Genomic DNA, 56,950 nt, shown 5'->3' on the forward strand with positions numbered 1-56,950 from the left:
GCCCCCAGGGAAGGCGAGCTGTTTAGACCGGGACCTTGGTCTTGAGGCCGAAGAACTTGGCCGCGTTCTCTCCCATGAGCTTGCGGATGATATCGCCGGAGAGGCCGCCGCGCTCCAGGTTGGCGATGGCCTCCACGGCGTCCGAGGCGTCATGGCCGGGATACCGGGAGCCCCATGCGCCGACGTCTTCATAGAGATCGGGCAAGCGGGAGACGCAGGACTCCCAGGTATCGAAGTTGACGAGAGAGGGCCGGTTATGGAAGACCTCTTGGGGCTCAAGGCTGACGGGCTTGGCCTGGGGAAAGAGCCAGAGGTAGGTCTCCGACTTCTCCAGGGCGAGGGGGACCCAATAGCCCCCGGAATGAAAGTAACCGAGCTTGAGGCGAGGGTAGTCCTCCATATGCCCGAAGAAGCAGATGGCGCTCAGGAAGAGGCCGCCATCCATGCCGGGGGCGATGACCTCAGCAACGGGCTGGCCGATGCGGAGGACGGAGGCAACGCGCTCGATGAAGGGGCCTTCCGAGGTCCATTCCGGGTTGGTGACGCCGGAGGAGGGGGTGATGCAGGCGGCGATGCCGAGGCGCTCGATCTCCGCCCAGAGGGCGTTGTACTCCGGGGCGTTGGGATAGCGGCTGTGGTAGAAGGAGGGCCGGATGGAGACGCCCTTGAAGCCGGCCTTGGCGGTCCGCTGAAGCTCCTTCATGGCGAAGGCGGGCGATTGCATGGGCAGGATGGCCATGGGGAAGAGGCGCTTGGGATCGGCCTTGGCCAGGTCCAGCGCCCAGTTGTTGTAAGCGCGGGCCAGTGCGTAGGCCACATCCGGGTTCTCCACCACGGGGAGATATTCGGCGAAGAGCGTGGGGAAGACGATGGCCTGGTCTATATCCATGGCGTCCATGTCTTTCAGCCGCATCTTGCCGTCCCAGGCGCCGGGGTTGGCCGGATGGGACTTCTTGGGGTCCAGGGCGCCGATCTCCTTGACGGTCATGCCGGGCCGGTAGATGGTGTGGCGGTTGAGCTTGCCATCGGCGAAGGCGGGTGCCGGGGAGCCGTTGAGGATGACGACGGGCGTGCTATCCGTGCTGACTTCATGCCAGAAGGAGGATCGGGCCAGCGTGCGGTATTCCGGCTCCAGGTATTTGGTCCAGATCTCCGCGGGCTCATAGACATGGCTATCGGCGTCAATGACAGTATAGTTGTGCTTCTTCATCGCGTGCTCCTTGGTGCGTTCGTCCCTTCCACATGCGGGACGACGCTTGCGAAGGTCTCAGGCGGCCGCCGTTAATGGCCGGCGCGGCCCGCCATCATCTTGGCCTGCCACTCGCGGGCCAGCTTGGGGTCCTTCTGGACGCGGGCGAACTCTTCGAGCTCCGCAGGCTTGGGGAACCAGGCCGGGCGCTCGATGGGTTTCTGCTCATGGACGAACATCTTAGGCTCGATGCGGTACATGCGGTAGGCGTTGCCGCCGAGCATCTTGGCCTGAACGGCCTCCGGCACTTCCACTTCGCTCATCTCGCGGATGGCGCTCCAGGAGTCGGAGGCGTCATGGTGGTAGGCGTCCGAGGCCCAGACGGCGACGTTTTCAAACTTGTCCCACTGGCGGAACATTGGCGTCTCATCCGATTCGAAGGAGATGAACATCTGGTCGTAGAAGGCCTCGCTGGGCAGGCGCTTCACGGGCGCGGTGCGCTGGCTGGCATAAAGGTGGAAGTAGCGGTCCAGGCGCTCCAGGATGCCGGGGAGCCAGGTGGAATTGGACTCCAAGATGGACATCTTGAGCTTGGGGTAGCGCTCCAGGAAGCCGGAGAGGAGGACCTGGGCGAGCCAGGTTGTGGCTTCATAGATGAAGCTGAGGGTCTGGGAGTTGATACCCTGGGCCATGCCGTTGCCGTGGGCCGTGAGGTCTATGAGCTCACCGGGGGTGAACATGGGCTTGTCCGTGGGGCCCACGCCGGTGGTGGGGAAGGTGTGCATGCCGACGACGGTATTCGTCTCCTCGAAGGCGCGGAAGACCTTGTCCCAGTTGATGCCGCCCCAGCTGGGGTAGATCTTGTTCGGGTAGTTGCCCTGGGCGTCAATGGGGCGCACGAGGGCAACGCGGACGCCCATCTTGGCGATGCGGCGCAGCTCATCGGCGGCGTACTCGGCGTTCTGCACGGGGAGCCAGCCTGCGGCGTGGAGGCGCTCGCGGTTGGCGCTGCAGAAGTCGTCGGCCCAGTTGTTGTAGGCGCGGGCCAGGGCGGCTGCGCCATCGGCGTTTTCAATGAAGGGGAAGTGGCCGACGAGGAGGGTGGGGATGATCATGACGGCGTCTATGCCCATCAAGTCTAGGTCCTTGATGCGGGCATGGGGCTCGTAGGCGCCCTGGTGCTCGAGGTAATCTTTCTGGTCCTCGTTGAGCTGGCTATAGATGAGCTTGCGCTTGATGGGCTTGGTCATCCCCGGGCCGGAGATGCAGATGGGGTTGAAGCCGGGGGAAAACTCGTAGCGCGCGCCGCCGATGACCTTCTTTTTGCCGTTGAGGATGGCCTGCTTCTCGTTGCGCCAGTAGGATTGCTGGACCAGATCCTTGTATTTCGGCTCTACGTACTCCCAAATCTTGAGCGGATCATTGATGTGGGCGTCGCAATCGAAGACCGGGAAGTTCTTGGTCATCTTGCCGTTAGCCATGCCGCCGTTTTTCGACATCATCCCCTCCTGTGGCTTTGGGTTTGATCGAGGGTAGCAAAGCGCAACGGGGGTGTCAATCGGCGGGCCGGGGAGACCCATGCCTCTGGGGTGGACGAATCCATCGGGCGGTAGCCATCGTCTGCTACAATGGCCCGACGCCGAGCGGCCAATCCATGGGTGGAGGGTGCTTTGACCAACGCTAAGGCTATAGCCGAAAAGGTGATCGGGAACGTCGAAAAGGTCATCATCGGCAAACGCCCGGAAGTCGAGCTCGCCCTTATCGCCCTCATCTGCCGCGGCCACGCCCTCATCGAAGATGTGCCCGGTGTGGGCAAGACGACGATGGCGAAGAGCCTGGCGCGCTCCATCAGCTGCAGTTTCAAGCGCATCCAGTTCACGCCGGACATGCTGCCGACGGATATCACGGGCGTCTCCATCTTTAACCAGAAATCTGGGGACTTTGAGTACCGCCCCGGCCCGATCCTGGCGCAGGTGGTGCTGGCTGATGAGATCAACCGCGCCACGCCGAAGACGCAATCGGCGCTCCTGGAAGTGATGGAGGAGCAGCAGGTGACGGTGGACGGCGTGCCGCACCCGATGCCGCAGCCCTTTATCGTGCTTGCGACGCAGAACCCCATCGAGTACGAAGGGACATTCCCGCTTCCGGAGGCCCAGCTGGACCGCTTCTTCCTGCGCATCTCCATGGGCTATCCCACGGCCGCCGCCGAGGTGCAGATACTGGACATGCAGCAGAAGAGCCACCCTGTGGACTCGCTGACGCCCGTGGCCTCCGCCGACGAGGTCATCTCGATCCAGAACGCCGTCCGCGATGTCTATGTGGATACGCTCATCAAGAGCTATATCGTCTCGATCGCAGAGGCGACGCGGCGACACGAGGCGATCTATCTGGGCGCATCGCCGCGCGGCTCGCTGTATCTCTTCCACGCCGCCCAGGCGCGCGCCCTTTTACAGGACCGCGACTACGTGACGCCGGACGATGTGAAGGCGCTGGCGGAGCCGGTGCTTTCACACCGCCTGCTGGTGAACCCCGCCTCCCGCATGAAGGATGTAACGGGGCGCACGATCGTCGCCGCCGTGTTGGACCAGGTGCCGGTGCCAGGCGCGCGTCCTCGCGATAAGGTCCGCTCCTAGGCGCGGCCCGGGCCTTCTGCCAACCGCCCCTTCCCTTACCTTCCAAGGAAGGACTAGGATTGACGGACTGAGCAGGAGGGCCGAAAGATGGAACCGCAACTCTGTTACGCCACGGAAAAGACGCCTTGGGGCTACATCGCCCTTGTGGCCTCCGATAGGGAGCTCGTGCGGCTGACGCTGCCGTGCGAACGGGAGCAGGAGGCCCTGGCGGAAGTGGCAGATGCGCTCAACGGCTACGCTGTGCTGGATCACAAGCCCTTCGCCGAGCTGCTCTCGCGGCTGACGCGCTACTTCGCGGGCGAGGCCGTGGACTTCAGCGATGTTGCGCTGGATGATTCGAAGGCGACGCCCTTCCGCCGCCGCGTGATGAAGGCGGTACGCGGCATCCCGCGGGGCAAAGTGATGAGCTACCGCCAGGTAGCTTCGAAGGTGGGGCGGCCCCTGGCGGCGCGGGCAGTGGGGGCGACGATGGCGGCGAACCCGGTCTGCATCATCGTGCCGTGCCACCGGGTGGTGGGGAGCGACGGCAGGCTCGTGGGATTCGGGGGCGGGCTGGAGATGAAGCAGCGGATGCTGGAGATGGAAGGGGCGGCGGTAGTTCGCTCCTAGTCGGCGATCTCTCCAACAAGCTCTTCCAGTAGCTTCTTCGCTTCTTCCAACTGGTCTTGGCGCACCAGGACGCGCACGGGGAGGACGGACTGGGCGAGGAAGTAGGGCATCTTGGCCTCGGGCGCGGCGGCGGCGATGCCGTTGGCAATGAGCAACTCCACCCAGCTTTCCGCGATGATGGCGTTGGGCGCAGTGACTACCCGAACCCAATCGCTCGGCATGCCTATCGCTTCTGGTAGCGGAAGGTCGGCGTTTTCAGACGCTTCAAGACGTCCTTCCAGTCCACCTTGCCATCGGGCGCGGTCCATTCGACGAAGGCCGCGCCTTCGCCGGCCCACTGGGCGAAGCGCTTGGTGGCGGTGAGGTGCGGCTCGGCCTGGACGAAGGCGCGCATGGCGGCGCGGTCGCGCCAGGCGGAGACGGTCCAGAACTTCTTGCGCCGCATGTCTGTGTTAAGGGCGTAGCGGACCGCGCCGTCTGTCCGTTTCACCTGCTTGGCCACGCGCGTGCTGAAAGCCAGGAAGGCCGGGATGTCTCGATAGCGCCGCAGGGGAAGAACCGTCGCGCTCCACTCAACGTTGCCCGTCGCCGCAGGCTTCACCAGGCCGCCCGTCTTCATCGCTCCACCGCTTTCTAGGCTATCTGAATGGCTTCCGAGCCGACCAATGCCGCGATCTTGTTGAGCACTTCCGTCTCGCAAGAGGTCTTGAGGTCTTCAAAGGTGAGCGTCTTTTCGCCATCGAAGGACTTGATGGTGAAATAGACGGAGTCCGGGCCGCTCTTGGAGCGGACGATGCCGAGAATCTCCCGGAAGAGATTGATGTCCGCCTGGGAATCATCCGTCTCCTGGAGGACGATGGTCATGGCCCTGGGCGCAGGCTTTGCGGCGGGTTTCTTGTGGGCGCCGTTGCCGTTCATGTGGCCGTTGCCGTTGAGAGCGGCGGCCTTGGGCGGTGGCGGCGGCTCGACGATCTTTTCGACGGCGGCAACGGGATCGGCATCCACTGCGGCGACGGGCGGCTCATCAAGGACGACCTGTGCTCCCGCATCGCGGCCGCCGATGACGGCATCGAGGGGCTCGGCGCTATCGCAGGCGACGGAGATGCGGTCGTTGCGGGAGCGGACCTTGCCCTTCACCACCAGCATCATGTCGTCGCGCCAGAGATGGGCTGTCTTCTCATAGGTGCCGGGCCAGACTGTGACTTCCACCTTGCCGTTCAGGTCGTCTTCCAGCGTGGCGACGGCGAAGCTGCGGGCATCGCGCTTGGTCTGCAGGATGCGCACGGCGGAGACCTGGCCCGCGATGGTGACGGCCTTGTTCTCCAAGTCAATAGTGATGTTGCCGCAGGGCGTGATTTCCGGGCCCAGTAGGGCCACGGCCTTTGTAAGGGGGTGGTCGTCTAGGTAGACGCCCAGCAGCTCCTTCTGCCACTGGAGGCGCGTCTGCTGAGGCACCTCGCTCCCCTGGCCGGGGACGGCGATCTCCGGGACGGGCACAGGGACGGAGGCGCCGAAGAGATCGAACATGGTGGACTGGCCGCTCTCCTTGCGCCGCGCTTCCTGCTGGGCGAGGGAGAGGATGCGGTCTGCGCTGGCAAGGAGACCTTCGCGGCTACCAAAGCCATCCAGCGCGCCGACCATAATAAGGCTCTCCAGCGCGCGCTTGTTGAGGCTCTTGAGCGGGGCGCGCCTGGCGAAGTCCTCTACATTCTTATAGGGGCCGCCGCGCTCCCGCTCTTCGATGATGGGCAGGACGGCGGCTTCGCCGACGTTCTTGATGGCGGCCAGGCCGAAGCGGATACCGGGCTTGCCGGAGCTTTCATCTATCGTGAAGCCGGCGCTGCCGGCGTTGACGTCCGGGGTCAGCACCGGGATGCCCAAGCGGCGGCACTCGGTGATGGTGGTGGCAACTTTGTCTGTGGCGCCCTGGAAGCAGCTGAGGAGGGCCGTCATGGATTCCAAGGGGTAGTTGGCCTTGAAGTAGGCAGTCCAGTAGGCGATGAGGGCGTAGCTGATGCTGTGGGCCTTGTTGAAGGCGTACCCGGCGAAGGGCTCGATGAGGTTCCAGACGGTCTCCGCCATCTGGGCTGTGTGTCCCTGGGTCATCGCGCCCTTCACGAAGTCGCTCTTCTGCTCCTGCATGAGCGCAGCGATCTTCTTGCCCATGGCCTTGCGGACGATATCGGCCTTGCCCATGCTGTACCCGGCGAAGTGTCGCAGGACCATGAGCACTTGATCTTGATAGACGATGATGCCGTAGGTCTCGTCCAGGATCTCCTTGAGCGCGGGATGGGGATAGCTGACCTCGCGGCGGCCGTGCTTGGAGTCTATGAAGGCCGGGATCTGCTCCAGCGGCCCCGGGCGATAGAGGGCGATCATGGCGGAGAGGTCGCCGAGGGTGGAGGGGCGCAGCTCTTTAATGTAGCGGCGCATGCCGGTGCTTTCCAGCTGGAAGATGCCCGTCGTCTCGCCTGAGGAGAGGAGGCTGAAGGTCTTCTTATCATCGAGGGGGATTTGCAGCAGGTCCAAGGGCTTGCCGGTCTGCCTGCTGATGGTGGCGCAGGTCTTCTGCAAGATGGTAAGGTTGATGAGGCCCAGGAAGTCCATCTTGAGGAGGCCGAGCTTGGCGATGTCCCCCATGGAGAATTGCGTGAGGTTGACGCCGGTCTCGGCGCCCTTGATGCCGCGCTGGAGGGGCACGATGTTGATGAGGGGTTCGTCCGAGATGACGACGCCCGCGGCATGGGTGCCGGCGTTGCGGGCGACGCCTTCCAAGCTCTGGCCTGCATCCACGAGCTTCTTGATCGTCGCGTCGGCTTCGTAGACCTGCTTGAACTCGGGGATGAGGCCTTTGGCATCTTCGATGGTCCAGGCCTTGATACCGCCGCGCTCCTCCTTGCGATAGCCCGTGGGGATCAGGCGCGTGACGCGGTCCACATCGGCATAGGTCATGCCGAGGGCGCGGCCGGTATCGCGGAGTGCCTGCTTCGCGCCCAGGGTGCCGAAGGTGATGATCTGGGCGACGCGCGCATCGCCATAGCGCTTGAGGACGTAGTCAATGACCTCGTCCCGGCGGTCATCCTGGAAGTCCATGTCAATATCGGGCATCTCCTTGCGCTCGATGTTGAGGAAGCGCTCGAAGACGAGGCGGTACTTCAGGGGGTCGGCGTTGGTGACGTAGAGGCAGTAGAGGACGAGGCTGGAGGCCGCGCTGCCGCGGACGCCCATGAAAATATTCTGCTCGCGCACGAAGCGGCTGATGTCCCAGACGACGAGGAAGTAATCGGAGAAGCGCGTCTTTTTGATGACGTCCAGCTCATAGTCCAGCCGGGCGCGCTGCTCGTCGGTGGGCTCGCCGTAGCGCCTGCGGAGGCCCTCCCAGCAGAGCTTGGTGAGGTAGTCATCGGCGGAGCCGCCATCGGGAACCGGGAACTTGGGCAGGTGCGATTTCTTGAAGTCAATATTGATATTGCACTGGTCGGCGATGGCGCGCGTGGACTGGACGGCCTGGGGCAGATCGGCGAAGAGGCGCTCCATCTCCTCCGTGCTGCGGAGGTAATAGGTGGGATCGTCCATCCGCATGCGGTCCCTCTGGTCCACGGTGCTGTTGGTGCCGATGCAGAGGAGGATATCGTGGGTCGTATGGTCGTGCTGGTGGACGTAGTGGACGTCGTTGGTGGCCACCAGGGGCAAGTCGAGCTCGCGGCTCATGGAAAGGAGCTGTTCATTGACGACGCTTAGCTCAGGGAGGCCATCGCGCTTCTGGATCTCGAGGTAGAAGCCGCTGAGGACTTCGCGGTGCCACTTGGCGGCGGCGCGGGCATCCTGGTTGCGGCCCTGCTGGATGAGGCGGGGAATCTCGCCGTTGAGGCAGCCGGAGAAGGCGATGATGCCCTGCCCATGCTCCTGAAGAAGCTCGTGGTCTATGCGGGGCTTGTAATAGAAGCCTTCAAGGTTGGCCTTAGTGATGAGCTTGATGAGGTTGCTATAGCCGGTGTTGTCCCTGGCTAAGAGCGTGATGTGGTAGGGCTGCTTATCGCCGCCGGCCTTGCTGTGGCGGCTCCCCGGCGCCATGTAGGCTTCCACGCCGATGACGGGCTTGATGTTCTCCGATTTGCAGGCGTTATAGAACTCGATGGCGGAATAGAGGGCGCCGTGATCCGTGACGCCCATGGTGTCCATGCCGAGCTCTTTGGCGCGGGCGACCAGGTGATCAATACGGCACAGCCCGTCAAGCAGGCTGTACTCCGTGTGGAGGTGGAGATGTGTAAAGGGAGCGCCCATCGGCCGGCCGGCTCCTCGTGATGCGCTGGCGTCAGGCCCGCAGTGGGGCCATTCTAGCACTCGCGGTGCGCGGAGTGAACCGCCGGTGGCACAAGCCCGCCGCTTGCAATCCGCTAGCGATGCTGGCGGTTGTGGTCCACCCCGCCCAGACGCGGCTAGCGAATCGAAAGCGCCCACAGTCTTCCGCGCAGGCCTAAAGCCGTTCTGCCCCACCGCTCAGGTAAACAGCCCGCCTGGAGATTTCTCAGGTCCACCTCTGGCGTTGACACTCCTTTCGCATGAACCCTATAATGGACAGGTTTGAGAGGCACCCCATGACCAAAGGCACCTGGAACCCAAAAGTGAAGCAGCGAAGACGCGTGCACGGCTTTCGCGCCCGCATGCGTTCGAAGACCGGACGGAACGTCCTCCATCGCCGCCGCCTGAAGGGGCGGTCCAAGCTGACCGTCTAGCTATCATCAGGCGGCGCATGGTCTCCGGGGCGTGAGCCCAATGGAATGGACAAACAGGCGCGCCTGAGACAGCAATCGGAGTTCGATGCGGTCCGGCAGAAGGGCCGCTGGTGGACGAACGGCTTGCTCTCGCTCCAAGCGATGACGAACGGCCTTGAACGGAACCGTTACGGGTTCCTTGTAAGCAAAAAAGTCGGCAAGGCGGTGGTGAGGAACCGCACCAAGCGCCGGTTGAAAGAGATCGTGCGGAAAGAGGCGCTCTCCCAAGGCTGGGACCTGGTGCTCATCGCGAAGCCGAAGGCCGCCGAGGCCACGTTCGAAGAGATGACGCGCTCAGTGAAGGACCTTTTGCATAGAGGACGGCTGACCGCCCGACACGGCGGCAAGCCGATACAGGGATAAACGATGAAGTCAGCGGCGATACTGGGCATCAAGTTCTATCGGGTCGCTCTTTCGCCCTTCGTGTTCACCTCGTGCCGCTATCAGCCCACCTGCTCACATTACGCCGAGGAGGCGTTCCACAAGCACGGCTTTTTCAAAGGCGTCCGGCTCACGGTCGAGCGGCTCGCCCGGTGCAACCCCTTCGGCGGGCGCGGCTTTGACCCGGTGCCCTGACGCGTGAAGCCGCTGCAACCGCACACTATGATGCACACGCCTGTCTTGAGACGTACCCCTGTCCGCGCGGCGATCATCGCCCTTTTGGGTGTTATGACCGCACTGCTTGTCTCATCCTGCACAGGAGCCGCCGCAATCATTCCTGAGCAGGGCTGGTCCGGGCCGACGGCTGAGAACTCGATCATCTACATCGGTTCGCGGCAGGGCAAGGTTCTGGCGATCAAGACCACGGACGTCGGCATCGGGCGGCCGTACAAGCTCAACGATAAGAAGCTTCCCGCCCTCTGGCGCTACCCGGCGGACGAAGATGAGACGATCGGCGCGGTCTACAGCACGCCGGTCATCGCGGGCAACACCCTGCTCGTCGGCGCCCTTGGCCAGAATGCCTCACGGACGGGCCGGGGAAACGGCGACCTCCACGCGCTGGACAAGACGACAGGCGAACTGAAGTGGGTCTTCCCGACGAAGGGACGCATCTTCAGCGACCCCGTCGTCGTTGACGGCGTGGTCTACTTCGCCGACGACGACAACGAGCGCGGCTTCGTTTACGCCGTGGACCTGGAGAAGGGCGAGGCTCTGTGGAGCCCCTTCGAGACCGAGCGCCGCATCTGGGCGACGCCCACGGTTGTTGATGGGGTCATCTACGTGGCGGCGATGGATAAGCACCTCTACGCCATTGACCCGAAGTCAGGCTCGCTGAAGTCCAAAATCAAGGTGTCAGGCGCCATCGCTTCGAAGCCGCTGATCGCCGCCGGGGTGGTCTACTTCGGGGCCTTCGACCGCCGCTTCTACGCCTTTGACCTGGCGACGGGACAAGAGAAATGGCAGATCACCACCGAAGGGTGGGTCTGGAACGATGCGATGCTCAAGGACGGCGTGGTCTACTTTGGGAGCTTGGGAGGCATCGTCTACGCCCTGGACGCGGAGACCGGCGCGGAGAGGTGGCAGGCCGATGTTGACGGGCCGGTGCGCGCGGACACCCTCATCGCGGGGGAGCGCCTCTATGTGGCGGACCGAGGGGGCAAGCTCAGCGCACTGGAGCTGAAGTCCGGCACCTTGCGCAAAACGGAGACTGCAGGCGCTTCCGTTCTGGCCACGCCGTTCATTGACGGCTCCCGAATCTATGTGAGCGACTTCAAACAGAACCTGCACGTCTTCACCATCGGGCCGTAGGAGGCCCTTCGCCCATGTGGGATTTCCTCTGGACAGATGTCATCACCAGGCCCATGGCCAACGGCCTGGTCTTCCTCTATTCGATCCTCGGCTCCAACTTCGGCCTCGCCATAATCGCCTTCACGCTGATCTCCCGCGTGGCTCTCTATCCGCTCACCAAGCGCCAGATCAAGCAGCAGAAGGCCATGTTGGCGATGCAGCCGAAGATGAAGGAGATCGAAGAGAAGTTCAAGAACGACCCTCAGCGCAAGGCCAAGGAGCAGATGAAGCTGTGGAAGGAGACGGGGGTCAATCCCCTCGGGTGCCTCGGCCCCTTCATCTTCCAGTTCCTCATCTGGGTGGGCCTCTATTCGGCCCTCCGCACCACCCTTGCCGATACGCCTGAAGGTTTGGTGAAACTCTCCCAGCAAATCTACACCTGGCTCCCCTATGGCGACGGCGCGGTGCCGCTGCACAGCTCCTTTGCGGGCTTAGACCTGGCGCGTTCGGACCCGACCATCATCACGCTGCCCATCCTCGTCGGTCTCTCCACCTATGTGGTGCAGAAGATGGTCACGGTTCAGTCCAGCGACCCGCAGACCCAGCAGCGCAACAACATGATGAATCTGATGATGCCGTTCATCATGGCGATCTTCACCTTCGGTTTCCCGAGCGGCCTGGCGCTCTACTGGATCACCTCCAACGTGGTGACCATCTGGCTGCAGTACCGTGTGATGGGCTGGGGCGGCCTGACCTTCAAGCGTCCCAGCTTCGCGCCCGCGCCGGCTGGAGCGACGCCCGGCGGAGCAAGCGCTTCGCCAAAGCAGCAGGTTGAGCTGAAGGAGGTCAAGAAGTCGGTGGAGAAGTCCGTTGAGAAACCCGCCGAGAAGGCGGCTGCTCCCGAGGCTCCGCGCCCGGCGGATGGAGAAAAGCCGCAAGGTGTGGGAGGATTGCTGAAGCGTGTCTTCCTTGGATCACCCCCTGCCGCAAAGCCGGAGGATGCCGCGAAAGCCGCGGACTCTTCGGGCGATGGGGCGGCAGTCGCAAAAGGAGAGGGCAGTGGAACCGATCGAAATGAGCGGCAAGACGGTGGAAGAGGCAATCGAGAAGGCGCTCGACGAGCTCGGCGTCGAGAAAGACAACGTCGAAATCGAGGTTCTTGAGAAGGGGCGCGCAGGCGTCTTCGGCATCGGCGCCGAGCTGGCCCGTGTCCGCGTCTCTCTGAAGCAGGCCGGGGGCGATCCCGTGGACCTGGCGAAGGAGACCCTGGAAAGCCTGCTGCGCGCCATGGGAGTCTCCGCCTCCGTCGGCCTTCCGGAGGGCGGTCCCAAGGTTGTGACGACTCCTCCCGGTCCGAACGAAACGGAAGAGAAGCGGACGCTGACCTTTGACCTTTCCGGCGAGGATGCGGGACTACTCATCGGCCGCCGAGGCGAGACGCTCTCCTCGCTCCAGTTCCTTGTGAACTTCATTGTGGGCCGGAAGTCCGGCCAGCGCGTGAACATCGCCATTGACGTGGAGGGCTACCGCGAGCGGCGCGCCGACAATATCCGCGCCATGGCCTCCCGCCTGGCCGAGCGCGCGGCGGCCACGGGGCGCACCGTGACGATGGAGCCGATGCCCGCCCGGGAGCGGCGCATCGTCCACATGGCGCTGGCCGACCACCCCAAGGTGACGACGGAGAGCGTGGGCGAGGGCGATGAGCGGCAGGTGACGATCGTGCCCAAGCAGCGCAGCAGCGGCGGGCGTCCCGGCGGCTACGGCGGCAATCGCGGCGGCGGCTATGGGCGCGGCGGCTACGGCAATCGCGGCGGCAACCGTATGGGCGGCGGGTATTCCAGAAGGGACTACTAGCGGCCTTGACGAGGCGGTGGGCCATTTGTTAGCGTGGACGTGTGACTGAAAGGCGCTGACGGAGACGAGTAGCGTCGGCACGCACGCACAGCGAGCCCGGTAGGGTGTGAGCGGGCGCGTGGCGACGGCGCGAAGATCCATCCCGAGCCGCTGCCTCAAAGCTTGGCCGGTAAAGGCAGCCGGAGCCCTCCGTAATCAGGGCGGGCGTTGCACGACGCCGTAAGGGCTCCGGTGTGGAACCGGAGAACAAGGGTGGTACCGCGGGAAGATATCCCGTCCCTTAGTGGGACGGGATTTTTGTTTACGCGAAGAGAGGAGTCGGCGATGGCGAAGCACCAGAGGCCGGAACCGGAGCGGGAGGGTGATGCCTCCCTGCCCGGCGGCGCGCAGAAAGGGAAGTTCAAGCCCGTCTCCAGCCGGGTGAGCTTTCCAAAGATGGAAGAGGAGGTCCTGGCCTTTTGGAAGGCCAAAGACATCTTCCGGCGGAGCGTGGAGCAGCGCACGGGCAAGCCGCAGTTCACGCTCTTTGAGGGCCCGCCGACCGCCAACGGCAACCCGGGCATCCACCACGTTCTCTCCCGTGTCTTCAAGGACGTCTTCCCGCGCTACAAGGCCATGAAGGGCTACTACGTCCCCCGCAAGGGTGGCTGGGATACCCACGGCTTGCCTGTGGAGCTGGAGGTGGAGAAGGAGCTTGGCATCAAGTCCAAGCCGGATATCGAGGCCTTCGGCATCGAGGAGTTCAACAAGCGCTGCAAGGAGAGCGTCTTCCGCTATGTGAAGGAGTGGGAGCGGATGACGGACCGGGTGGCCTTCTGGGTGGACATGGAGAAGGCCTATGTGACCTATGACAACAGCTACATCGAGAGCGGCTGGTGGATCATCAAGACGCTGTGGGATGCCGGGCTCGTCTACCAGGGACGCCGCGTCACACCCCACTGCTCGCGGTGCGGCACGACCCTCAGCTCCCACGAAGTGGCGCTCGGCTACAAGGATGAGACGCCGGACCCTTCCGTCTACGTGAAGTTCCAGCTTGCCCATGAGACCGTCCCAGCGAAGCTGAAGGCCTATGCGAACGAGAGGACCTTCCTCCTCGCCTGGACCACGACGCCGTGGACGCTCCCCGGCAACTCAGGCCTCAGCGTGGCTGCCGATAAGACGTATGTCGTCGAGGAGTTGGAGTCAGGCGACCGGCTGGTTCTCGCGCAGGCGCTTCTAGGCAAGGCGCTCAAGGGCGAGCACAAGACCATTGCCGAATTCCAGGGGGACGACCTCAAGGGACTGCGCTACCGCCCGCTCTACGACCCGGTGGAGCGCGGCGTGGAAGTGCGGCGCTTCAGCCACCCCGGCTCGCCGGTGGTAGAGCGCGTGGACAACCCGCCCAAGGGCATCACCTATCCCGTCATCACCGCAGACTTCGTCTCCATGGAGGACGGCACCGGCATCGTCCATACGGCGCCCCCTTTCGGCGAGGACGACTACAGCGCCGGCATCGCCAACGGCCTCTACTTCGTCCAGCCGGTGACCCTGGCCGGCGAGTTCACAGCCGGGTACCCCTGGTCCGGCAAGTTCGTGAAGAAGGCCGACCAGCAGATCATGGCCGACCTGGAATCGCGCGGCCTGCTCCTCCGCAAGGAGACGATCCGCCATACCTATCCCTTCTGCTGGAGGTGCGATACGCCGCTCCTCTACTACGCGAAGAGCTCCTGGTATCTCAAGACGACGGCGGTGAAGGAGCGCCTCATCGCTGGGAACGAGGCGATCAACTGGCGTCCCGAACATGTGAAGGAGGGGCGCTTCGGCGAATGGCTTCGCAACAACGTGGACTGGGCCGTCTCGCGGGAGCGCTACTGGGGCACGCCCTGGCCCGTGTGGGAGTGCAAGTCCTGCGGCAAGCAGGAGTGCATCGGCTCCGTGGCGGAGATCCGCACGAAGCCCGGCGTCCAGGGCGTCACAGACACCCTCGATCTGCATCGCCCCTACGTTGACCGCGTCACATGGAATTGCGCCGCCTGCGGCGGGCAGATGCAGCGCGCCCTTGATGTCATTGACTGCTGGTTCGATTCGGGCGCCATGCCCATCGCCCAGTGGCACTATCCCTTTGAGAACACGGGGCTCATCGAAGGCGGCCCCTGGTATCCCGCCGATTACATCTGCGAAGCCGTGGACCAGACGCGCGGCTGGTTCTACAGCCTCCACGCCATCGCCACGATGCTGGAGTTCGCGACGGAAAAGACCATCGTCTCGCCGAGCTACAAGAACGTCATCTGTCTGGGCCACATCCTGGACGCCAAGGGCGAGAAGATGAGCAAGAGCCGGGGCAATGTGGTGAAGCCCTGGGACATCATTGACGCCCACGGGGCGGACGCCCTGCGCTGGTATCTGTACACAGCATCGCCGCCGGGGAACAGCCGCCGCTTCTCCGCCGAGCTGGTGGCCGAGGCGATCCGTTCCTTCCTGCTCACCCTCTGGAACACGTACTCCTTCTTCATCACCTATGCCAACATTGACGGCTTCGACCCCACCAAAGTGAAGTCGGCGCCCCAGGCGGAGCTTGACCGCTGGGTCCTTTCGCGCCTGCATTCCCTGGTAGAAGAGGTCACGGCCTCCATGGAGGAGTACGACCCGACGACGGCGGCGCGCAAGATTGACCGCTTTGTGGACGACCTTTCCAACTGGTACGTTCGCCGCAGCCGCCGCCGCTTCTGGAAGAGCGAGAGCGACGCCGATAAATCGGCGGCATACGCGACGCTCCATGAGTGCCTTGTGACAGTGGCGAAGCTCCTCGCGCCCTTTACGCCATTCATCTCGGAAGAGATGTACCAAAACCTGGTGCGCACCTACGACGCCTCCGCGCCGGAAAGCGTCCACCTGGCCGATTACCCTGCGGCCGATACGTCGAAGATCAACGCGGAGGTCCAGCGCGCCACAGACACCGTCATCAACGTCGTCAGCCTGGGCCGCGCCGCGCGCAACAAGGCCAAGATCAAGGTGCGCCAGCCGCTCGCCAAGATCGTCGTGGCCCTGCCGATGCAGGAGCGCGCCGCTATCACGCGCCTGGCCGAACACGTCCGCGAAGAGCTCAATGTCAAGGTAGTGGCCTTTGCCGAAAGCGATTCGGAGCTGGTCACCTACCAGGTGAAGGGGAACCCCGCCGTCCTTGGCCCCAAGTTCGGCAAGGAGATGGGCAAAGTGATGGCCGCCATCGCGGAGGCTGACGCCAAGACCGTGGTGCCTAAGGTGCGCGCCGGGGCCGGCGTCGAGATCGGCGGCGTTGCGCTAGATGCTAGCGATCTGCAAGTGGTTACCCAGGACAGGCCGGGCTTCGCCTCCGCATCGGACGGCCCGCTCACGGTCGCCGTCTTTACGGAGGTGACGCGAGAGCTGGCGATGGAGGGGACAGCCCGCGAGCTGGTTCACCGCATCCAGACGATGCGCCGCTCGGCCAACTTCGCCATCGAGGATCGCATCGCCACCTACTACAAGGCCGGCGGTGAGCTTGCCGAGGTCTTCAAGACCCACGCCGACTACATCAAGCAGGAGACCCTGACGGCGACGCTGCATGAAGGGGATGCCCCAAGCGGCGCCTTCATCGAGTCAGGAAAGGTGGACGGCGCGGACGTTACGATCGGCGTTGCGAAACTGGCGTAGCCGGGGCTCTCTTCCGCATCCGCATCTCCACAGCCTGTCGGATGGCGAAGGCAAGTCCGCCGAAGATGACTAGGCTGAAGTAGGAGATCGAGCGATCGAGCAGGGTGACGCCCGCGGCGTTAGAGCGGTCAAGGGTGATGGCCAGCAGGCCCGTGAGGCCTAGCTCAACCAGGCCTAGGCCGCCCGGCGTAAGCGGGATCGTCGTCAGCATGGAATTCGCAAGCGCGGCGAAGAGGATAAGAGCGAGGCCGACTTCGAAGTCAAGGGACTGAACGACGAAGTAGAGGCGTCCGGCCTCCATCAGCCAGATAGCGGCTGTGAGCAGGATGAGCGGCGGCAGGTTGCGGAAGCTCATGAGCGTGCTGACCTGGAAGCGCTCGTAGAACGGGCGGGCCTTCGCGGGCAGGAACCGAGTCACCTTCGTACCGTAGATGCGCATGGCGATGAGGACGAGGCTCACAAGCACCGCGACTGCCCCGGCGGCAATGATAATCTTCTCCGCGGTTGCGCTCGTCTCTTCCCGCAGCACGCCGATGCTGGCGATGAGCAGAAGGAAGAAGACGACGCCCACATCCAAGATGCGCTCCGCGAGGATCGTGCCGATCGTCTTGGGGAAGCTGACCTTCCACTTGTCCGTTAGCAGATAGCCGCGAAAGGCGTCTCCCAAGCGGAAGAAAGAGACGGAGTTTGCGAAGAAGCTGATGAGGACGAAGAGGCCGAGCTCCCGGACGCGCGGCTGAGGCTTAGCCTTCTTCTCGATGACTTCAGCATTATGAAGCAGGAGACGCCAGCGCAGGCCGCGCAACGGGAATGTGGCGTAGTACGTGAAGAGGGCCAGGAGGAACCACCCCGCGTGGGCGGTACGAACCTCATCCCACGTCGCCGAAAGGTCAATATCGAATCGGGTGAGCAGGAAGAGGATGAAAAAGGCGGCGAAGGCGAATGAGACGAGGGTTGGAAGGGCGAAGGCCTTGCCCTTCAGCGAGACCTGTTCAGCGTCTGGCTGCTGTTCCGGAGCGTTATTCTGCAAGTGAGGCCTGGGTTAGAGGATCGGTTTGGTCGCCGGGATGCCTGGTCGCCTTGGATATTCGGTAGGAGTATGCCCTACTTTTTCGACTATGACTAGCACCCTTCCATCATTCAGCGCCGGGAGCGGGACAGGGATCTGCCTTCCAAGCCGTCCGCCCATCAGCCGAATCGCCTTCTCCGCACGTGCGACCTCCTGTCGCAGCTCGCCCTTTTTCATGGCGATGACGATGCCGCCTATGGCGCAAAAGGGCAGCGTCAGCTCCGCCAGCGCAGACATGGGCGCAAGGGCGCGGGCGAGAACGACGGGATAGCGCTCGCGGTGCTGCGGCTGATGCGCCAGTGTCTCCGAGCGCTCGTTGATGATGGTCACATTCGCTAATTCAAGCTGCTTCACAACATGAGCGATGAAGTCTGTCTTCTTCCAGGTCGCCTCCACAAACGTGAATTGCGTGTGCGGGAAGACAATGGCGAGGGGCAAGCCGGGGAAGCCCGGCCCCGTGCCGAGGTCTATGACCTTCCCGCCAGGCGTGAAGCCGTTCAGCAGGGCAAGGACGACGGTAAGCGAATCGAGGAAGTGCTTCGCTTCGACTTCCGCCGGGTCTGTGATGGCGGTGAGGTTGGTGCGCCGGTTCCACTGCAGCAGCTCATCGCGTAGGAGACGGAACTTGGCGAGGTGCGCCTCGGTCAGGGAGAGGCCGAGCCGGCGCGCGCCGGAGAGAAGGACGTCCATGGGGCTAGTTCATCGAGAAGGTGGAGCCCTCGGGCGTCTTCACAACCTCGATGCGCACGGGGAACTGCTCCTTCAGCTCTTCGATGTGGGTGATGACGATGATGCGTTCGAAATCGCCGCTGATGGCGTTGATGGTCTCCGCGATGCGGTCGCGCCCCGCCGGGTCCTGCGTGCCGAAGCCTTCATCTATGAAGAGCGTCGGCAGGGGAGCGCCCGCGCGGCGGGCGAGGAGGCGCGAGAGGGCGATGCGGAGGGCGAGGTTGATGCGGAAGGCCTCGCCGCCGCTGAACAGCTCGTAGTTCCGGGTCCCAAGCTCGTCCGCGACCCGGATCTCCAGCGTCTCTTTCACGCCGTCCTTCGTCTTCAAGTTCGCCTGGGTCTCCAGCTTCAGCGTCATGCGGTTATCCGTCATGCGCCCCAGGAGGCGGTTCGCCTCCTCCTCGATCTCCGGAAGCGCCGATTCGATCATAAGCGCCTGGATGCCCTTGCGGCTGAAGGCGATAGCCAGCTCCTCAAAGGCCGCCTGCTCCTCGGCGGCCTGGCGAAGGGCATCCTGCCGATTCGCCAGGTTCGCCTCCACTTCGGCAAGCTGGGTGAGGCGCGCCTGCACCGCGCCCAGGGAGTCGCGCAGCGCTTGGAGGGCTTGCGCCGCCTCGCGCTGTGCCTGCTCCTCCCGAGCCACCTGTTGTGCCAGCTGCGGCAGCTCCGCCGTCTCCTGGCCGCCCTGCTCTACCGACTTCCGGAGCTGGGCGGCGTTCTGCTCGTTCAACTGGATGTCCCGAGCCGTCTGATCCAACTCCTGTTGGGCCTGAGGCGCCCGTTCGCGCGCCTCTTTCAGCTGGCGCGCCCGCTCCTCGAAGGGGCGCAGCCGCTGATAGGCGGCCCTGGCGGCGTCATGGGCCGCCTCGTCGTACTTCAGCGAGGCGAGGCCGGCGATGGCGGTGCCAAGCTCCTTCTGCTGTTTGCCCGCGAAGCTGCTCTCGGCAAGCTGCTTCTCGATGGCCGCGATCGTCGCGCTGAGGGGCGGCAGCGCCGCCTCCGCCTTTGTCTTCTCGTCTGCGGCGTGCTTCAGCATCGCATGCTCGCGCTGCAGCTTCGGCTGTTCCGCGCGAACCGTCGCCTCGAACTCTTGGATCGCCTTCTGCGCCGCTTGCGACGCCTGCTGCTTCGCTTTCAGCGACGATTCGTTGGCGTCATACTGAGCGCGCTTGGCCTTGCCGAGCTGCTCATACGTCTGGAGAACGTTCGCGCAGCGGTCTTCGCTCAGGTCCGTCAGGCAGAGGGGGCATTGGCCCTTGCCCTGCTTCACCTGGTCCATCTTACCCTTGATCTCCACCATCTCCTCTTTGAGCTTCGCGTTGGCCGCGCGAAGCTCGGCGGCCTGCTCCGCCGCCGCTTCGGCCTCGGCGCGCTTCGCGGCGATCTGCTCCTGGAGGTCGTGGAGCTTGGCAAGCGCCTGCTCGATGGCGGGCAACCGGCCTGCCGCCTTTTCGCCTTCGGCGGCGCGCGCCTCCAACTCTTTGACCTGCGCGGCGGCGACTCGCCTGTTGGCGGTCAGCTCCGCCTTCGCCCGCTCGATCGCCGACTCCAATGAAGCGCGCCGCTGCGTCAGCTCCAGGTACGTTCGCGCGGCGACATCGAGCGCCGCGACTTCCTTTTCGGCGCTTTGCAGCCAGGTGAAGCCCTCTTCGATGGCCTGGGCCTCTTTCAGCGTGGCCTGGTAGCTCTCCACCGTCCGCTGTGTCTGCTCCCGGCGACGCGCCAGCCGCGCCAGCGACTCTTCGACGCCCTTGAGCATCTGCCGCGTCTCTTCAGCACGGGCGCGCTTCAACTCAAGCGCCTGCTTCTCCCGGCGCGCCTGCTGGAGCGAAGCCTCCAGGCCTTCCAAGAGCGCGGCCTGTTCGCCCACCTTGGCGCGGCTCTCTTCGAGCTGCCGCGCCAGCTCTGCGCGCCCCGCGACCTGCGCGCTCATCTCAGCTATGGTTTGCTCCAAGCTGAAGCGCAGGCCTTCCCGCCGGCGGGCGCTCTCACGCGCCTTCTCTGCGAGCGATTCGTAGTAGCTGAGGTTGAGGATCTGGGCAAGGACTTCCTTGCGCTTATCCGGCGGCTGGTTCGTGAACTCATCGGCGCGGCCCTGGACCAGGAAGGCGCTGTTGATGAAGGTCTCATAGTCCAGGTGCAGGAGGGCGACGATCTTGGCCTGCGTCTCGCGGATGCCGCTGCCGCTCATCGCCTGCCACGCATTGCCGCTGAAGAGCTGCAACTCGAGGATGGACTTTCCTGCGCGCTTGCCCACGGCCCGCTCCCGCTTGCGGATGACCCGGTACTTGGACTCCGCTGCGTGGAACTCCAGGTCAACCTCCATCTCATCCTTTCCGATGTAGATGAGGTCGTCGTCCGATTTCGCGCGCGCCTGGCCCCAGAGCGCCCAGGTCATCGCGTCCAGCAACGAGGACTTCCCAGCGCCGTTTTCGCCGCACAAGCAGGCGATGTGCACGCCCTCCAAGTACAGAGGTGGGACGTTGTCCCGGTAGCACATGAAGTTGCGGAGGCGCAGGGTGAGGGGAATCACGTGGAGGGGGCCTTTTGCCTGTGTCGCGGCCGGATCCAGGAGGCAGCGAGATTGTAGCATAGGAGATTCGCTAACCCGCCAGGCCCACCTCGGGCGGATGGCCTCCGCCGAAGCTTGCGATAGAATAGAGGTGTCGCCCGACTGCCGGGCGACACCTATGTTCGAAGCGCTCACCGATAAACTGACCGGCGTCTTCAAGCGCCTCGGCGGCAAGGGCCGCCTCACGGAGAAGGAGATAGACGAAGCTCTCCGCGAGGTGCGTGTCGCCCTCCTCGAGGCCGACGTCAACTTCAAGGTCGCCCGCGACTTCATCGCGAAGGTGAAGGAGCGGGCCATGCAGCCCGCCGTCCTGGAGAGCATGACGCCCGCCCAGGCCGTCATGGGCATCGTCCAGGAGGAGCTGACCGCTATCCTGGGCGGAGCCCAGAAGCGGCTCAGCGCCGCCAGCCAGCCGCCGACCATCGTCATGATGGTGGGCCTCCAGGGCGCCGGCAAAACGACAGCAACTGCAAAATTGGCACTCTACCTGAAACGAGGCGGCAATAAGCCGCTCCTCGTCGCGGCCGATGTGAAGCGCCCTGCGGCCGTCCAGCAGCTCGTCACCCTAGGCAAGCAGATTGACGTACCTGTCTACGAAGAGGGCACCGGCACCCCAGGCGACAAGGTCTGCGAGCACGCCCTCCAGCGGGCCAAGGAGACCGGCGCCAACTGGATGATTCTGGACACCGCGGGACGCCTCCATATAGACGAAGAGATGATGGGCGAGCTGGGCCGCATCAAGGAGAGGCTGCACCCCCACGAATCGCTCCTGGTGGTGGACGCCATGACGGGCCAGGACGCCGTTCGCGCCGCCGAGGAGTTCCACAAGAAGGTGAGCCTCACCGGCCTGGTGCTCACCAAGCTGGACGGCGATGCCCGAGGCGGCGCGGCCCTCTCCGTCTCCAGCGTCACCGGCGTTCCCATCAAGTTCATCGGCATGGGCGAGAAGGTGGACGCCCTGGAGCCCTACCACCCGGACCGGCTCGCCCAGCGCATCCTCGGCATGGGCGATATGGCCACCCTCATCGAGAAGGCCCAGGAGGGCATTGACGAGAAGAAGGCCAAGGAGATCGAAAAGAAGTTCCGCAAGGCGGAGTTCGATATGGAGGACATGCTGGAGCAGTTCAAGACGATCAAGAAGATGGGATCCATCGGCAACGTCCTGGGCATGATCCCCGGCATGTCCATGCTCTCCAAGAAGATGCCGACGGCCAACGTGGATGACAAGGCGATGGCGCGGGTTGAGGCCATCATCCTTTCGATGACGAAGCGGGAGCGGCGCAAGCCCGAAATCATCAACGGCAGCCGCCGCAAGCGCATCGCCATGGGCAGCGGCACCACACCCGCCGAAGTGAACCGCCTCCTCACGCAGTATGAGGAGATGCGGAAGATGATGAAGCGCCTGCAGTCCGGCCGCACGAAGCACATGACCGATAGCTTCATGCGGCAGCTCGGCGGCGGGCGGTAGGGGCTACCAGCCCTTCCGCCTTCTCCCGCGCACCTTGGCGGGCGGGCGCGTCTCGTAGACACCCGGCGTCTCCTCCGTCTTGCTGAAGCGCTCGCCCTTCTCCGTGACGTGCGAGTCCAGGTCCAGCGCCAGCACCTTCCGCAGGTCAATCACCTGGTCGCGCAGGGCCGCCGCCTTCTCGAACTCCAGGTTGGAGGAGGCCTCTTTCATCCGCTTCTCCAGGTCCTTGATGGCCCGCGCCACCTCATCCTTCGGCATCTCCTTGGAGACCACATACGGCGTCTGCTCTTCGGCGATGGCCCGCACCCGCTCCGTGATGTCTTTGATGGACTTCTTGATGCCCTGGGGCGTGATGCCGTGTTGCTTGTTGTAGGCGTCCTGGATCGCGCGCCTGCGGTTCGTCTCGTCTAGCGCCTGCTTCATCGAGGCCGTTCTCGTATCGGCGTACATGATGACGTGGCCGTTCTCATGGCGCGCCGCCCGGCCGATCGTCTGGATCAGGGAGGCGCCCGACCGCAGATAGCCCTCTTTATCGGCGTCCAGGATGGCGACCAGGCTCACTTCCGGAAGGTCGAGCCCTTCGCGCAGCAGGTTGATGCCCACCACCACGTCATAGACGCCCAGGCGCAGGTCGCGCAGGACTTCGCTCCGCTCCAGCACATCCTGCTCCGAATGGAGATAGTGGACCTTGATGCCCATCTCTTTCAGATAGTCGGCAAGCTCCTCCGCCATGCGCTTGGTGAGGGTGGTCACCAGGGCGCGCTCCTTCTTCTCCACGCGCAGCTTGATCCGGTGCAGCAGGTCGTCTATCTGCCCGTGGGTCTTCTTTACCTCGATCGTCGGGTCCAGCAGTCCCGTCGGGCGGATGACCTGCTCCGCCACTTGCTGGCTGACCTTCAGCTCGTAGGCGGCGGGCGTCGCCGAGACGAAGACGACCTGGTTGATGGAGGCGTCGAACTCCTCGAAGTTGAGCGGGCGGTTGTCCATCGCCGAAGGGAGGCGAAAGCCGTAGTCCACCAGCACCGATTTGCGCGAGCGGTCGCCGCCGTACATGCCGTGGACCTGCGGCACCGTCATGTGCGATTCGTCAATGAACATCAGGAAGTCGTCGGGGAAATAGTCCAGGAGCGTCGAAGGCCGGCTCCCCGCCGGGCGGCGCGCCAGGTGGCGCGCATAGTTCTCGATGCCGGAGCAGTAGCCAGCCTCCCGCAGCATCTCCAGGTCGAAGCGCGTGCGCTGCTCCAGGCGCGCCGCCTCCAGCACCTTGCCACCCTCGCGCAGCTGCTTCAGCCGCTCTTCCAGCTCCGCCTCGATCCCCTTCAGCCCGGCGTCCATCTTCTCCTGCGATGTCACGAAGTGCTTCGCCGGGTAGATCTCGATGCTCTCGCGCTCGCCCAGCAGCTCGCCCGTCACCGGATCAATCTCGGTGATCTTCTCCACCTCGTCGCCCCAGAACTGGATGCGCAGGGCCAGGTCCTCGTAGGCGGGCTGGATCTCCAGCGTATCGCCGCGAACGCGGAAGCGCCCGCGCGTCGGGTCTACATCGTTGCGCTCATACTGCATGTCAATGAGCTGCCGGATGATCTTCTCTCGCCGCGCGCCTGCCCCCTTCTGCAGCAGCACGCGGAAGGCCTGGTACTCCTCCGGCGAGCCGAGGCCGTAGATGCAGGAGACGGAGGCGACGATGAGGACATCGCGGCGCGTGAGGAGGGCGCGCGTGGCGGCGTGGCGCAGCTTGTCTATCTCCTCGTTGATATCGGCGTCTTTCTCGATATACGTGTCCGTCCGCGCGATGTAGGCCTCCGGCTGGTAGTAGTCGTAGTAGGAGACGAAATACTCGACGGCGTTCTCCGGCAGGAACTCCTTGAACTCCGTGGCGAGCTGGGCGGCCAGCGTCTTGTTGTGGGCGATCACCAGTGTCGGCCGCTTGGACTGGGCCGCGATATTCGCCATGGTGAAGGTCTTGCCGGAGCCGGTGACGCCCAGCAGCGTCTGGTAGCGATAGCCGTTCTTCAGCCCCTGGACAAGCTTCTCGACGGCCTGGGGCTGATCGCCCGTCATCTTGAAGTCGGAGACGATTTTGAAGTCAGGCACGGTCAGTCCTTCACGATCATCACGCTCGTCGCCTTGATGAGCGCCGTCGCCCGGTCGCCCACCTTCAGCTTCAGCTCCCGCGCCGCCTCTGCGCTGATGAGCGCCACCACGTGGTTCTCGCCCACCTTCAGGCCGATCTGGGCCATCAGCCCCTCGATTTTAACCTCGGTGACCGTTCCGGGAAGCCGGTTTCTGCCGCTTGTCTTCATGGGGTGCCTCTTCCTTGCCCGCGGTTGCCTGCGGGTCCGTGATGGTGAAGGCCGTCAACAGCACCTGGCGCGTTTGGCGGTCTCGCAGGTCGATGCCCGATAGCTCTTCGATGCGCTGGATGCGGTAGAGGACGCTGTTCCGGTGGAGGAAGAGCGCGTCCGCCGTCTCCGCGATGCTCCCGCCGCGCTCCACCCACGCGCGCAGGGTAGCCTCCAGCTCCGAGTTCGTCTTCGCGTCATAGGCCCGCACCGATTCCAGGACGCGGTCCAGCCGGCCCTTCACCGCCTCCAGGCCGCCAAGCCGCTGCAGCGCGCTCTTCAGTTGGGGAATACCCTCAGTCATGCACCCATCCTACAGCATTCTTTGTGCACTCTGAACGATGCCTTGGCACAGCCGCCCCGCTAGAGTATCCGGGTGGCGATCCCTCTTCTGAAACGACCTCACCTTCGCCTTCTGGCCTGTTGCTTGCTTTTTGCCGCCGTCGCGGCCTTCTGCGCCTCCTCCGGCGGCGGCAAAGGCATCACTGTTGCCGCCGCCTCCGACCTCACCTTCGCCTTCCAAGAGCTGGGCAAGCGCTTCGAGGAGAAGACGGGGACGAAGGTCACCTTCACCTTCGGCTCGACGGGCCAGCTGGCCCAGCAGGTCGAGCACGGCGCGCCGGTGGACCTTTTCGCAGCCGCCGATCAGCGCGCGATAGACGACCTGACGGGCAAGGGCAGGCTCGTGCCGGGGACAAAGGCCCTCTACGCCAGGGGCTTCCTTGCTATCTGGACGCGCAAGGCAAGCGATTTGCGACTTGAGCGCTTGGAGGACTTAGCCCAGCCCGGCGTGCAACGCATCGCCATCGCCAACCCGGAGCACGCGCCGTACGGCATCGCCGCGCGCGAGGCGATGGAGACCAGCGGCCTTTGGGAAAGCCTGCGCCCCAAGCTCGTCTACGGCGAAAATATCCGGCAGGCCCTCCAGTTCGCCGAGACGGGCAACGTGGACGCCGCCATCGTCGCCCTCTCCCTCGCCCAGCGCTCCGACGGCCGATGGGTGCGCGTTCCCGACGGCTTGCACAAGCCCCTCGAGCAGGCTCTCGCCGTCGTCAGCGGCTCGAAGCGCGAGCAGGCCGCGCGCGCCTTCGCGAGCTTCGTGACGAGCGAAGAAGGGCGCGCCATCCTTCGCAGCCACGGCTTCTCGGTCCCGGGGGAGCCGCGATGATTTGGGACGCCTTTTTCCTCTCCCTGCGCGTCACCGCCGTCGCCACTGTCATTATTCTCGTCCTCGGCCTCGCCCTCGGCTGGCTCTTCGCCCGCGCGCGCTTCCGCGGCAAGCTTCTCCTGGAACTCCTCGTCGCTCTGCCGCTCGTGCTTCCGCCAAGCGTCGTCGGCTATTACCTCTTGCGCGCCCTCGGCAGCGGCAGTCCCGTCGTCGAATGGCTCCACATCGAGCTTCTCTTCACCTGGCAGGCCGCCGCCGTCGCCTCAGCCGTCGTGGGCCTGCCCCTCATGGTGCAATCGGCCCGCGCCGCCATCGCCAATGTGGACCCGGCGCTGGAGAATGCCGCGCGCACCCTCGGCTCCACCGAAGTCGGTCTCTTCTGGCGCGTGACGCTTCCCCTGGCGCGGCGCGGCATCCTCGCGGGCCTCATCCTCGGCGCGGCGCGCGCCCTAGGTGAGTTCGGCGCGACGCTCATGGTAGCGGGCAGCATCCCCGGCAAGACGCAGACGATGCCCCTGGCCATTTATGACGCCGTGCAGAGCGGCCAGCGCGACGCGGCGAACCAGATGGTCCTGCTGATGACTGCCCTCGCCTTCCTGGGCCTCTGGTTCGTGCGCGGTATCGAGTCGCCACGAAAGCGCAAGGCCCCCAAGGAGCGCGCGGCATGACGACGGCACAGCGCACCGCTTTGACGGTGGACATTGATGTGCGCCGCGACGGCTTTCGCGTGCAGGTCGCCTTCGAGGCGGGCCGCGAAGTCGTCGCCCTTTTCGGCCCATCGGGCGCTGGGAAGACGACGACGCTGAACGCCATCGCCGGGCTTGTCACACCTGCAAAGGGGACGATTGCCATCGACGGAACGGCGCTCTTTGCCGGAGGCGGCCGGGAGGCGGTCAACGTCCCGGCCCGCGCGCGCAAGATCGGCTACGTCTTTCAAAGCTACGCGCTCTTCCCGCATCTCACCGCCCTCAAGAACGTCGCCTACCCTCTAGGTGGCGCGCCCGATGCGGAGTCCCAGGCCATGGGCCATCTCGAGACGTTGGGCATGGCCGACTTCGCCCATCGCTATCCCGATGAGCTTTCCGGCGGCCAGCAACAGCGCGTCGCCATCGCCCGCGCCCTCGCCCGGGAGCCGCGCCTCCTGCTCCTCGATGAGCCGTTCACCGCCCTCGATGAATCCCTGCGCCGCGCCCTTCGCAAGGAGTTGCGCGCCATCTGCGACCGGATGCAGATCCCCGTCGTCCTGGTGACCCACGACCTCTCGGAAGTCCTCGCCCTCGCCGACCGCGTCGTCGTCCTGGAGCGGGGACGTGTCGTCACCCAGGGCTCGCCCCTCGCCGTCCTCCAACGCCCCGGCGCCGAGACCGTCTCCCGGCTCGTCGGAGTGGAGAATATCTTCGAAGGCACTGTCCTCTCCTCGTCCCAGGCCGAAGGCGTCACCACCTGCGACCTGGGCGGCCTCCGACTCGAAGTCCCCTACGCGCCGCTCTCCCAAGGCGCCCGCGTCCGCATCGGCCTGCGCGCCGGCGATATTATCGTCGCCGGCGAACGCCCCAGCGGCCTCTCGGCGCGCAACACGATCGCGGGCGTCGTCCGCGCCGTCGCCCGCAAGGGCTTCGAGGCCGAAGCCATCGTGGACTGCGGCCGTGACGTCCGCGTCGAAGTCACCCCACGTGCCGTTAAGAGCCTCGGCATCGCCCCAGGCAAAGGCGTCTGGCTCGTCATCAAGACCAACTCCTGCTTCTTGATCGAATGACACCTCTAGTACTGTGTCCAGGATTCTCGTTCTCGCGACTTACAAGTTCAGATGTGGCGGGCGGCATATTAAATCGTAGGGTGTGCCTGCTGTTCCTCTCCCGAGGTTCCCTCAGAAGAACCGTCGGGGAGAGGAACTCGAGAAGCGTTCCGATGCTTCCCGAGAGGTGAGGGAGAGAAATCCGATGATTATTGTTGGGAGGGAGGCCTCCCCCCTCTCCCGTTCCCCTATAATTCGCCATATGCCTATCCGCGACCCGCAACTCCGGTGGCCCGGCAAGCGCCCGCCCGCGAAGGCCACTGCCTCCCTCCGCCTCGTCGAGCACCATGGCGATGCGAAGGCCGCTTGGGCCAACAGGCTCATCCACGGCGATAACCTCGCCGCGTTGCGCGCCCTCGCCCGCGACTTCACCGGCGCGGTAGACCTGATCTACCTCGACCCGCCATTCGCCACCGGCGAAGGCTTCCACCTCAACGGCAAGCGCCACGGCGCTTCCCCCAAGGCCTATGCCGATACCTGGGGCCGCGGCCTGGCGGGCTACCTCCAGATGCTCTATGAGCGCCTAGTCCTGGCGCACAAGCTCCTGGCGCAAACGGGCAGCCTCTGGCTTCACATAGACTGGCGCGCAGGCCATCACGCGCGCCTGATTCTCGATGAGATCTTCGGCCGCGAGAACTTCCGTAACATGGTCGTCTGGCACTACGGCGGCCGCGGCGCAAAGGCCGTTTCCGGCCAGTTCCCAAGGAACTACGACCTGCTCCTCTACTACGCCAAGTCGCCCGCCGCGCCCTTCCGCAAGGCCCATCGCATCGAGCGCGTGCCGCTGGCTGAAGCGCCAAGTATCGGCATCCGCAAGGACGCTCAGGGCCGCTGGTTCAAGACTTCTCCCCGAGGCGACTACACCGACGAGAGCGTCGCCGCACTTGATAGCAAGGGACGTGTCCACCGCACCAGGACGGGCAGTCTCCGCATCAAGTATTTCATCGAGGCCGAGAACGGCCATCTGCTCGTCCCAAAGCTCGTCGGAGATGTGTGGGATGACGTTCCCGATATGATGCACGCCCCCATGGCCGAGCGCACCGGCTATCCCACGCAGAAGCCCTTGGCGCTCCTCTCGCGCATCATCGAATCGTGCACGAACCCCGGCGATCTAGTCGCCGATCTCTTCTGCGGCTCCGGCACCACCCTGTTGGCGGCGGAGCAGAGCGGCAGGCGCTGGCTCGGCTGCGACCAGAGCGCCATCGCGGTGAAGACGGCCGTGAAGCGCCTCGAGATGCTACCCGGCCACATCCCCTTTGCCCTCTACCGAACGGAGGCGTGATAGACTACACACAGAGAGCGATTTTGACAGTGCGCCTAGGCACAGCACCTCCTCTCCCTCGATGGGAGAGGAACTCGCGAACGCGAGAGGAGAGGGGGATTACGTCCGTGAACCTGTACTCACGGACGTTGAACAGATAGCCGGGTAGGGATCCCATGCAGAAACCAACCTTTGACTTTCCCGCCGATGACCCCGAGCATTTCGAAGAGGGGCTCGTCCACCTCGCCGATATGCTGGAGCTCGCCGACCCGCGCCGCAAACAGGCGAGCGTAAGCCGCCAGACGGTCAAGGCGTCCGGCGTCGAGATGCCGGAGAAGCAGACCTACGCCGAGTGGAAGAAGATGTGCCTCGATATCGTGAAAGAGCTTCGCGCCTTGAGGCCTAAGGTGAAGAAGCCCGATTCGCAGGCCATCCTGGACGCTGCCGTTGACCGCATAGAGGAGATCGCAGGCTAATCTCTTCTGCGAACTCTGAACCCTGCTCCCTGTACCCTGAACCTATCTATCGTCTAGTTTCCGCCCGCGCCATGTCTTCTCGTAGCCCGTCTCCTGCTTGAATGTTCCCTTGCTTCGCATGATGGAGAGCAGGTAGGCGGCAAGCATCAGCACGACTCCGGCGATGATGGTCCACATGGACCCCCTGATAAGCCCAACGATGAGCAGGATGACTCCCGCCAGCCCCAGCGTCGTCGGCTTCAAGAGCCTCCCGCCGCCGACGTTGAAGCGCGAGAGGAAGCCACGGATGCGCTGACCCAACGTCACGCGGGGGCGCAGCTTCGTCTTGCCGACGATCTCCTCGATCTCCCGCTCATACCGTTGCTGTGACATCGCTTCCTCCCTTGCCCTCTGTTCGCCCGCGTCCGCTTTGTTCTTCTCCCTACGCTCTTTCTTCGGAAAGGCTAGGGGAGAGGAACTCGAGAAGCACTTGTCCGCAGGCCGTATACTCGGCCCCGATGCTTCCCGAGAGGTGAGGGTGGACTGTCTGTCCAAGCTTACGGCACGTGCGGCGCGTAGTCCATCCCGATGTGCCCCGTCTCCTCCAGCACCCGGTACTCATCGTCGCTCTTCGCGAGCAGCTCTTTATAGACGTAGGGGTTGTGCTCCCCCAGGCGGCACGGCGGCGTCCGCAGCTCGTTCGGCGTCTCCGCCGCCGACCACATCAGCCCTGGGTACTTGTGCGTCCCCGCGTCCACGTGCGTCAGCTCCTTGAAATAGTCCAGCGACGCCATCTGCGGGTCGGCCACAAGCTCCAGGTCCTTCAGCACCGGCCCCGCGGGAACGCCCTTCGCCTGGAGCGCCTGCGCCGCCTCCCAGGCCGTGCGCACCTGCGTCCACAGCTCGATCTGCGCGTCCAACTCGTCCTGGTGCTTGTAGCGCGCGATGGCCGTGGCGAAGCGCGGGTCCGTCAGCAGGTCTGACCGCCCGATGACCTCGCAGAAGGCGCGCCATTCGCCGTCGTTGTTCACGGTGACCGTCAGCCACTCTTCAAGCCCCTTGCAGCGGTAGACGCCCTGCGGCGCGCACGTGGGATGGCGGTTCCCCAGGGTGGCGTGCACCCGGCGGTTCATGATGTAGTCCATCACCGCTTCGCCCAGGTACGGGATGAAGTTCTCCGCCTGCGCCAGCTCCACCAGCTGCCCCTGGCCCGTGCGGCGGCGGTGCCGCAGCGCCAGCAGCGCCGCGTAGGCCCCGACCATGCCTGCCGCCGCGTCTCCGAAGAACGTATCGTCCCGCATGGAGGCGTCCATGTCCGTGTAGCCGCGTATCCAGGTATGCCCCGTCGTCCCTTCCAGCTGCATGCCGAAGGAGCGGAAGTTCTTGTACGGTCCGCTGAGGCCGTAGGCTGGCATGCGCAGCATCACCAGGTCCGGCCGCACCTTCACGAGCTCCTCGTACGTCACGTGCAGCTTCTCGATCGTCTCCGGCACGTTATTCTCGATGACCGCGTCCGCCGTCTTCAGCAATTCCATGAAGATCTCATAGCCCTCGGCGCGGCGCAGGTCCACCGTCATGCTGAGCTTGTTCCGCGCATGGCTCTGGAAGACCGGATAGCGGTTCCACGGCCGCGCGCCCGGCGTCCAGTCCGGGTACATGGAGCCCCAGCCCTTCCGGATGCGCGGCAGGTCCTGCGGCACCTTGGCCATATGCCCGCGCGTGTTCGGCTGGTAGACCTGAGTGGATTCCACGCGGAGCACTTCCGCGCCCCAATCGCACAGAAGCATCGTGCAGTGAGGGCCCGCCCACACTGCCGTCAGGTCTAGGATGCGCATGCCTTCCAGCGGGAGCCGCGTCATGGCGCTAGATGACCCCCAGGCTGTGCAGCCGTGAAAGGTCCCGGGCTGAATAGCCCAGGCCTCCCAGGATTTCCGCGTTGTGTTGTCCCAGTATCGGCGCCGGTTCGGGCTTCCTCCAGGGCGTCGCGTTCATGATGAACGGGCGTCCCGGCTGCGTGATCTCCCCGACGACGGGATGGCGCATCTTTGCCCAAAAGCCGCGCTCGCGGATGTGCGGCTCGGTGTAGAGGTCCTCCGCAGTGAAGATCGGGCCGGAGGGCAGGCCGTTCTTCTGCGCCATCATGAACAGCTCGCGCTTGGTGTACTGCATCAGGAACGGGATGTAGTGGATATCGAACTCCTCAGATGTGTCCGGCATGGACAGCTTCACCACCGTATCGAACCGCGGGTCCGTCAGCAGCTCCGGCTGCCCCATCATGCGCACCACGCCCGCGAAGCGGTTGGAGGCGCCCATGATGGCGATGTAGCCGTCGGCGCACGGCCGGATGCCGTTGGCCGTGCTGACGCCAGGCGGCCGGCGGTCGCCGTTCTCCCCGGTGTATTGCGCGCCCACCAGCATCGTGGTCCGGCGGTCCTGCGACGAGGCCTGCGTGCGGAAGAGCGAAAGGTCCAAGTGGTCGCCGTGGCCGTTCACCTCGGCGTTCCAGACCGCCATCGCCGTCGCCGTCGCCGCCGCCGCGCCCGTCTGGAACTGGATAACGCTGCCGCCCAGTTTCATCGGCTCGCGCTCCGGCAGGCCCGTCTCGTGCATCGGCCCGCCCATGGCGTAGGCGATGATCTCGGAGATCTTGTAATCGCGGTACGGCCCGCTCTGTCCGAAGTTCGAGATGGAGGTCACGATAATGCGCGTGTTGACCGCCTTCAGCGCCTCGTACCCAAGGCCGAAGGACTCCATCGTCCCCGGCGCGAAGCTCTCCACCACCACCTCGGCCGACTTCGCGAGCTGGAGGAAGAGCTTCCGCCCCGTCGCCGATTTCAGGTCGAGCGTGACGCCGCGCTTCCCGGCGTTCAAGTGCAGGAAGAGCCCGCTCTTCTCCGGGTGCGGCTCGTCATGGAGGAACGGCCCCTTCTGCCGGGTGACGTCTCCCGTGCCGGGCCGCTCGATCTTGATGACCTCCGCGCCGTAATCGGCAAGGAGCTTCGTCGCGTACGGCCCCGCGATGAGTTGGGTGACATCGAGGATGCGAAGGCCCTCGAGCGCTTGTGGTGGCATGCGGTTCGTCGCTCGCTTGCTTTCTAAAAGGGAATCGGAGATAAAGATGGTCGCGTCAATTATAGCGATACCGGGGGCGACTGCAACGCGGCGTCCCGGAGATAGATTACGCGAATCGCAGCAGCGCCTGGGCCAGCGCCTGGGGCTTGCTCACCATCACATCGTGCCCCGCCTCGATCTCCACCGTCTCCTGCGCCCCGATGTTCGCCGCGAAAAGCCGCTGCCGCTCGGGGATCACCGCCCGGTCCTGCGTCAACAGCACATAGGCCCGCCTCAGCGAAGGCGGCAGCGGCGGCCGCCGCACGATCTCCTCCATCGGCCCTTGCGGCTCCGTCGTCAGCCTCGCCAGCAGCCGGTCGGCCGTCTCCGCGTCCATGTCGTTGCAGAAGATCGCCCGGTAGAGCTCCTGCGCCGTCCGCGTCGGTTCCTCAGGGCGCGTCGCGACGTTCTGCCGCACCGTCGTCCCCTCGTTCGGGATCAGCGCGGCGACGAAGACCAGCCCCTTCACCTGCGTCGCCACCTGCGCCGCCGCCTGGGGCATTGACGCTCCCGCCATGGAATGCCCCACCAGCACGATGTCTTGCGTCCTCGTCTCCCGCACAGCCCGCGCGATGTCCGCGATGTAGTCATCCAGCGTGATCGCCTCGGCTGGCTTCTCCTTGAGCCGCGCGCCGTGCCCCACCAGGTCGATCGCGATGGCCCCTCGCACTCGCGGGTCCTTTTCGACCAGCTTCATCACCTCGTCCCAGCACCATGCCCCGTGCGAAGCGCCGTGGACAAAGAGAAACGTCGTCATGTCGCGCTCCTCTATGACTCGCCCGATTCTACCATCGTCCTCCCCCATCTATAATCTTCCCATGCCTCCCTTCGGCTCCCTCCTCCCCAACATCGTCGCTCCTCCTCCCGGCCCCAACTCGCGGCGACTCGCGAGATCCCTCGCGCGCCGAGAGTCCCCAGGCGTCTCCACGATCCACCTCGGCCAGACGCCCATCGTCTACACCCGCGCCAAGGGCGCCAACGTCCAAGACGCCGATGGCAATATCTACATAGATATGACCGGCGGCTTCGGTGTCGCGAACCTCGGCCATGCCGATAGGAAGGTCGTCGCCGCCGTCCAGCGACAGTCCGCCAAGCTCCTCCACGCCCTCGGCGACGTCTATCCCAGCGACGCCCGCGTCCAGCTCGTCGAGCGCCTCTCCAAGCTCGTCCCCATCCCCAATGCCAAAGTGATGCTCTGCACCACTGGTAGCGAGGCCGTCGAGCTGGCCCTCAAAACGGCCCTTCTCGCCACCAAGCGCACCGGCATCCTCGCCTTCGATGGCGCCTTCCACGGCCAGAGCTACGGCGCCCTCGCCGTCACCTCCCGCCCCTATTTCCGAGCCCCCTTCCAGGACCAGCTCTTCCAGGGCGTCGTCCGCGCGCCCTTCCCCGACCCCTATCGCTCGCACCTCTCCCTGGAAGGCTGCCTTCAGCACGTCGGAAAGCTGCTTGCTTCGCCTCCGGAGCACGTCGGCCCTATCGGCGCCGTCATCGTTGAGCCTATCCAGGGCCGCGAGGGCGAAATCATCCCCGTGCCGGGCTTCCTTCCCGGCCTGCGCGCCCTCTGCGACCGCCACGGCGCGCTCCTCATCGCCGATGAGATGATCACCGGCTTTGGGCGCACCGGCGCGTGGTTCGCTGTTCAGCACGCCAAAGTCGTCCCCGACCTCCTCTGCCTCGGCAAGGCCATGGCCGGGGGCATGCCCATCGCCGCATGCGTCGGCAAGGCGAGCGTCATGGACGCCTGGCGCTATGAGGGCCCCGAAGCCCTCCACGCAAGCACCTTCCTCGGCCATCCCGTCGCCGCCGCGGCCGCCCTCGCCTCCATCGCTGAGCTTCAGCGGCGCAACGCCCCTCGCCAGGCCAAAGCCACCGGCGACTGGCTGCTGAGCGAGCTCCGGGGCTTGCAGGCCAAGCATCCCCTCATCGGCGACGTGCGCGGCATGGGACTGATGCTCGGCATCGAGCTCGTCAAGGACCGCGCGGCCAAAGAGCCCGCCCCCGAAGCCGCCGCGCGCGTCATGCAGGCCATGCTTCGCAAAGGCGTCATCCTCCTCGCCGGCGGCGCCCACGGCAGCGTCCTCTCCCTCACGCCCCCGCTGACGATTACGAAGGCACAGTTGGCCTATGCGGTGAAGGCAATGGAGGAGGCAATGGAGGAGGTGATGGGGTGAGGGAGGAGACTTACTCTAACTTTTACTTAAATGGAGTCGAACCATTTTGAATCCACTTCAACAGCCTCAACCATTTTGGAATGAACGCCTAGGTTGAGCTCCTTTAGTTTTTGAGTGAGTTGTTCTCCGTCGATGAGGTCTATTGGGGGTGCGCCATCACGGGTTGCTTCTTTCAGGGCATCAGGAGTGAAGGTTCCTGTTGTGATGAGGAGACCTTTATCAGCGCGACCTATCATTGCCCCGCGGAAATCTCGGACTACATTTGCTCCGAGACTCCCTTTATGCCTTTTTGATTGAAAAAGCACATTAAAGCTGATGAGGCCAGCTACACGAACCACACCTCGACCATCTATTCCTCCGTCGCCAGATCTCCCAGTGACTTCGACTTGTATGAACCCAGCCTCACGAAGAATTCTCTGACACAGTCGTTCAAAGGCAGCAGGAGGCATAGCCAGCAATCGCTCGAGGAGAAGATCACTCCATCTTTTCTCTTCCTCAGCGTTATCCTCTTCTGATGGCAATGGAGCAGTTTCTGAAGCTTTCAGGCGGGGGCGTTGAAGCAGTTTCCTAACTTCATTGACTATCTGCTTCGAATCGATTTCCCTTGTTGCTCTCCCCTTAGCCGTCAAAGCCCAAATACCTCTTTCAGAGTTGCCGATTAGGCTAACCATTTTCAGATAGGTACGAGCCCAATAGAGACGGTACTCTACCTCAGTTGTTTGAGTATTCCCGTGGGGAACAGCCAGCATTCCCGAACTCAAGTCCATATACGAGATGGCCTTTTCGTTGATTTCAGGGATGGAACCGCTGCCACCAAGGTCGTGAAGCGCCTTGAGTGTCGGCTGCATGAACTCCCGGTATTTTGGAAGCGCTTCTTTGGTCAGCATATGTGCCTCGCATGTGCAAACAGGTGGTATGTGTCGCCGAATTGTAACAACATCTTCAAGGGTCACCCAGTTGACTCCCTCTTCTCCCTCCGCGTACCATTCTCCCCAACGTCTCCGCTCCCTGTATGGGCACAGTGCCCGACGCCTCCCCCGCCATGACCACCCACAAGCCCCCCGCACAGCCCAGCCAGACCCAGATGCGCGTCTACCCCCTGGACCCGCGCGCCCTCAGCCAGGAGCAGATCGCCGTCACCTTCGCCATGACCTCCCGCTCCCCGGAGCCATTCGACGTCATCAAGGACGTCGTCTCCGAGGCTAAGGCCGCCGACTTCAATGAGAAGTGGGTCCTCAACTACGGCCACGCCTCCGTCGCAGAGCACGCCGTCATCCACATGGCCTGCGAAGACATCTCCCGCCTCGCCGCCGACGATCTCGAAGATGCGCGACTCGCCTCCTACACGGAGAAGTCCTCCCGCTATCAGGTGATAGATCGCGGCAGCTTCCACATCCCCGCCGAGCTCCGCGGCCACCGTCTCGAACAGACCTACGTCCATGCCAACCAGCGCCTGTTCGATCTCTACCATGAGCTCCTCGAGAAGACGATGGCTTGGCTGAAGAGCCAGCACCCCCAGAAGGAAGGCGAAAAGCCCGGCGCCTACACCCTCCGACTTCGCCGCATCGCCACCGACCACTGCCGCTTCGTCCTCCCCGCCTCCACCCTCACCAACGTCGGCGTCACCGCCAACGCCCGCATCCTGGAGCACGCCATCACCAAGCTCCTCTCATCTGACCTGGCGGAGACGCGGGAGCTCGGCGAGCGCATGAAGGTCCAGGGCAAGGCCATCGCGCCCACCCTGGTGAAATACGCCGACTACAATGCCTACATCGCCGAGACGCGGCGGAGTCTGCAGAAGATGATCGGCGAGCGCGGCAGAGAGGCCGCCATCCAAGAGGGCCGCGTCAGCGCGAAGCTCAAGCACTACGATAACCAGGCCGGACAGAAGATCATCGCCGCGGTCCTCTTCCACTGGTCGGGCGAAAGCTACGACGATGCCTGGCGCAAGGCCAATGACCTCGGCCACGGCCGCGTCCCCTACGTCGAAGCCGCGCTCTCTAAGCTCGGCCCGCACGATGCGCCCCTCCGCGAGCTCGAGATGGTGGACTACACCTTCGAGCTGGAGATGGACTACGGCGCCTACCGCGAATACAAGCGCCACCGCATGCAGACCTATATCGAGCAGCCCTTCACTCCCTATCGCGGCTACATCGTTCCGACTCTGGTGCGCGACGCCAAGGCCCAGCATCTCTTCGATGAGGCGATGGAAGTCTCCGCCATGGCCTTCCGCGCGATCGACGGCGCAGTTCCCGCGGCCTCTGCCTACGTGCTCACCCACGCCCACCAGCGCCGTCTCATCGCCAAGTTCAACCTCCGCGAGGCCTACCACCTCATCAAGCTTCGCGGCTCCCCCCAGGCCCACTACACCATCCGCGAGATCGCCCTCCAGGCCCGCGACGAGATCCAGCGCGTCCATCCCACCCTTATCAAATTCATCCAGATGCGCGGCTAGCCCGTCTCTCCTCCGTCCGCTCCACACCGAGCATCCCGAGGGTCGCCCCCTCTCCTGTAGGTTGCACACAACCCTCCCACGTCTCCAGTAGGGGCTGGCCTTCCCCCAGGGCTACGATTTCTATCGGAGAGGCCAGCCCTCCCTATCGGGCGCACTCGCCGCGCCCCTGCCCTCTCCCAGCTTCCCAATTGCAACTCGGGAAGCGTCCGGGAGAGCCATTCTGATCGCTTGTGCTTATTCCTATGAGCAAAGAGAGGGCCAGCGTGAGGTCTCCGAAATCCCTCCCCTCCGCATGCCTTGCAACACGAGGTATCGCGTGACGGCCAACAGAAGCCGGATGGTATACTGGATTGTCGTCACCAGAGAGGAGCGAACCGCTGATGCTTGCCGAGCGAAGGCTGCCCCCCTGGTTCAAGGTCAAGTTCCCAGGCGGCCCCAACTATCTCCGGCTGAAAGCCCTGATGCGCCTGCAGGGCCTCCACACCATCTGCGAGGAGGCCCGCTGCCCCAACATCGGCGAATGCTGGGAGTACGGCACCGCTACCTTCATGATTCTCGGCGAGATCTGCACCCGCCGCTGCGCCTACTGCAACGTCACCACCGGCCGCCCCAACCCGGTTGACCCCGCCGAGCCGCGCCGCGTCGCCGAAGCCGCAAAAGCCATGGCCCTCCGCTACGCCGTCGTCACCTCGCCCAACCGCGACGACCTTCCCGATGGCGGCGCCGCCATCTTCGCCGCCACCATCGCCGAGATTCGCGCCCTCAACCCTGCCTGCAAGGTGGAGGTCCTCATCCCCGATTTCATGGGCGTCGAGCGCGACCTTCTCACCGTCCTGGATGCTTCTCCCGATGTCCTCAACCACAACATCGAAACCGTTGCAGGCCTCTTCAAGCGCGTGCGCCCAAAGGGCTCCTACGACCGCTCTATTCGGCTACTGGCGGATGTAAAGCGCCACCGCCCCACCATGACTACCAAGTCTGGCATCATCCTGGGCATGGGCGAGACCGACGACCAAGTGCTCGAGACGATGGCCGACCTCCGCGAGGCGGACTGCGATATCCTCACCCTCGGCCAGTACCTGCGCCCGTCCGATAAGCATATCCCCGTCGCACGCTTCTTGGCTCCTGACCAGTTCGCCTCGCTCAAGAGCCGGGGCCTGGCGATGGGCTTTAAGCACGTCGAGTCCGGCCCCTTGGTGCGCAGCTCCTATCATGCCCATGAGCATGCCGAGTCCGCGGCGGCCATAGCCTGAGCGAGCCAATGGACGCCACCTACGATCTAGTGGTCATCGGCGGCGGCCCCGGCGGCTACACCGCCGCGATCCGCGCCTCCCAGCTCGGCATGAAAGTCGCCGTCGTCGAAAAAGAGGAGATGGGCGGTGTCTGCCTCAACTGGGGCTGCATTCCCAGCAAGGCCCTCCTTCGCAACGCCGAGGTGGTGAACCTGGTGCGCAACGCCGCCCAGTACGGCATCACCCTCCAGAACCTCCAGTTCGATATCGCCTCCGCGATAGACCGCAGCCGGAAGGTCGTTGAGACGCGCGTCAAAGGCGTCGGTTTCCTCATGCGGAAGAACAAGATAGACGTAGTCAAAGGCGGGGCGCGACTCGCGGCGGCGAACAAGGTGGCGGTTGACGCCGCCGGCCGGACGCTCACTGCAAAGAACGTCATCATCGCCACCGGCGCTCAGGCCCGCGATCTCCCCGGCCTTGTGCGCGATGGCAAAACCATCATCACCGCCCGCGAGGCCTTGGAGCTGCGCCAGACGCCCAAGTCCATCGCCATCGTCGGCGGCGGCGCCATCGGCTGCGAGATGGCCTACTTCTACCGCTCCTATGGCGCGGAGGTCACCGTCATTGAGATGCTGCCCCATCTGGTGCCGAATGAGGACGAAGAGGTCAGCCGGGAGCTGGAGCGCGCCTTTGCCAAGATGGGCATCGGCGTCAAGGCAGGCTTCACCGTGGAGAAGGCGGAGGCCAGGAACGGCCTCATGCAGCTGACCCTGGGCCCGGCCCAGGAGGGCGGAACGGTTGACTGCGAAAAGGTCCTCCTGGGCGTGGGCGTCAAGCCCAACAGCGATGGCCTTGGCCTGGAGCCCCTCGGCGTGCAGACGACGAAGGGCTACATCGCCATCAACGACCGCATGGCCACCAACGTCCCTGGCATCTACGCCATCGGCGATGTGACGGGCAAGCTCCTCCTCGCCCACGTCGCCTCCGCCCAGGGCGTCCAGGCCGCCGAGGCCATCGCCGGCAGGCCCGTGCGCCCCCTGGCCTACAGCGATATGCCGCGTGCCACCTATTGCCAGCCCCAGGTCGCCAGCATGGGGCTGACGGAGAAGGCAGCCAAGGAAAAAGGGTACGATGTGAAGGTCGGAAAGTTCCCCTTCATGGCCAACGGCAAAGCCACGGCCATCGGCGCAAGCGATGGCTTTGTGAAGCTCGTCGTCGCCGCCAAGACCGGCGAGATCATCGGCGCGCACCTGGTGGGCCATGACGTGACGGAGATGCTGGCCGAGATCTCGATAACCAAGATGCTGGAGGGAACCGCGTTAGAGATAGGGAAGACCGTTCACGCCCATCCCACGCTCTCCGAGGCGATCAAAGAAGCGAGCCTCGGCGCCTACGGCGAAGCGATAGATATGTGACGATCCCCGCGGGAAGGCCCACCGGGGTTGGCGAAGCCCCGGCTGCGACCTGCCAAAGGGAAGAATCGAGGATGAGATGTCCATGACCCTGAAGGAAATGTGGATAGCGAAAGAAGTGGCGCTGGAGCTCTATCGCAAGATGGTGCTCATCCGCCGCTTCGAAGAGAAGTGCGCCGAGATGTACGGCCGCGCCAAGATCGGCGGCTTCCTCCACCTCTATATCGGCGAAGAGGCCGTCGCCACCGGCATGATCCCCCTGCTCCAGCCGCAGGACACCATCGTCTCCCACTACCGGGAGCACGGCCACGCCATCGCCCGCGGCCTGGACACCAAGCGCCTCATGGCCGAGCTCTTCGGCCGCTCCGGCGGCACCAGCAAGGGCAAGGGCGGCTCCATGCACCTCTTCGATGACTCCAAAGGCTTCCTGGGCGGCTATGCCATCGTTGGCGGCATGATGCCCGTCGCCACCGGCATCGGCCTCGCCAGCAACTACCTGAAGACGAACTCCGTCTGCCTCTGCATCTTCGGCGATGGCGCGGTGAACCAGGGCGAGTTCCATGAGTCCTTCAACCTCGCCTCCCTCTGGAAGCTTCCCGTCCTCTTCCTCCTGGAGAACAACGGCTTCGGCATGGGCACCCGAGTGGAGCGCGCCCACGCCGGCACCGAGATCTTCCACCTGGCCGATGCCTTCCGCATCCCCAGCGAAAAGGTGGACGGCATGGACCTCCTGGCCATGCGCGATGCCTCCCAGCGCGCCATAGACTACGTCCGCTCCGGCAAGGGCCCCTTCTTCCTGGAAGCGATGTGCTACCGCTTCCGTGGCCACTCCATGGCCGACCCGGTGGCCTATCGCAACAAGGAAGAGGAAGAACTGTGGAAGCGCAAAGATCCCATCGCCAACTTCCGGCGCGAGATGGAGCTGAGCGGCCTTGTCACCCCCAAGATGATCGCGGACGTGGAGAAGAGCGTGGAGGACGAGATGGCCGAGGCCGTCCAGTTCGCCGATGCCAGCCCGCCCCTGGCGCCGGAGGCGATCTATGACGATATCTACAAGGAGTAGCGCCCATGCCTGACTTGACCTATCGCGACGCTATCCGCACGACCCTCCGCGAGGCCCTCCAGCAGGACGAGCGCGTCTTCATCATGGGCGAAGACATCGGCGCCTACGGCGGCGCCTACGGCGTCACCAAGGGATTGATGGCCGAATTCGGCGAAAAGCGCATCAAGGATTCGCCCATCGCCGAATCCGTCCTCGTCGGCGCGGGCATCGGCGCCGCCATGCGCGGCCTGCGACCCATCGTGGAGATCATGACCATCAACTTCAGCCTCCTGGCTTGCGACCAGATCATCAACATCGCCGCCAAGATCCACTACATGTCCGGCGGGCAGATCAGCGTCCCCTTGGTCATCCGCACCGTCAGCGGCGGCGGCAACCAGCTCGCGGCCACGCACTCCCAGAGCTTCGAGGGCTTCTATGCCTCCGTCCCCGGCTTGAAGGTTGTCGCGCCCGCCACGCCCGCCGATGCCCGCGGCCTCCTCAAGACGGCGCTCAAGGACCACAACACCGTCATCTTTGTGGAGCACTCGCTGCTCTACGGCGTCAAAGGCCCCGTTCCCGAGGGCGACTACGCCATCCCATTCGGCAAGGCCGATGTGAAGCGCCAGGGCAAGGACATCACCATCGTCTCCTATCTCCGCATGACCCAAACGGCCCTGGCCGCAGCCCAGGCCCTCGCCAAGGACGGCATCGAGGCGGAGATCGTGGACCTGCGCTCCCTGCGCCCACTGGATATGGAAACCGTGCTCGCCTCCATCCGCAAGACCCACCGCGCCATCATCGTGGAAGAGATGCCCAAGTTCGGCGGCTTCGGCGGCGAGGTCACGGCCGGCATCATGGAGCACGCCTTCGACGACCTGGACGCCCCGGTCCTGCGCATCTCCGGCAAGGACGTGCCGACGCCCTACAATAAAGAGCTTGAGCAGATGTCCTTCCCAACGCCCAAGGACATCATTGACGCGGTGAAATCTCTCGTCTAACCGAACGGCCTGAGAGGAGCAACCCGATGGCAAGCGAAATCATCATGCCCCAGATGGGCTTCGATATGAAGGAAGGGACCCTCGTCCGCTGGCTGAAGAAAGAGGGCGAAGCCGTCCGCAAAGGCGAAAACATCGCCGAGATCGAGACCGATAAGGCCGTCGTTGAGATTGAGGCCTTCGATTCGGGCGTCATCGCCAAGCAGGTTGTCGCCGAGGGCGTCACTGTGCCCGTCGGCCAAGTCATCGGCTATCTCGGCGCTCCCGGCGAGAAGGTGGAAGTCCCCGCCGTCGCCGCGCCTTCCACCGCTCCCAAGGCGGCTCCGCCCCCTGCGCCCAAGCCCGTCGCGCCCGCTCCTGCCCCGGCCGCTGTCGCCGCGCCCGCCCGCCCCGCCGAGCCCGGCGAGCGCGTGAAGTCGTCCCCACTGGCGCGCAAAGAGGCGGAGGACCGCGGCATAGACATCGCGAAGGTCCCCGGCACCGGCCCCGGCGGACGCGTCACCCGTGAGGACGTCATCGCCCACGCCTCCCAGGCCGCGAAGGCTCCTCCCGCCGCGCTTCCTGCGCCCGCCTCCCAGCCGGTCGCGGCGCTCCCGGCGTCTGCAACCCCTCCCGCGCCTGCGCCCCAAGCCCCCAAAGCGGGCCAGCCCGCCCGAGGCGCCTTCGTACCGCTCTCCCGCATGCGGCATGCCATCGCCCGCAACATGTCCCGCAGCAAGACGGAGATCCCCCACTTCTACGTCACCGCCGCCATCAATATGACGGAGGCCATGAAGCTCCGCGAGCAGGTCAACAAGCTCTGGGAAGGACAGGTGAAGGTCAGCGTCAACGATCTCCTGGTACGCGGCGTCGCCATTGCCATCACGAAGCATACGTACTTCAACTCGATGTTTGTGGAGGGAGGCATCCAGGTCCACCAACACATCAGCGTGGGCATCGCCGTCGCCCTGCCGGATGGCCTCGTCGCTCCCGGCATCGCGGACACGGACCAGAAGTCCCTCGCGCAGATCGCCCGCGAGAGCAAGGGCCTTGTGGAGCGCGCCCGCGCCAACAAGCTCACCGCCCAGGAGTTCGGCGCCGCCACCTTCAACATCACGAACCTGGGCATGTACAACATCGAGAGCTTCAGCGCCATCATCACGCCGCCCCAGGTCGCCGCCCTGGCCGTCGGCTCGGTGGTGAAGGAGCCTATCGTCAAGGATGGGCAGGTCGCCATCGCCGATATGATGCGCGTCACCCTCTCCATAGACCACCGCGTCGCCGATGGCGCCCAAGGGGCGGACTTCCTCGCCACCCTCCGCACCCTCATGGAAAGCCCGGTCTCCCTCCTGGTCTAGGCCAGCAGCTTTCCTCTCGTCCGGGCCTTCTGTCGCCCTCCCTATTTACAGGTGTGGACGCTTATGCTACGATTTTCATGAATTGAATCGGTTCAAGACCTCGATTAGAGGAGCGTTCAGAGGAGGGTTACATGCCGTTCAGCACCGTCAGCAAGAAGTCCGGGAAGACCTACTACCTGCATTCCAAGAACGTCACGCTCAAAGGCGGCCAGAAGCAGACGATCTACTACTTCGCCGGCAAGGCGGGCCCCAACGCCCTTCCCAGCCTGCCTACCGGGTACAAGGTCGTTGAGAACGATCGCACCGGCCTGCCGCTCCTGAAGAAGAGCTAACCTACAACTTCAAACAGCGGTTGCCCGGCGAGTTTTATTTTCCTCCGCAGGCTGTCGCTGTTGCTCCGAAGCTTCGGCACGCGCCCCGAGCCGTATCTGTTCGTTCGCTTCCGGTTTGAGGCATGTCGCTTCTAGCCCTGCCTGTTGTCAGGTGGGGCTTTTCTATTTCAGAGCCGCCCCACTTTCTTGACAGTTCTTTCTCCCCGTTGCTACCCTCCTCCTATCTTCGATTCTCCGTCCGTTCTCGGAACCTTTCTCCTTGATCCTTGCACCTTCCCTATATGCACTCCGAAAAGGAAGCAAAGCGCCTCGTCGAAGCCGTCCTCCGCCTCTCCAAGGCCGAGCAGACGGAAGTCACCATCTCCAGCACGGACGCCGCCCTCACGCGCTTTGCCAACAATGAGATCCACCAGAATGTCTCCGAGCGCGATGTGGCAGTCACCGTCCGCGCGGGCATCGGCAAGCGCTACGGCATCGCCGGCACCAACGATCTGAGCGAAGCCGGCCTGGAATCGGCCGTCCACCAGGCCCTGGAGACGGCCAAGGCCCTGCCGGAGACGGAGGGCTGGTTGCCTCTGCCGCAGCCGGGCGAAGTGGCCCGCCTGAACGCCCATGCCATCACCACCCTCGAGTTCGGCCCCATGCAACGCGCGGCGGGCGTCCGGCTCATCTGCCAGAAGGCCCGCGAGCACGGCCTCTCGGCGGCGGGCGCCTTCCGCGTGGACAACCTCGGCCTCACCATCGCCAACTCCCACGGCCTCTTCGCCCATCGTGTCACCACCACCGCCGAGCTGCTCGCCGTCGTCTCCGGCAGCGATAGCTCGGGCCATTCCGGCCGCCTTGCCGTGAACGTTGACGAGATTGACCCGGAGGCGGTGGCCGATGAGGCCATCGGCAAGGCTGTGCAAGGGCGCAACCCCCGGCGCATCGAGCCTGGCGACTACGAGGTGGTCCTTGAGCACTACGCCGTCAGCGATATCCTGGACTTCCTGGGCTTCGTCACCTTCGGCGCACTGAACGTCCAGGAGGGGCGCAGCGCCATGAGCGGGCGCATCGGCGAGCGCATCATGGGCAGCAACGTCTCCATCGCCGATGACCCTCTCAACCCTTCGGGCGTCGTCCGCGCGTTCGATTACGAAGGCGTCGGGGCCCGCCGCGTCGGCATCATCGAGCGCGGCATCGCCGCGTCGCCCGTCTATGACCGGCGCACCGCCCTGAAAGAGGAGCGCGAGTCTACGGGCCACGGCCTGCCGCAGGTCTACTCCACCTTCGGCCCCATGCCCACCAACCTCTTCATGGAGCCCGGCGATGCCTCCCATGCCGACCTCATCGGCTCCGTCAAGCGCGGCATCCTCGTCACCCGCTTCTGGTATACCCGGGTCGTCCATCCGCTCACGGTGCATATGACCGGCATGACCCGCGACGGCGCCTTCCTTATCGAGAACGGCGAGATCGCCGCCCCGGTGAAGAACCTCCGCTTCACCCAGAGTTACATCGAGGCGCTGAACCAGGTCGCCAAGATCGGCAGGGAGCGGCGGCTTGTCAAAGAGATGCTTTCCTTCAACATGGTGCCTGCGCTCAAGGTGAACGGCTGGCACTTCACCGGCGTGACGGAGTATTAGGGCTTATGGGATGCTTCGGGTGGCGGCTCGGTTCTACCGATACTCTCGTTTTCCTGATTTTCACTTTGGTTGCGTGTACCGCTTCAAAGCCCTCTGAACCTGGGCCGGATGCAAGTGTTGTTCGACCTCCTCCCAATATTCCGGCTCCAAAAGACCTAAATGACCTCGTTATCCAAGCAGAGAGAAAGCTCATTAATCTGGGCCGGGTCACGATTGAGACTTTTACAGACGGAGTATTAAAAGCAACAAACGAACCTCCTGCAAGGATAAGAGTTGAAGGAGAGACGACACTAGACTACGGTCGGCCTGCGATCTCAACAACAGTTGCGTCCTCGAAGATGGTGATAGAGTCCGCTGCATTACCAAGAGGAAGATTCGAGTATGAAGCCAAAGTGATTGGCGGCAAAAGTGCAGTGAGAGGGCCGGGAAAAGACTGGGAGGAAGTCCCCTCGGCTAAGGACTTCGGCATTGATGTGATCCCGTTTGTCGAGCGTTTCCGGTTCGAGAGTAGCCTCAGCAAAGGCGTAATGAGCGCAAGCTATGTTGGAGCTGAGAGAATAGATGGGCGCGATGTTCATCAAGTTGCGATACACACTGATCGTGAGCAGCTTACCGCAGAGACGTTTGCTTTTATTGCTGACTTAGCTAAGAGCATGGGAGTTGCTCCGGAGGGTCCACTACTGCCGAATGGTTCGGCATTTGAATTTGAAGAGATATCAGTGAATCTCTGGATAACTGCAGAGGACCCAGTCATACTGCAAACAAAGCAGAAGATTATCGCTAGCATTACAATCGAGCATGTACGAGTTCGAATGGACGTGCTAACCCTCCAAACCTACAGGCGTGCATAAATTATGGACAAACTTCTTCCCAACCGTACCGCAGTCGTCACCGGCGCGGGCCGGGGCATCGGCCAGGGCATCGCCCTGGTGCTCGCCCGCGAGGGGGCGGATGTCGCCATCGGCGATATTGACCTCGGGAACGCGGAGGCCACGGCCAAGCAGGTCCGCGATATGGGGCGCAAGGCCATCGCCGTACAGAGCGACGTCGGCACGCGGGATGGCGCAGACATGCTTATCGCGGAGGCGCTCAAGGCCTTCAGGGAAATCGATATTCTCGTCAACAATGCCGGTGTCGTCGGTGCAAAAGGCTGGCAGCAGCGCCCCGTCCCCAACGACGACGACTGGAACGAAGTCATTCGCGTCAATCTCATGTCCCGTGTCTACGTCTCCGACGCCGTCATGCCGCACATGAAGGAGCGCCGCTCCGGGCGCATCATCAACATCGCTTCCATCGGCGGCCTGCAGGGCGGCGCCATCATTCCCCACTACGCCGCCACCAAAGCCGCCGACATCAGCTATACCCAATCTCTCGCCGCCATCATGGCTCCCTACAACGTCACCGTGAACGCCATCTTGCCCGGCCTCACCTTTACCACCATGCTTCGCGGCATCTACGAACAGCGCACATTGCTGAATCGAGACCAGGCGGAAATGACGCCTGAAGAGATTCTCAAGCTCTCCGAGTCCCGCACGCCCCTGGGCCGCCAGCAGACGCCTGATGACATCGGCAACGCTATCGCTTTCCTCTGCTCGGACTACGCCAAGAACGTTACCGCCCTGGGCCTGGACGTGGATGCAGGCATGCGGATGCATTAGGCGCTGCCCACAGGGCGTTGTCAGACGGGTCTCTGCCTCCTTGCCCCTCGGATCTTGTCCTTCTATGGAATCTGTGGATGATTCTGTCTTTTTGCATTGCCTTTTCCCCTTTAGACTGCTAGCATTGTCTGTCGTCCGAAGCATCGTTCCGCATCGCCCCGTGCCCTGAAGGAGGCCCCTCGTGCCGCAGACCGCCATGACCGAAGAGCAGAAGCAGATCATCACGATGATCCGCGACCTCGTGAAGAAGGACATCGAGCCTGTCTCCAGCCGCATGGAGCAGCAGGACATCTACCCTGAGGAGATCGTCAAGAAGCTGAAGGAGCTGGGCCTCTTCGGCATCCTCATCTCGGAAGAGTACGGCGGCATGGGGCTCAACGTCTCCACCTACGCCATGATCATCGAGGAGATCTCCAAGGGCTGGATGAGCATCTCCGGCATCATCAACTCCCACCTCATCATGGCCTACATCGTCCAGAGCTTCGGCACGCCCGATCAGAAGCGCGCCTGGCTCCCCAAGATGGCCCGGGGCGAGAAGCGCGGCGGCGTGGGCCTCACGGAGCCGAACACCGGCAGCGACGTGGCCGCCATCGAGACCTATGCCGTCAAGCACGGCAGCCAGTACGTCATCAACGGGACCAAGATGATGATCACCAACGGCGAGCACGGCAACACCTTCGCCGTTCTGGTGAAGACGGACCGCCAGGTCCAGCCAGCCCATCGCGGCATCAGCTGCTTCATCCTGGAGAAGGGTCCCGGCTTCAAATCGGGACGCCACCTGGATAAGCTCGGCTACCGGGGCGTGGACACCTCCGAGCTCATCTTCGAAGACCACAAGGTCCCCGCCGATGCCATCGTCGGCCTCAAAGAGGGGCAGGGCTTCAAGCAGATGATGGTGGCGATGGAGGTGGGCCGCATCAACGTCGGCTCCCGCGCCGTCGGCGTCGCCACCGCCGCCTTCGAAAAGGCCATCGCCTACGCCCAGCAGCGCAAGACCTTCGGCGTCCCCATCGCCGAGCATCAGGCCATCCAGCTCAAGCTGGCCGATATGTACACCAACATCCAGGCGGCGCGGCTCTTGGTCCAGCAAGCCGCCCAAAAGAAGGACCGCGGCGAGCGCACCGACCTCGAAGCCGGCATGGCCAAGCTCTTCGCCAGCGAGGTCTGCGCCAACGTCGCCCTCGAGGCGATGCGCATCCACGGCGGCTACGGCTACTTCAAGGAGTACGTGGTGGAGCGCTACTACCGCGATGCGCCGCTCATGATCATCGGCGAGGGCACCAGCGAGATCCAGAAGCTCGTCATCGCCCGCAACCTGATTTCCATGTACGGCGGCAAGTAGCGCCATCCTGCGCTGCAGAAAAAGAGGCCCGCCGGATCCGGCGGGCCTCTTTTGTTATCCATCGCTCGTCGCCGTCTGTCACGTGCGGGCAGGCCCGCGCCCTTCATGGCGAGCGACCCACGCCAGCGAGCGCCGTATCGTCTCCTCATAGCCCAGGCGCTCCACCTCCGGCCCCAGGATCTCGATGTCGTAATAGCCGCCGTAGCCTGCGCGGTCGAAGGCCGTGATGATGCGCTCGATCGGCACGATGCCGTCCCCAAGAGCCGTGCGCGAAGCGTCGTGCGTCCTGGGCGCCACGTCGCAGATCTGCACCAGGCCGATGCGCCCCGCGCGCCTGGCGATATTCTCGTAGAGGCCCCGGTCGATCCACATATTGCTCATCTCGAAGCAGATCTTCAGCCAGGGGGAATTGACCCTATCGGCCAGGTCCAGCGCGTCATGAAGGGTCTGGATATGGCCCAGGCGGACGTGGAAGGGGTTGACCGGCTCCAGCACAAAGGGGACTTTGCTCTCCTCCGCCATCGGGAGGAGCCGGCCCAGGATGTCGGAGAACCGCGATTCCGCCTCTTCGTACGTGAGCTGGGTCGGTGTGCCCGCCATCAGGAGTATCGTCTCCGCCTTCATCTCCGCCGCCAGCGCTATCGTTCGCTTCGCCGTTTCAAGCTCTCTGGCCCACTTGCCGGGGTCGCTCAACGTGAAATAGCCCGTTGCCAGATAGCAGACCACCTTCATGCCGCTATCCCGCAGGAGCTTCAGTCCGCGCTCGACCCCAAAGGCCTCCAGCTTCCGCCTATTCGCCGCGATCGCCGGGATGCCGAGGCTCTTGTAATAGGCGATGTCCTTATCGAAGGGCCACTCCCGTGACGTCACCATGTCCATGGATTAGCGAAGCATCGCGTTTACCTTCCTTCGCGCTTCTTCACCCATTCGAGGGCCCGCCGTATCGTCTCCTCATACCCCAGCCGCTCCACCTCCGGCCCCACGATCTCGATATCGTAGTATCCCTGGTAGTGCGCCTGCTCAAAGGCGTCCACGATGCGCCCCACGGGGATGATGCCGTCGCCCATGGGCACGCGCGAGGGCGTGAAATAGGTCCCTGCCTTCACATCGTTGAGCTGCACCAGGCCGATGCGCTTCGTCCGCCTGGCGATATTCTCGTACAGCCGCCGCTCGATCCACATATTGCTCGTCTCGAAGCAGATGGTGAAGAGCGGCGAGTCCACCTCGTCCGCCAGGTCCAGCCCATCGTGCAGCGAGTGGATATACCCCAGGTCAACGCGCAGGGCGTTGTTCGGCTCCAGGCAGAGCGGCATCCTATGGCGCTCCGCCTCTTTCAAGAGCTCGCCCAGCAGGTGTTTGAATCGCGCCTCCGCCTCCTCGTAGCTCATCGCGCCGCATGGCCCGGCTTGCAGCAGGAGCCTTTCGGCGCCGATCTCGGTCGCCGTCCCGATCATGCGCTTCGCCGTCTCCAGTTGGGCGGGCCACTTGGAAGCGTCGGTCAGCGTGAAAAAGCCCGCCGAAAGCAGGGCTGAAATCTTCATCCCGGCATCGCGCAGGAGCTGTTTCCCCTTGTCGGAGCCGTAGGCCTGCAGCTTGCGGTTCTGCACCGACACCGCTTGGACGCCAAGGCTCGCGAAGTGCCGGATGTCCTGTTCGAACGTCCAGTTGATGGTCGTGGCCTGGTCTAATGAGTAGCGCAGCATGGCGCACACTTTAGCAGATGCACCTGCCGGCGACCTAGGGCCAAGAGGGGCTTCCGGTCACGTCCGCCCCCGATAAGTGGTATGCTTACGCTTCATCCGTCGCCCTCCCAAGGAGCTTCATGACCAATGCACAGCCGAAGCGCGTCGTCATCCTTGGCGCGGGCTTCGGCGGCCTCACGGTCGCGACGGAGTTGGACCACCTGGCCACCACGCGCAAGGTGCACATCACCCTCATTGATCGCAAGGCCGAGTTCCAGATGGGCTTCGCGCCTCAGTGGGTCCTGGCAGGGCGCAGGAAGGCCGAGGTTGGCAGGCGCTCCTACCAGATGATCGCGGCCCGCCGCACGAACTTCATGCAGGCCGAGGTGCTGGCCATAGACCCCGTCCTCAAGACGGTCAGCACCAAGTCCAGCCAGGTGGCCTATGACTTCCTCATCATCGCCCTCGGGGCCGAGATGGCCCCCGAGCTCCTCCCCGGCCTCCCCGGTCCCGCCCACGACCTGCACGATATGGCCTCCGTCGTCGAGTTCAAGGCGGCGCTGGAAAAACTCGAAAAGGGCACCGTCGCCATCGCCGTCTCATCGCTCCCCTTCAAGTGCCCGCCTTCGCCCTATGAGTACGCCCTCATCGTGGACGAGCTTCTCCGGAAGCGCGGCCTCCGTCCCAAGGTGCGCGTCGTCCTCACTACGCCGGAGCCGCAGCCCATGCCCGTGGCGGGCAAGGCCGTGGGCGATGCCGTCAAGGCGATGCTCACCGCGCGCGGCATTGACTACCGGCCCAGCCATAAGCCGACGGCCTTCGACTCCAAGACCAAGCGCATCACTTACGAGAACGGCGCGCAGCTCGCCTGCGACCTCATCGGCGCGGTCTATCCGCAGCGCGCTCCCAAGATCGTCCGCGACGCGTCACTCACCGATGCCTCGGGCTTCATCCCCGCCGACCTCAATTCCTTCCAGACCTCCATCCCGGGCATTTTCGCCATCGGCGATTGCGCCTCCTTCAAACTGCCCGATGGCCGTCCCCATCCGAAGGCCGGCACCTTCTCCGAGGCGCAGGCGCTGGTGCTGGCGAAGCAGATCGGCGCGCTGGCCCTGGGCGGCGGCGAGCTGGCGCGTTACACCGGCACGGGCGTCTGCTATGTGGATGCGGGCGGTGACGTTGCCGCGCCCGCCGAAGCGAATCTCCTCGCGCAGGGCGGCCCTCAGTTCGTTCTCAACCCGCCCACCAAGGAAGGCCTCCAGCGCAAGAAGCAGTTCGAAGCCGAACGGCTGAAGCGGTGGTTCGGCTCGTAAGCCGCCTCTATCCCCGCAGCGCCGCCAGGATGAGCGGCTTCTCCCGCTCCTCCACCTCTGCCAGGTAGGCCACGGCGCCCACCACCCGAGTCGCGATAGGCATGCCGTCCCGGAAGACGATGCGATTGCTTGCCAGCGCCGGGACCTTTTCGCCGGGCGTCGCGATACCTACCAGGTTCAGCGGGTCTGCGGCACTGATGCCGATGAACCGGCCCTCCGGCTGCCCCCGGCGAACCGCCCGGATGGCCTCGACGGCTTCGGGCAGGGCGTACTGCTCCCCGGTGAAGCTGTCCACGAAGCGCCCGCCTCGGATATCGCCCCGGGCCTCCATCCTGCGGTAGACCCGCAGGATATCGCGCCAGGGGGGCAGCCCCGTCTCGCGAAGGGCCACGCGGAAGAAGACGATGCCGTAGCGGCGCAGGAGCTGCCGCGCCCAAAAGTCGGCGGCATGGCTGTGGTCGTGCTGGGCCTCTGTGCGCGTCCTGAAAAGCGACCAGCGTCCCGTTGCCGCAGGGAGGGCCGAGGGCTGCGCCACGCCAAACCACTTGGGCGGGTGACGCCTGGAAGCCTCGCTTCGCCCTGCTGAGATCAGCCCGCGAAGGCCGGCGAAGCCATCGCCGGTGATGAGGCCCGCGCCCACCAGCTCGCCCAGGGCGTTGCGCACCTCCGTGGGCAGACGGCGCGTGGCGTGGACAAGCTCCTGGAAGAAGCTCGCGCCGCGCTGCTCCAGGTGCGCGCGCAGCTCTTCGGCGAGGCCGCTCAGCTTCGCCTCGCCGTTGACGTGGGGCGCGATGGCGAGCCAGCTTGTCAGGTCTTGCCGCAGCATGATGGAGACGGGCGACGACTTGGTGGGGCCCGACTTGCGCGAGTCGCCGTTCGAGGGCGGGAAGAGCCGTCCCCAGGCCACCTGGCCGGAGAAACAGAGCTCATCGAGGAAGGTCCCGCTGTATTTCTCCATGCGCGCGGCGAAGATATCGCTCTCCCAGGCTCCGGCGGGGGCTTGGAAGCCCTGGAGCTCCTCCACCAGCTTCGCCAGGCCGCTTGCGCCTTGCAGTCGAGACTCGCGCGCCACGTGCTGCCAGGCGAAGAGGAAGCGCACGTACTGCGCCGCCGTCGCGGGTTCGATCTCCTTGCGGAGCTTGTCCAGGGTGTAGCGGTGGATGCGTGCCAGGAGTCTCCGGTCGCACCATTCGCCTTCGCCTGCGCCGGGGCTCATGGGCCCTCGGATGGCGAAGCCTTCCGATTCCAGGGCCGTGAGGGCGAAGTCAATATCGCTCACCGGCACGCCAAGGGATGCCGCGAGGGCATGATTGAAGACCGGGCCAAGGCCCTCCAGGCGGCTCCGCGCGATCTCGCGCAGGGCCTCCTCCCGCTCCCACGTACGCGCGCGTTCACGCTGGGGAGCTTCGATAGGCGGCGAAGTTGCCACGCCGGGGAAGATGGCCTCGAACTGCGGCAGGCGCTCCGCCGCGATCCAGACCTTCGGCGCGGCGGCTCCACCGAGCTTCGCCGCGCGCTTCGCCCCGGCGAGCTGGTCCAGGAGGCTTTGCCACGGCTTCGCCTCCGCCTCCGTCAGATAGCCGAGGAGGGTAAGGGCGTCGTGCAGCTCGTCGGCAGTCTCCGCCTGGGGCCAGGCCTCTTCGCGCACGCGGGCGATGGCGGCGGGATCCAGGGCCGCCAGGTCCCGCGCGGAGGCCACGTCCAGGACGCGGCGCGTCTGCACGGCCATGGTGCGGCGCTCCTCCAACGGGGCATCGTCCAGGAAGGCGTAGGGCTTGGCGGTGATGATTTCATGGGCCATGGGCGAAGGCTCGGTGGTGTCCTTCGCCACCAGCGTGATCCGGCCGGACTCCACGTTGTGGAGGATGGCCAGCAGGCCTTCGATGTCCATCGCCTCGTGCAGGCAATCGTCCACGGTCTGCTTCACGATGGGGTGGTCCGGTATCTCGATGTCGCCCGTGATATTTTCGGCGCAGGCTACTTGCTGCGGGAAGGCGGCGCCCAGGAGGTCGTCGGCCCGCATGCGTTGAAGGTTTGTCGGGACCTTCTTTCCCTTCTCCGAGCGGAGGACGGCCAGCGACCGCGTCACGTTCCACCGCCAGCGCGTCTGGAACATGGGCGCGGCGAGCAGAGCCTGGGTGAGGAGATACTCGGTGGAGTCCGACTTCAGATATTGGAAGACGTCCGCCAAGGGAAAGCTGTGCTGGGGCCCCAGGGAGAGGACGATATTGTCTTCCGTCGCCGCGGCCTGAAGCTCCTGATTGAAGGTGCGGCATAACTTCTTGCGGAGGGCCAGACCCCAGGCGCGATTGATGCGCCCGCCGAAGGGAGCGTGCAGGACCAACTGCATGCCGCCGCTGTCATCGAAGAAGCGCTCCAGGACCAACTGCTCCTGGGTGGGCACGACGCCGAGGGCGATCTTGGTCGCGGCGATATAGTCGGCGATCTGTTCCGCCGCCTCCCGGCTGATGCCGGTCTCCTGCATCAGCCAGGCCTTGGCCTTTTCCGGGTCGGCTATGCGCCGCTCCAGCTCGGCTCTGAGCCTGGAGACTTCGCCGGAGAGCTCCGCCGTCCGCGCAGGGGCTTCGCCAAGCCAAAAGGGGATCGTGGGCGGCTGGCCCTTGGCATCTTCCACGCGCACCTTCCCCGGCTCCACGCGAAGGATCTTCCAGGAGGAGATGCCGAGCTGGAAGATGTCTCCCGGCATGCTTTCGATGGCGAAATCTTCATTCAGCGTGCCGACCACCGCGCCCTGGGGCTCCAGCACCACGTCGTAATCGGCGTTCTCCGGGATTGCGCCGCCGGAGGTGACGGCGGCCAGGCGCGCCCCGCGACGGGCCGTGACGCGGCGGCCCACGCCATCGTAGTGGATGTGAGCGCTGCGCCGTCCGCGCCGGGTGGAGTAGCCCTCGGCCAGCATGCGCACGACGGCATCGAACTCCCGGCGCGGGAGACTGCGATAGGGGTAGGCCCCTGTGATGAGCCTGTAGAGCGCATCCTCGCTCCACTCCTCCGTGGTCGCGGCGGCGACGATCTGCTGGGCCACGATGTCCAGGGCGTTCTGCGGGACGGCGAGCCTGTCCAGCTTGCCCTGGCGGGTGGCCCAGATGAGGGATGCGCATTCGATGAGGTCGTCGCGCGTGACGGGGAAGAGTCGCCCCTTGGGGAGCGCGCCGAGGGTGTGGCCGGAGCGGCCCACGCGCTGGAGGAAGGTGGCGATGGCGCGGGTTGAGCCGATCTGGCAGACCAGGTCAATGGAGCCGATGTCTATGCCCATCTCCAGGGATGCCGTGGCGATGAGGGCTTTCAGCTCGCCCGCCTTCAATCGCTGCTCGGCCTTGAGGCGCTGCTCCTTCGAGAGGCTCCCGTGGTGCGAGGTGACATGCCCTTCGCCCAGGCGCTTGGTGAGCTGGAGCGATAGGCGTTCCGCCAGGCGGCGCGTGTTGGTGAAGATGAGGGTTGTCCTGTGCCGGTTGATGAGCTCGGCGAGGCGGTCGAAGACCTCTTCCCAGGTCTCCAGGGACATCACGGCCGTGAGCGGCTGCGAGGGCAGCTCCAGCGCCAGGTCCAGCTTGCGGATGTGCCCTTCGTTGACGATGGCGCACTGAGGCGCGGCGACCGCTTCGCTTCTCTCCTCGCCCTCGAGGGGAGAGGAACTCGAGCGTAGCCCGAGAGGGGAGGGTGACTCTTTCTGCCCCTCGTTCCCGCTCCGCTCAGTCCCCACCAGGAATCGCGCCACCTCTTCGATGGGGCTCTGCGTGGCGGAAAGGCCGATGCGCACCGCGCGCCTCCCCGTCAGCGCATCCAGGCGCTCCAGGCTGATCGCCAGGTGGAGGCCGCGCCGATCGTCGGCGACGGCGTGGATCTCGTCCACGATCACGGTGCGCACGCCCTTGAGCATCGCGCGGCCGCCCTTGCTCGTGAGCAGGATGTAGAAGGACTCCGGCGTGGTGACGATGATATGCGGCGGGCGCTTGGTCATGGCGGCCCGGTCCTTCGCCGTCGTATCGCCGGTGCGCACCATGACGCGGATATCGGGCGCGGGCAGTCCCGCTTGCATCAGGAGGTCGCGGATCTCCTGGAGAGGCTGTTGGAGATTCTTCTGGATATCGTTGCTGAGGGCCTTGAGCGGCGAGACATAGAGGACCTGGGTGGCATCTTCCAGATCGCCTGCGAGCCCCTGCCGCACCAGCGCATCTATGCAGTTGAGGAAGGCGGCCAGAGTCTTGCCCGACCCGGTGGGCGCGGCGATGAGGGTGTCTTTCCCTGATTGGATTGCAGGCCAGCCGCGCACCTGGGCCTTCGTCGGCTCGGCGAAGCGCGAGGCGAACCACCCGCCCACGATGGGGTGGAACTGGGAGAGGACGGGATGTTGTGTCCGGGATGCCATCGCGAAGGCCTTTGCCCCCTAGAGAGGCCATTGTACTCGGGAGGACCCGGGCGCAGGCAAGTGGCGGATGGCAGGGCGCGCCCGCTGGGGATCGGGAGCCGCTCGGGGCGGATCTGGTGTTTGCACCTGGCCTTTCTTGTTTCCTTGGGGTTGCGTTGCGATGCAGACGGTCTGCGGCGGTCCTTCCGTCGAAGGACGTGTCCACGACGAGCGCGGGAATAGAGCATCCTTCCGCGAGGGAAGGACCAGGGGCTCGCCGGAGGCTCCGATATGACCCCGGAGCCGACCGGGCGAGGCGGCCCACACTCCTCTGCGGCGACAGAGGTCACCCTGCCAATCCCGCGTGTGGGCCTAGGGGCTATCCGACTCGCGGCACGGCGGCTGACCGAAGACGGCGGCGTCCTGCGGGGCTTTCGAGCCGATAGAGCGAGGCGGTGTCTCCTCACCCAGCCTGCTTGTGAGTGAGGATGGAGAGGGTCCGGGACCCTCCTAGATGTTCAGGGCTGGGCGGTCGCCCTCGGCAAACCTCCTGTGGGCCCGCGCCGCTGCGGGAGCACGCCGCGCTGCTCGCGCGCTTTGAGCGCCCGGCGTGTCCTGTGCCGTCTGCATCGCAAGTATCGTCATGGCGAAGGCTTACACAGTGATGATAAGGCATACATTTGATGTGATGTCAATAGGGCGATGGCAGAGGAGGAAAGAGAGGAACGTAGGAATGCAGGAACGAGGAGCGGAGGGATGGGGAAGAGAGGAAAGGGAGAGAAGATAGAGGAATGACGGGCGAGGGGCGCAGAGGCGTACAATCGAGGGGATGCGCACCGCGATCCTGTTCGATTGGGACGATACGCTGGCGGACACCTTTCTCGCCAGGGAGAGGGCCGTTCAGGCCACCTTCGACGCCGTGGGGATCACGGATATCACGGGGCACGACTTTCTGCTGACGACGATCGGCTTTCAGCTGCAGGTGGAGCTGCAGCGCTTCAAGGAGCGTCGCGGCATCACGGAGGACTTGCCCACCATCCAGCGGCGCTTCTACTGGCGCGACTACGCGGGCCTAGTGACGGCCTATCCCGGGGTCACGGAGATGCTGCGGGAGCTGAAGGGGCGGGGCCACAAGCTGGGCGTTGTGACGCACAAGATACGAGAGCGGATGCTGGACGGGATGCGCACGGGACTTGTCTGCGAAGTGGAGAGCCTGGGCTGGGGCGGCCTCTTCGACGTGCTGATCGGGATGGAAGACGCGCCTCGATTGAAACCCTATCCCGACGGCATCCTGAGCGCCCTGGCGCGCCTGCGCCTGACACCGGAGGAGGCCGTCTACGTGGGGGACAGCGCTAGCGATTTGCAAGCTGCTCTCGCGGCGAAGTGCGGCTTCATCCTCGCCACCTGGGGGGCGCACAAGCCGGTGGCAATCGCCCCTGGGGAGAGGCCCATCACCATCGCTGCTGCGCCGAAGGACGTTCTCGCTACGCCGGCCTAGACGGCGTTGGCCTTCTTGAGCGCGGCGACCTTGCGGTCGCTGTATCGCAGGAGACCCTTTAGGAGTTCATCGGTGTGC

The 56,950-nt window shown here is 64.5% G+C and carries 49 protein-coding genes (1 of these 49 only partly in view); 29 read left to right on the top strand and 20 right to left on the bottom strand.

Annotation, left to right across the window (positions count from 1 at the left end; translation table 11 throughout):
• Positions 1–22: 22 nt before the first annotated feature.
• Together FJ039_01845 and FJ039_01850 are read right to left on the bottom strand one after the other, a co-directional pair.
• Entirely contained in the window at positions 23–1,210 is a 1,188-nt protein-coding gene (locus tag FJ039_01845) for an amidohydrolase (GenBank protein MBM4404913.1), read from the bottom strand.
• Between the two features lie 71 nt (positions 1,211–1,281).
• Positions 1,282–2,769: a hypothetical protein gene (locus FJ039_01850; protein MBM4404914.1), complete on the bottom strand. Its 1,488-nt coding sequence runs from the start codon at positions 2,767–2,769 to the stop codon at positions 1,282–1,284.
• A 90-nt stretch (positions 2,770–2,859) separates the two neighbouring features.
• On the opposite strand from FJ039_01850, the gene FJ039_01855 reads away from it, so the two are divergent.
• Complete coding sequence (locus FJ039_01855) at positions 2,860–3,822, top strand: MoxR family ATPase (GenBank protein MBM4404915.1); 963 nt, start codon at positions 2,860–2,862, stop codon at positions 3,820–3,822.
• Positions 3,823–3,909: 87 nt separating this feature from the next.
• Entirely contained in the window at positions 3,910–4,431 is a 522-nt protein-coding gene (locus FJ039_01860) for a methylated-DNA--[protein]-cysteine S-methyltransferase (GenBank protein MBM4404916.1), read from the top strand.
• On the opposite strand, the gene FJ039_01865 is transcribed toward FJ039_01860, so the two are convergent.
• The 3 genes from FJ039_01865 to FJ039_01875 are packed head-to-tail and all read right to left on the bottom strand — an operon-like array spanning position 4,428 to position 8,715.
• Positions 4,428–4,739, bottom strand: a complete 312-nt coding sequence (locus tag FJ039_01865; GenBank protein MBM4404917.1) for a DUF2007 domain-containing protein — start codon at positions 4,737–4,739, stop codon at positions 4,428–4,430. The two genes, FJ039_01860 and FJ039_01865, sit on opposite strands and share 4 nt — an antisense overlap.
• A complete protein-coding gene (locus FJ039_01870; GenBank protein ID MBM4404918.1) occupies positions 4,655–5,050 on the bottom strand; it encodes a DUF3291 domain-containing protein in 396 nt (131 codons plus the stop codon). The genes FJ039_01865 and FJ039_01870 overlap by 85 nt, the downstream gene beginning before the upstream one ends.
• Before the next feature lie 14 nt (positions 5,051–5,064).
• On the bottom strand, positions 5,065–8,715 hold the full coding sequence (locus FJ039_01875) for a DNA polymerase III subunit alpha (protein ID MBM4404919.1): 3,651 nt from the start codon (positions 8,713–8,715) through the stop codon (positions 5,065–5,067).
• 314 nt (positions 8,716–9,029) lie between these two features.
• On the opposite strand from FJ039_01875, the gene FJ039_01880 reads away from it, so the two are divergent.
• The 7 genes from FJ039_01880 to FJ039_01910 all read left to right on the top strand — a co-directional run bounded on the left by FJ039_01880 (position 9,030) and on the right by FJ039_01910 (position 16,439).
• Positions 9,030–9,167 carry a 50S ribosomal protein L34 gene (locus FJ039_01880; GenBank protein MBM4404920.1) on the top strand — a complete coding sequence of 46 codons (138 nt, stop codon included), beginning with the start codon at positions 9,030–9,032 and terminating at the stop codon, positions 9,165–9,167.
• Positions 9,168–9,212: 45 nt separating this feature from the next.
• Positions 9,213–9,569, top strand: coding sequence for a ribonuclease P protein component (rnpA, locus tag FJ039_01885; GenBank protein MBM4404921.1), 357 nt, complete (start codon positions 9,213–9,215; stop codon positions 9,567–9,569).
• A 3-nt stretch (positions 9,570–9,572) separates the two neighbouring features.
• Complete coding sequence (gene yidD / locus FJ039_01890; protein ID MBM4404922.1) at positions 9,573–9,782, top strand: membrane protein insertion efficiency factor YidD; 210 nt, start codon at positions 9,573–9,575, stop codon at positions 9,780–9,782.
• A 3-nt stretch (positions 9,783–9,785) separates the two neighbouring features.
• On the top strand, positions 9,786–10,955 hold the full coding sequence (locus tag FJ039_01895) for a hypothetical protein (protein MBM4404923.1): 1,170 nt from the start codon (positions 9,786–9,788) through the stop codon (positions 10,953–10,955).
• A gap of 14 nt (positions 10,956–10,969) precedes the next feature.
• Complete coding sequence (locus FJ039_01900) at positions 10,970–12,097, top strand: YidC/Oxa1 family membrane protein insertase (protein MBM4404924.1); 1,128 nt, start codon at positions 10,970–10,972, stop codon at positions 12,095–12,097.
• On the top strand, positions 11,934–12,788 hold the full coding sequence (locus tag FJ039_01905; GenBank protein MBM4404925.1) for a protein jag: 855 nt from the start codon (positions 11,934–11,936) through the stop codon (positions 12,786–12,788). The genes FJ039_01900 and FJ039_01905 overlap by 164 nt, the downstream gene beginning before the upstream one ends.
• Positions 12,789–13,112: 324 nt before the next feature.
• Complete coding sequence (locus FJ039_01910) at positions 13,113–16,439, top strand: isoleucine--tRNA ligase (protein MBM4404926.1); 3,327 nt, start codon at positions 13,113–13,115, stop codon at positions 16,437–16,439.
• On the opposite strand, the gene FJ039_01915 is transcribed toward FJ039_01910, so the two are convergent.
• From FJ039_01915 to FJ039_01925, 3 genes are read right to left on the bottom strand one after another with little or no spacing between them, the layout of a single operon-like run.
• Positions 16,411–17,469 carry a flippase-like domain-containing protein gene (locus FJ039_01915; GenBank protein MBM4404927.1) on the bottom strand — a complete coding sequence of 353 codons (1,059 nt, stop codon included), beginning with the start codon at positions 17,467–17,469 and terminating at the stop codon, positions 16,411–16,413. The two genes, FJ039_01910 and FJ039_01915, sit on opposite strands and share 29 nt — an antisense overlap.
• A gap of 12 nt (positions 17,470–17,481) precedes the next feature.
• On the bottom strand, positions 17,482–18,198 hold the full coding sequence (gene rsmG / locus FJ039_01920) for a 16S rRNA (guanine(527)-N(7))-methyltransferase RsmG (GenBank protein MBM4404928.1): 717 nt from the start codon (positions 18,196–18,198) through the stop codon (positions 17,482–17,484).
• Positions 18,199–18,202: 4 nt separating this feature from the next.
• The gene (locus FJ039_01925; GenBank protein ID MBM4404929.1) at positions 18,203–20,830 is read right to left on the bottom strand and encodes an SMC family ATPase; all 2,628 of its coding nucleotides are present in this window, start codon (positions 20,828–20,830) and stop codon (positions 18,203–18,205) included.
• 97 nt (positions 20,831–20,927) lie between these two features.
• On the opposite strand from FJ039_01925, the gene FJ039_01930 reads away from it, so the two are divergent.
• Positions 20,928–22,277 carry a signal recognition particle protein gene (locus FJ039_01930; GenBank protein MBM4404930.1) on the top strand — a complete coding sequence of 450 codons (1,350 nt, stop codon included), beginning with the start codon at positions 20,928–20,930 and terminating at the stop codon, positions 22,275–22,277.
• Between the two features lie 3 nt (positions 22,278–22,280).
• Here the strand turns inward: FJ039_01930 and uvrB are convergent, their stop codons facing one another.
• Genes uvrB through FJ039_01945 form a run of 3 tightly spaced genes read right to left on the bottom strand, consistent with a single transcriptional unit; the run spans position 22,281 to position 24,923 of the window.
• Entirely contained in the window at positions 22,281–24,371 is a 2,091-nt protein-coding gene (gene uvrB / locus FJ039_01935) for an excinuclease ABC subunit UvrB (protein ID MBM4404931.1), read from the bottom strand.
• Positions 24,372–24,373: 2 nt separating this feature from the next.
• Positions 24,374–24,580 (bottom strand): molybdenum-pterin-binding protein, encoded by a 207-nt coding sequence (locus FJ039_01940; protein ID MBM4404932.1) that lies wholly within the window; start codon positions 24,578–24,580, stop codon positions 24,374–24,376.
• Entirely contained in the window at positions 24,531–24,923 is a 393-nt protein-coding gene (locus FJ039_01945) for a PucR family transcriptional regulator (GenBank protein MBM4404933.1), read from the bottom strand. The genes FJ039_01940 and FJ039_01945 overlap by 50 nt, the downstream gene beginning before the upstream one ends.
• Before the next feature lie 78 nt (positions 24,924–25,001).
• On the opposite strand from FJ039_01945, the gene modA reads away from it, so the two are divergent.
• The 5 genes from modA (at position 25,002) to FJ039_01970 (ending at position 29,319) form a co-directional block, all read left to right on the top strand.
• Positions 25,002–25,787 (top strand): molybdate ABC transporter substrate-binding protein, encoded by a 786-nt coding sequence (gene modA, locus FJ039_01950; GenBank protein ID MBM4404934.1) that lies wholly within the window; start codon positions 25,002–25,004, stop codon positions 25,785–25,787.
• A complete protein-coding gene (gene modB, locus FJ039_01955) occupies positions 25,784–26,455 on the top strand; it encodes a molybdate ABC transporter permease subunit (protein MBM4404935.1) in 672 nt (223 codons plus the stop codon). The genes modA and modB overlap by 4 nt, the downstream gene beginning before the upstream one ends.
• On the top strand, positions 26,452–27,543 hold the full coding sequence (locus FJ039_01960) for an ABC transporter ATP-binding protein (protein MBM4404936.1): 1,092 nt from the start codon (positions 26,452–26,454) through the stop codon (positions 27,541–27,543). Before modB ends, FJ039_01960 begins: the two co-directional genes overlap by 4 nt.
• A 184-nt stretch (positions 27,544–27,727) precedes the next feature.
• The gene (locus FJ039_01965; GenBank protein MBM4404937.1) at positions 27,728–28,864 is read left to right on the top strand and encodes a site-specific DNA-methyltransferase; all 1,137 of its coding nucleotides are present in this window, start codon (positions 27,728–27,730) and stop codon (positions 28,862–28,864) included.
• Positions 28,865–29,019: 155 nt separating this feature from the next.
• Positions 29,020–29,319: a hypothetical protein gene (locus FJ039_01970; GenBank protein ID MBM4404938.1), complete on the top strand. Its 300-nt coding sequence runs from the start codon at positions 29,020–29,022 to the stop codon at positions 29,317–29,319.
• A 42-nt stretch (positions 29,320–29,361) separates the two neighbouring features.
• Here the strand turns inward: FJ039_01970 and FJ039_01975 are convergent, their stop codons facing one another.
• The 4 genes from FJ039_01975 to FJ039_01990 all read right to left on the bottom strand — a co-directional run bounded on the left by FJ039_01975 (position 29,362) and on the right by FJ039_01990 (position 33,214).
• Complete coding sequence (locus FJ039_01975) at positions 29,362–29,691, bottom strand: hypothetical protein (protein ID MBM4404939.1); 330 nt, start codon at positions 29,689–29,691, stop codon at positions 29,362–29,364.
• Positions 29,692–29,855: 164 nt separating this feature from the next.
• Positions 29,856–31,157: a CoA transferase gene (locus tag FJ039_01980; protein MBM4404940.1), complete on the bottom strand. Its 1,302-nt coding sequence runs from the start codon at positions 31,155–31,157 to the stop codon at positions 29,856–29,858.
• A 4-nt stretch (positions 31,158–31,161) separates the two neighbouring features.
• Positions 31,162–32,370, bottom strand: coding sequence for a CoA transferase (locus FJ039_01985; GenBank protein MBM4404941.1), 1,209 nt, complete (start codon positions 32,368–32,370; stop codon positions 31,162–31,164).
• Positions 32,371–32,476: 106 nt separating this feature from the next.
• Positions 32,477–33,214: an alpha/beta fold hydrolase gene (locus FJ039_01990; protein MBM4404942.1), complete on the bottom strand. Its 738-nt coding sequence runs from the start codon at positions 33,212–33,214 to the stop codon at positions 32,477–32,479.
• On the opposite strand from FJ039_01990, the gene FJ039_01995 reads away from it, so the two are divergent.
• The gene (locus FJ039_01995) at positions 33,066–34,583 is read left to right on the top strand and encodes an aspartate aminotransferase family protein (GenBank protein ID MBM4404943.1); all 1,518 of its coding nucleotides are present in this window, start codon (positions 33,066–33,068) and stop codon (positions 34,581–34,583) included. The genes FJ039_01990 and FJ039_01995 overlap by 149 nt on opposite strands.
• Positions 34,584–34,609: 26 nt before the next feature.
• On the opposite strand, the gene FJ039_02000 is transcribed toward FJ039_01995, so the two are convergent.
• Positions 34,610–35,470: a restriction endonuclease gene (locus FJ039_02000; GenBank protein MBM4404944.1), complete on the bottom strand. Its 861-nt coding sequence runs from the start codon at positions 35,468–35,470 to the stop codon at positions 34,610–34,612.
• 125 nt (positions 35,471–35,595) lie between these two features.
• Between FJ039_02000 and FJ039_02005 the strand changes: the two genes are divergently transcribed.
• From FJ039_02005 to FJ039_02055, 11 genes are all read left to right on the top strand, one after another.
• Positions 35,596–37,038: a hypothetical protein gene (locus FJ039_02005; GenBank protein MBM4404945.1), complete on the top strand. Its 1,443-nt coding sequence runs from the start codon at positions 35,596–35,598 to the stop codon at positions 37,036–37,038.
• Positions 37,039–37,418: 380 nt separating this feature from the next.
• Positions 37,419–38,291 carry a lipoyl synthase gene (gene lipA / locus FJ039_02010; GenBank protein MBM4404946.1) on the top strand — a complete coding sequence of 291 codons (873 nt, stop codon included), beginning with the start codon at positions 37,419–37,421 and terminating at the stop codon, positions 38,289–38,291.
• A gap of 8 nt (positions 38,292–38,299) precedes the next feature.
• The gene (gene lpdA, locus FJ039_02015; protein ID MBM4404947.1) at positions 38,300–39,685 is read left to right on the top strand and encodes a dihydrolipoyl dehydrogenase; all 1,386 of its coding nucleotides are present in this window, start codon (positions 38,300–38,302) and stop codon (positions 39,683–39,685) included.
• Between the two features lie 76 nt (positions 39,686–39,761).
• Positions 39,762–40,745, top strand: coding sequence for a pyruvate dehydrogenase (acetyl-transferring) E1 component subunit alpha (gene pdhA, locus FJ039_02020; GenBank protein ID MBM4404948.1), 984 nt, complete (start codon positions 39,762–39,764; stop codon positions 40,743–40,745).
• 5 nt (positions 40,746–40,750) lie between these two features.
• Positions 40,751–41,722, top strand: a complete 972-nt coding sequence (locus FJ039_02025) for an alpha-ketoacid dehydrogenase subunit beta (protein MBM4404949.1) — start codon at positions 40,751–40,753, stop codon at positions 41,720–41,722.
• Between the two features lie 26 nt (positions 41,723–41,748).
• Positions 41,749–43,056: a 2-oxo acid dehydrogenase subunit E2 gene (locus FJ039_02030; protein ID MBM4404950.1), complete on the top strand. Its 1,308-nt coding sequence runs from the start codon at positions 41,749–41,751 to the stop codon at positions 43,054–43,056.
• A 131-nt stretch (positions 43,057–43,187) separates the two neighbouring features.
• Positions 43,188–43,388: a hypothetical protein gene (locus FJ039_02035; protein ID MBM4404951.1), complete on the top strand. Its 201-nt coding sequence runs from the start codon at positions 43,188–43,190 to the stop codon at positions 43,386–43,388.
• A 281-nt stretch (positions 43,389–43,669) separates the two neighbouring features.
• The gene (locus FJ039_02040; GenBank protein MBM4404952.1) at positions 43,670–45,010 is read left to right on the top strand and encodes a TldD/PmbA family protein; all 1,341 of its coding nucleotides are present in this window, start codon (positions 43,670–43,672) and stop codon (positions 45,008–45,010) included.
• A gap of 5 nt (positions 45,011–45,015) precedes the next feature.
• Positions 45,016–45,861, top strand: coding sequence for a hypothetical protein (locus FJ039_02045; protein ID MBM4404953.1), 846 nt, complete (start codon positions 45,016–45,018; stop codon positions 45,859–45,861).
• Positions 45,862–45,864: 3 nt separating this feature from the next.
• Complete coding sequence (locus tag FJ039_02050; GenBank protein ID MBM4404954.1) at positions 45,865–46,668, top strand: SDR family oxidoreductase; 804 nt, start codon at positions 45,865–45,867, stop codon at positions 46,666–46,668.
• A 196-nt stretch (positions 46,669–46,864) separates the two neighbouring features.
• Positions 46,865–48,010, top strand: coding sequence for an acyl-CoA dehydrogenase (locus FJ039_02055; GenBank protein ID MBM4404955.1), 1,146 nt, complete (start codon positions 46,865–46,867; stop codon positions 48,008–48,010).
• Positions 48,011–48,088: 78 nt separating this feature from the next.
• Here the strand turns inward: FJ039_02055 and FJ039_02060 are convergent, their stop codons facing one another.
• Both FJ039_02060 and FJ039_02065 read right to left on the bottom strand, forming a co-directional pair.
• Positions 48,089–48,889 (bottom strand): sugar phosphate isomerase/epimerase, encoded by an 801-nt coding sequence (locus FJ039_02060; GenBank protein MBM4404956.1) that lies wholly within the window; start codon positions 48,887–48,889, stop codon positions 48,089–48,091.
• A 20-nt stretch (positions 48,890–48,909) separates the two neighbouring features.
• The gene (locus FJ039_02065; protein MBM4404957.1) at positions 48,910–49,713 is read right to left on the bottom strand and encodes a sugar phosphate isomerase/epimerase; all 804 of its coding nucleotides are present in this window, start codon (positions 49,711–49,713) and stop codon (positions 48,910–48,912) included.
• A 119-nt stretch (positions 49,714–49,832) separates the two neighbouring features.
• Between FJ039_02065 and FJ039_02070 the strand changes: the two genes are divergently transcribed.
• Positions 49,833–51,005: a hypothetical protein gene (locus FJ039_02070; protein MBM4404958.1), complete on the top strand. Its 1,173-nt coding sequence runs from the start codon at positions 49,833–49,835 to the stop codon at positions 51,003–51,005.
• 7 nt (positions 51,006–51,012) lie between these two features.
• Here FJ039_02070 and FJ039_02075 read toward each other — a convergent pair whose 3' ends face one another.
• The gene (locus tag FJ039_02075) at positions 51,013–55,395 is read right to left on the bottom strand and encodes a DEAD/DEAH box helicase (protein ID MBM4404959.1); all 4,383 of its coding nucleotides are present in this window, start codon (positions 55,393–55,395) and stop codon (positions 51,013–51,015) included.
• Between the two features lie 808 nt (positions 55,396–56,203).
• On the opposite strand from FJ039_02075, the gene FJ039_02080 reads away from it, so the two are divergent.
• Positions 56,204–56,872, top strand: a complete 669-nt coding sequence (locus FJ039_02080; protein MBM4404960.1) for an HAD family hydrolase — start codon at positions 56,204–56,206, stop codon at positions 56,870–56,872.
• Here FJ039_02080 and FJ039_02085 read toward each other — a convergent pair.
• A protein-coding gene (locus tag FJ039_02085) for a CoA transferase (protein MBM4404961.1) crosses the window boundary here: on the bottom strand, positions 56,869–56,950 show its 3' end. Its footprint extends 1,232 nt past the window's final position; only the last 82 of its 1,314 coding nucleotides appear in the window; its start codon lies off the right edge, out of view — the gene reads right to left on this strand; the stop codon is at positions 56,869–56,871. The genes FJ039_02080 and FJ039_02085 overlap by 4 nt on opposite strands.

It is taken from the genome of Chloroflexota bacterium, from assembly GCA_016875535.1.
Classification (GTDB): Bacteria; Chloroflexota; Dehalococcoidia; order SHYB01; family SHYB01; genus VGPF01.

Excerpts from the sequence above, each read along its gene's own strand:
- FJ039_01845 (MBM4404913.1), bottom strand. The coding sequence starts at position 1,210 with ATGAAGAAGCACAACTATACTGTCATTGACGCCGATAGCCATGTCTAT.
- FJ039_01850 (MBM4404914.1), bottom strand. The coding sequence starts at position 2,769 with ATGGGTCTCCCCGGCCCGCCGATTGACACCCCCGTTGCGCTTTGCTAC.
- FJ039_01860 (MBM4404916.1), top strand. The coding sequence starts at position 3,910 with ATGGAACCGCAACTCTGTTACGCCACGGAAAAGACGCCTTGGGGCTAC.
- FJ039_01865 (MBM4404917.1), bottom strand. The coding sequence starts at position 4,739 with ATGGACCGCGCCCGATGGCAAGGTGGACTGGAAGGACGTCTTGAAGCG.
- FJ039_01870 (MBM4404918.1), bottom strand. The coding sequence starts at position 5,050 with ATGAAGACGGGCGGCCTGGTGAAGCCTGCGGCGACGGGCAACGTTGAG.
- FJ039_01875 (MBM4404919.1), bottom strand. The coding sequence starts at position 8,715 with ATGGGCGCTCCCTTTACACATCTCCACCTCCACACGGAGTACAGCCTG.
- FJ039_01880 (MBM4404920.1), top strand. The coding sequence starts at position 9,030 with ATGACCAAAGGCACCTGGAACCCAAAAGTGAAGCAGCGAAGACGCGTG.
- rnpA (MBM4404921.1), top strand. The coding sequence starts at position 9,213 with ATGGACAAACAGGCGCGCCTGAGACAGCAATCGGAGTTCGATGCGGTC.
- yidD (MBM4404922.1), top strand. The coding sequence starts at position 9,573 with ATGAAGTCAGCGGCGATACTGGGCATCAAGTTCTATCGGGTCGCTCTT.
- FJ039_01900 (MBM4404924.1), top strand. The coding sequence starts at position 10,970 with ATGTGGGATTTCCTCTGGACAGATGTCATCACCAGGCCCATGGCCAAC.
- FJ039_01905 (MBM4404925.1), top strand. The coding sequence starts at position 11,934 with ATGCCGCGAAAGCCGCGGACTCTTCGGGCGATGGGGCGGCAGTCGCAA.
- FJ039_01910 (MBM4404926.1), top strand. The coding sequence starts at position 13,113 with ATGGCGAAGCACCAGAGGCCGGAACCGGAGCGGGAGGGTGATGCCTCC.
- rsmG (MBM4404928.1), bottom strand. The coding sequence starts at position 18,198 with ATGGACGTCCTTCTCTCCGGCGCGCGCCGGCTCGGCCTCTCCCTGACC.
- FJ039_01925 (MBM4404929.1), bottom strand. The coding sequence starts at position 20,830 with ATGCTACAATCTCGCTGCCTCCTGGATCCGGCCGCGACACAGGCAAAA.
- FJ039_01930 (MBM4404930.1), top strand. The coding sequence starts at position 20,928 with ATGTTCGAAGCGCTCACCGATAAACTGACCGGCGTCTTCAAGCGCCTC.
- FJ039_01940 (MBM4404932.1), bottom strand. The coding sequence starts at position 24,580 with ATGAAGACAAGCGGCAGAAACCGGCTTCCCGGAACGGTCACCGAGGTT.
- FJ039_01945 (MBM4404933.1), bottom strand. The coding sequence starts at position 24,923 with ATGACTGAGGGTATTCCCCAACTGAAGAGCGCGCTGCAGCGGCTTGGC.
- modB (MBM4404935.1), top strand. The coding sequence starts at position 25,784 with ATGATTTGGGACGCCTTTTTCCTCTCCCTGCGCGTCACCGCCGTCGCC.
- FJ039_01960 (MBM4404936.1), top strand. The coding sequence starts at position 26,452 with ATGACGACGGCACAGCGCACCGCTTTGACGGTGGACATTGATGTGCGC.
- FJ039_01965 (MBM4404937.1), top strand. The coding sequence starts at position 27,728 with ATGATTATTGTTGGGAGGGAGGCCTCCCCCCTCTCCCGTTCCCCTATA.
- FJ039_01970 (MBM4404938.1), top strand. The coding sequence starts at position 29,020 with ATGCAGAAACCAACCTTTGACTTTCCCGCCGATGACCCCGAGCATTTC.
- FJ039_01975 (MBM4404939.1), bottom strand. The coding sequence starts at position 29,691 with ATGTCACAGCAACGGTATGAGCGGGAGATCGAGGAGATCGTCGGCAAG.
- FJ039_01980 (MBM4404940.1), bottom strand. The coding sequence starts at position 31,157 with ATGACGCGGCTCCCGCTGGAAGGCATGCGCATCCTAGACCTGACGGCA.
- FJ039_01985 (MBM4404941.1), bottom strand. The coding sequence starts at position 32,370 with ATGCCACCACAAGCGCTCGAGGGCCTTCGCATCCTCGATGTCACCCAA.
- FJ039_01995 (MBM4404943.1), top strand. The coding sequence starts at position 33,066 with ATGGCCCCTCGCACTCGCGGGTCCTTTTCGACCAGCTTCATCACCTCG.
- FJ039_01990 (MBM4404942.1), bottom strand. The coding sequence starts at position 33,214 with ATGGGGGAGGACGATGGTAGAATCGGGCGAGTCATAGAGGAGCGCGAC.
- FJ039_02000 (MBM4404944.1), bottom strand. The coding sequence starts at position 35,470 with ATGCTGACCAAAGAAGCGCTTCCAAAATACCGGGAGTTCATGCAGCCG.
- FJ039_02005 (MBM4404945.1), top strand. The coding sequence starts at position 35,596 with ATGGGCACAGTGCCCGACGCCTCCCCCGCCATGACCACCCACAAGCCC.
- lipA (MBM4404946.1), top strand. The coding sequence starts at position 37,419 with ATGCTTGCCGAGCGAAGGCTGCCCCCCTGGTTCAAGGTCAAGTTCCCA.
- lpdA (MBM4404947.1), top strand. The coding sequence starts at position 38,300 with ATGGACGCCACCTACGATCTAGTGGTCATCGGCGGCGGCCCCGGCGGC.
- pdhA (MBM4404948.1), top strand. The coding sequence starts at position 39,762 with ATGTCCATGACCCTGAAGGAAATGTGGATAGCGAAAGAAGTGGCGCTG.
- FJ039_02025 (MBM4404949.1), top strand. The coding sequence starts at position 40,751 with ATGCCTGACTTGACCTATCGCGACGCTATCCGCACGACCCTCCGCGAG.
- FJ039_02030 (MBM4404950.1), top strand. The coding sequence starts at position 41,749 with ATGGCAAGCGAAATCATCATGCCCCAGATGGGCTTCGATATGAAGGAA.
- FJ039_02035 (MBM4404951.1), top strand. The coding sequence starts at position 43,188 with ATGCCGTTCAGCACCGTCAGCAAGAAGTCCGGGAAGACCTACTACCTG.
- FJ039_02040 (MBM4404952.1), top strand. The coding sequence starts at position 43,670 with ATGCACTCCGAAAAGGAAGCAAAGCGCCTCGTCGAAGCCGTCCTCCGC.
- FJ039_02045 (MBM4404953.1), top strand. The coding sequence starts at position 45,016 with ATGGGATGCTTCGGGTGGCGGCTCGGTTCTACCGATACTCTCGTTTTC.
- FJ039_02050 (MBM4404954.1), top strand. The coding sequence starts at position 45,865 with ATGGACAAACTTCTTCCCAACCGTACCGCAGTCGTCACCGGCGCGGGC.
- FJ039_02055 (MBM4404955.1), top strand. The coding sequence starts at position 46,865 with ATGACCGAAGAGCAGAAGCAGATCATCACGATGATCCGCGACCTCGTG.
- FJ039_02060 (MBM4404956.1), bottom strand. The coding sequence starts at position 48,889 with ATGGACATGGTGACGTCACGGGAGTGGCCCTTCGATAAGGACATCGCC.
- FJ039_02065 (MBM4404957.1), bottom strand. The coding sequence starts at position 49,713 with ATGCTGCGCTACTCATTAGACCAGGCCACGACCATCAACTGGACGTTC.
- FJ039_02070 (MBM4404958.1), top strand. The coding sequence starts at position 49,833 with ATGACCAATGCACAGCCGAAGCGCGTCGTCATCCTTGGCGCGGGCTTC.
- FJ039_02075 (MBM4404959.1), bottom strand. The coding sequence starts at position 55,395 with ATGGCATCCCGGACACAACATCCCGTCCTCTCCCAGTTCCACCCCATC.
- FJ039_02080 (MBM4404960.1), top strand. The coding sequence starts at position 56,204 with ATGCGCACCGCGATCCTGTTCGATTGGGACGATACGCTGGCGGACACC.